Origin of the sequence: Desulfitobacterium hafniense DCB-2 (assembly GCF_000021925.1) — a bacterium.
Lineage (GTDB): Bacteria > Bacillota > Desulfitobacteriia > Desulfitobacteriales > Desulfitobacteriaceae > Desulfitobacterium > Desulfitobacterium hafniense.
Genome location: NC_011830.1, coordinates 3,862,154 through 3,919,824, shown reverse-complemented (window position 1 = coordinate 3,919,824; position 57,671 = coordinate 3,862,154). Strand labels below are relative to the sequence as shown.

Annotated in this window: 47 protein-coding genes, 3 rRNA genes and 1 pseudogene (1 of these 51 cut by a window edge); 49 read left to right on the top strand and 2 right to left on the bottom strand. The window is 47.0% G+C overall.

Features of this window, described 5'->3' with window-relative positions:
* Positions 1 to 203, top strand: partial view of a hypothetical protein gene (locus DHAF_RS18395; RefSeq protein ID WP_015944722.1) — the 3' portion only. 28 nt of this gene lie to the left of the window's left edge; the window shows 203 of its 231 coding nt (coding positions 29-231); the start codon falls outside the window, past its left edge; it ends in the stop codon at positions 201 to 203.
* Positions 204 to 331: 128 nt separating this feature from the next.
* Complete coding sequence (locus DHAF_RS18390; RefSeq protein WP_015944721.1) at positions 332 to 1,396, top strand: DUF5022 domain-containing protein; 1,065 nt, start codon at positions 332 to 334, stop codon at positions 1,394 to 1,396.
* A gap of 581 nt (positions 1,397 to 1,977) precedes the next feature.
* On the opposite strand, the pseudogene DHAF_RS26450 reads toward DHAF_RS18390, so the two are convergent.
* Positions 1,978 to 2,136, bottom strand: a pseudogene (locus tag DHAF_RS26450) (helix-turn-helix domain-containing protein); the annotation flags it as partial.
* Between the two features lie 1,012 nt (positions 2,137 to 3,148).
* Between DHAF_RS26450 and DHAF_RS18375 the strand changes: the two are divergent.
* The 47 genes from DHAF_RS18375 (at position 3,149) to DHAF_RS18135 (ending at position 57,107) form a co-directional block, all read left to right on the top strand.
* Positions 3,149 to 4,027: a DUF6612 family protein gene (locus tag DHAF_RS18375; RefSeq protein WP_015944719.1), complete on the top strand. Its 879-nt coding sequence runs from the start codon at positions 3,149 to 3,151 to the stop codon at positions 4,025 to 4,027.
* Between the two features lie 187 nt (positions 4,028 to 4,214).
* A complete protein-coding gene (rimP, locus tag DHAF_RS18370) occupies positions 4,215 to 4,673 on the top strand; it encodes a ribosome maturation factor RimP (RefSeq protein ID WP_015944718.1) in 459 nt (152 codons plus the stop codon).
* A gap of 46 nt (positions 4,674 to 4,719) precedes the next feature.
* Positions 4,720 to 6,201 carry a transcription termination factor NusA gene (nusA, locus tag DHAF_RS18365; protein WP_015944717.1) on the top strand — a complete coding sequence of 494 codons (1,482 nt, stop codon included), beginning with the start codon at positions 4,720 to 4,722 and terminating at the stop codon, positions 6,199 to 6,201.
* A gap of 9 nt (positions 6,202 to 6,210) precedes the next feature.
* Positions 6,211 to 6,480 (top strand): RNase P modulator RnpM, encoded by a 270-nt coding sequence (rnpM, locus tag DHAF_RS18360; protein ID WP_011460394.1) that lies wholly within the window; start codon positions 6,211 to 6,213, stop codon positions 6,478 to 6,480.
* Complete coding sequence (locus tag DHAF_RS18355) at positions 6,474 to 6,770, top strand: L7Ae/L30e/S12e/Gadd45 family ribosomal protein (RefSeq protein ID WP_015944716.1); 297 nt, start codon at positions 6,474 to 6,476, stop codon at positions 6,768 to 6,770. The genes rnpM and DHAF_RS18355 overlap by 7 nt, the downstream gene beginning before the upstream one ends.
* A gap of 43 nt (positions 6,771 to 6,813) precedes the next feature.
* Positions 6,814 to 9,729 (top strand): translation initiation factor IF-2, encoded by a 2,916-nt coding sequence (infB, locus tag DHAF_RS18350; RefSeq protein WP_011460393.1) that lies wholly within the window; start codon positions 6,814 to 6,816, stop codon positions 9,727 to 9,729.
* Positions 9,730 to 9,753: 24 nt separating this feature from the next.
* On the top strand, positions 9,754 to 10,131 hold the full coding sequence (rbfA, locus tag DHAF_RS18345) for a 30S ribosome-binding factor RbfA (protein WP_011460392.1): 378 nt from the start codon (positions 9,754 to 9,756) through the stop codon (positions 10,129 to 10,131).
* The gene (locus DHAF_RS18340) at positions 10,121 to 11,101 is read left to right on the top strand and encodes a DHH family phosphoesterase (protein ID WP_015944715.1); all 981 of its coding nucleotides are present in this window, start codon (positions 10,121 to 10,123) and stop codon (positions 11,099 to 11,101) included. Before rbfA ends, DHAF_RS18340 begins: the two co-directional genes overlap by 11 nt.
* Positions 11,085 to 11,969: a tRNA pseudouridine(55) synthase TruB gene (gene truB, locus DHAF_RS18335; protein ID WP_015944714.1), complete on the top strand. Its 885-nt coding sequence runs from the start codon at positions 11,085 to 11,087 to the stop codon at positions 11,967 to 11,969. Before DHAF_RS18340 ends, truB begins: the two co-directional genes overlap by 17 nt.
* A 44-nt stretch (positions 11,970 to 12,013) precedes the next feature.
* Positions 12,014 to 12,970 carry a bifunctional riboflavin kinase/FAD synthetase gene (locus tag DHAF_RS18330; RefSeq protein WP_015944713.1) on the top strand — a complete coding sequence of 319 codons (957 nt, stop codon included), beginning with the start codon at positions 12,014 to 12,016 and terminating at the stop codon, positions 12,968 to 12,970.
* Between the two features lie 120 nt (positions 12,971 to 13,090).
* Positions 13,091 to 13,357, top strand: coding sequence for a 30S ribosomal protein S15 (rpsO, locus tag DHAF_RS18325; RefSeq protein ID WP_005808855.1), 267 nt, complete (start codon positions 13,091 to 13,093; stop codon positions 13,355 to 13,357).
* 262 nt (positions 13,358 to 13,619) lie between these two features.
* Positions 13,620 to 15,791 (top strand): polyribonucleotide nucleotidyltransferase, encoded by a 2,172-nt coding sequence (locus tag DHAF_RS18320; protein ID WP_015944712.1) that lies wholly within the window; start codon positions 13,620 to 13,622, stop codon positions 15,789 to 15,791.
* 69 nt (positions 15,792 to 15,860) lie between these two features.
* The gene (locus DHAF_RS18315; protein ID WP_015944711.1) at positions 15,861 to 16,613 is read left to right on the top strand and encodes a polysaccharide deacetylase family protein; all 753 of its coding nucleotides are present in this window, start codon (positions 15,861 to 15,863) and stop codon (positions 16,611 to 16,613) included.
* A gap of 21 nt (positions 16,614 to 16,634) precedes the next feature.
* On the top strand, positions 16,635 to 17,774 hold the full coding sequence (locus tag DHAF_RS18310; protein ID WP_015944710.1) for a D-alanyl-D-alanine carboxypeptidase family protein: 1,140 nt from the start codon (positions 16,635 to 16,637) through the stop codon (positions 17,772 to 17,774).
* Between the two features lie 5 nt (positions 17,775 to 17,779).
* Positions 17,780 to 19,054 (top strand): M16 family metallopeptidase, encoded by a 1,275-nt coding sequence (locus DHAF_RS18305; protein ID WP_015944709.1) that lies wholly within the window; start codon positions 17,780 to 17,782, stop codon positions 19,052 to 19,054.
* Positions 19,055 to 19,068: 14 nt separating this feature from the next.
* Positions 19,069 to 19,524 (top strand): dUTP diphosphatase, encoded by a 456-nt coding sequence (dut, locus tag DHAF_RS18300; RefSeq protein WP_005808844.1) that lies wholly within the window; start codon positions 19,069 to 19,071, stop codon positions 19,522 to 19,524.
* 68 nt (positions 19,525 to 19,592) lie between these two features.
* Positions 19,593 to 19,895 (top strand): hypothetical protein, encoded by a 303-nt coding sequence (locus DHAF_RS18295; protein WP_015944708.1) that lies wholly within the window; start codon positions 19,593 to 19,595, stop codon positions 19,893 to 19,895.
* Between the two features lie 12 nt (positions 19,896 to 19,907).
* A complete protein-coding gene (locus DHAF_RS18290; protein WP_015944707.1) occupies positions 19,908 to 20,189 on the top strand; it encodes a YlmC/YmxH family sporulation protein in 282 nt (93 codons plus the stop codon).
* A gap of 156 nt (positions 20,190 to 20,345) precedes the next feature.
* Positions 20,346 to 21,149 (top strand): 4-hydroxy-tetrahydrodipicolinate reductase, encoded by an 804-nt coding sequence (gene dapB, locus DHAF_RS18285; protein ID WP_005808837.1) that lies wholly within the window; start codon positions 20,346 to 20,348, stop codon positions 21,147 to 21,149.
* A gap of 84 nt (positions 21,150 to 21,233) precedes the next feature.
* Positions 21,234 to 22,145 (top strand): dipicolinate synthase subunit DpsA, encoded by a 912-nt coding sequence (dpsA, locus tag DHAF_RS18280; RefSeq protein ID WP_011460385.1) that lies wholly within the window; start codon positions 21,234 to 21,236, stop codon positions 22,143 to 22,145.
* Between the two features lie 18 nt (positions 22,146 to 22,163).
* A complete protein-coding gene (locus DHAF_RS18275; RefSeq protein ID WP_005808831.1) occupies positions 22,164 to 22,751 on the top strand; it encodes a dipicolinate synthase subunit B in 588 nt (195 codons plus the stop codon).
* A 97-nt stretch (positions 22,752 to 22,848) separates the two neighbouring features.
* Positions 22,849 to 23,838, top strand: a complete 990-nt coding sequence (locus DHAF_RS18270; protein ID WP_015944706.1) for an aspartate-semialdehyde dehydrogenase — start codon at positions 22,849 to 22,851, stop codon at positions 23,836 to 23,838.
* A gap of 134 nt (positions 23,839 to 23,972) precedes the next feature.
* Positions 23,973 to 25,202 (top strand): aspartate kinase, encoded by a 1,230-nt coding sequence (dapG, locus tag DHAF_RS18265; protein WP_005808827.1) that lies wholly within the window; start codon positions 23,973 to 23,975, stop codon positions 25,200 to 25,202.
* Positions 25,203 to 25,231: 29 nt separating this feature from the next.
* Positions 25,232 to 26,107, top strand: coding sequence for a 4-hydroxy-tetrahydrodipicolinate synthase (dapA, locus tag DHAF_RS18260; RefSeq protein WP_015944705.1), 876 nt, complete (start codon positions 25,232 to 25,234; stop codon positions 26,105 to 26,107).
* Positions 26,108 to 26,486: 379 nt separating this feature from the next.
* Positions 26,487 to 28,151, top strand: coding sequence for a ribonuclease J (locus DHAF_RS18255; protein ID WP_015944704.1), 1,665 nt, complete (start codon positions 26,487 to 26,489; stop codon positions 28,149 to 28,151).
* Positions 28,152 to 28,328: 177 nt separating this feature from the next.
* Positions 28,329 to 30,257 (top strand): sigma-54-dependent Fis family transcriptional regulator, encoded by a 1,929-nt coding sequence (locus DHAF_RS18250; protein ID WP_015944703.1) that lies wholly within the window; start codon positions 28,329 to 28,331, stop codon positions 30,255 to 30,257.
* Between the two features lie 360 nt (positions 30,258 to 30,617).
* Positions 30,618 to 31,961: an MFS transporter gene (locus DHAF_RS18240; RefSeq protein WP_011460379.1), complete on the top strand. Its 1,344-nt coding sequence runs from the start codon at positions 30,618 to 30,620 to the stop codon at positions 31,959 to 31,961.
* A 273-nt stretch (positions 31,962 to 32,234) separates the two neighbouring features.
* Positions 32,235 to 33,518 (top strand): CaiB/BaiF CoA transferase family protein, encoded by a 1,284-nt coding sequence (locus DHAF_RS18235; RefSeq protein WP_005808812.1) that lies wholly within the window; start codon positions 32,235 to 32,237, stop codon positions 33,516 to 33,518.
* A gap of 44 nt (positions 33,519 to 33,562) precedes the next feature.
* Positions 33,563 to 34,903 carry an MFS transporter gene (locus DHAF_RS18230; protein ID WP_005808810.1) on the top strand — a complete coding sequence of 447 codons (1,341 nt, stop codon included), beginning with the start codon at positions 33,563 to 33,565 and terminating at the stop codon, positions 34,901 to 34,903.
* Between the two features lie 44 nt (positions 34,904 to 34,947).
* Complete coding sequence (locus tag DHAF_RS18225) at positions 34,948 to 36,702, top strand: acyl-CoA dehydrogenase family protein (RefSeq protein ID WP_015944702.1); 1,755 nt, start codon at positions 34,948 to 34,950, stop codon at positions 36,700 to 36,702.
* Between the two features lie 81 nt (positions 36,703 to 36,783).
* A complete protein-coding gene (locus tag DHAF_RS18220) occupies positions 36,784 to 37,641 on the top strand; it encodes a 3-hydroxyacyl-CoA dehydrogenase family protein (RefSeq protein WP_011460375.1) in 858 nt (285 codons plus the stop codon).
* Positions 37,642 to 37,768: 127 nt separating this feature from the next.
* A complete protein-coding gene (locus tag DHAF_RS18215; protein WP_015944701.1) occupies positions 37,769 to 38,029 on the top strand; it encodes a TIGR04076 family protein in 261 nt (86 codons plus the stop codon).
* A 25-nt stretch (positions 38,030 to 38,054) separates the two neighbouring features.
* Positions 38,055 to 38,837 (top strand): enoyl-CoA hydratase, encoded by a 783-nt coding sequence (locus DHAF_RS18210; protein ID WP_015944700.1) that lies wholly within the window; start codon positions 38,055 to 38,057, stop codon positions 38,835 to 38,837.
* Positions 38,838 to 38,857: 20 nt separating this feature from the next.
* Positions 38,858 to 39,631 carry an electron transfer flavoprotein subunit beta/FixA family protein gene (locus tag DHAF_RS18205; protein WP_011460372.1) on the top strand — a complete coding sequence of 258 codons (774 nt, stop codon included), beginning with the start codon at positions 38,858 to 38,860 and terminating at the stop codon, positions 39,629 to 39,631.
* Between the two features lie 34 nt (positions 39,632 to 39,665).
* Positions 39,666 to 40,655: an electron transfer flavoprotein subunit alpha/FixB family protein gene (locus DHAF_RS18200; protein WP_015944699.1), complete on the top strand. Its 990-nt coding sequence runs from the start codon at positions 39,666 to 39,668 to the stop codon at positions 40,653 to 40,655.
* A gap of 33 nt (positions 40,656 to 40,688) precedes the next feature.
* A complete protein-coding gene (locus DHAF_RS18195) occupies positions 40,689 to 42,785 on the top strand; it encodes a heterodisulfide reductase-related iron-sulfur binding cluster (RefSeq protein WP_041271989.1) in 2,097 nt (698 codons plus the stop codon).
* Between the two features lie 108 nt (positions 42,786 to 42,893).
* On the top strand, positions 42,894 to 44,087 hold the full coding sequence (locus DHAF_RS18190) for a thiolase family protein (RefSeq protein ID WP_011460369.1): 1,194 nt from the start codon (positions 42,894 to 42,896) through the stop codon (positions 44,085 to 44,087).
* Between the two features lie 522 nt (positions 44,088 to 44,609).
* Positions 44,610 to 46,292: ribosomal RNA gene (locus DHAF_RS18180) — 16S ribosomal RNA — on the top strand.
* Positions 46,293 to 46,638: 346 nt separating this feature from the next.
* Positions 46,639 to 49,553: ribosomal RNA gene (locus tag DHAF_RS18175) — 23S ribosomal RNA — on the top strand.
* A gap of 139 nt (positions 49,554 to 49,692) precedes the next feature.
* Positions 49,693 to 49,809 (top strand): 5S ribosomal RNA (gene rrf / locus DHAF_RS18170).
* The 16S, 23S and 5S rRNA genes sit together here, the layout of an rRNA operon.
* 174 nt (positions 49,810 to 49,983) lie before the next feature.
* On the top strand, positions 49,984 to 51,027 hold the full coding sequence (locus tag DHAF_RS18165) for an acyltransferase family protein (RefSeq protein ID WP_242659901.1): 1,044 nt from the start codon (positions 49,984 to 49,986) through the stop codon (positions 51,025 to 51,027).
* Between the two features lie 43 nt (positions 51,028 to 51,070).
* The gene (locus DHAF_RS18160; RefSeq protein ID WP_005810699.1) at positions 51,071 to 51,829 is read left to right on the top strand and encodes an ABC transporter permease; all 759 of its coding nucleotides are present in this window, start codon (positions 51,071 to 51,073) and stop codon (positions 51,827 to 51,829) included.
* A 13-nt stretch (positions 51,830 to 51,842) separates the two neighbouring features.
* Complete coding sequence (locus DHAF_RS18155) at positions 51,843 to 52,562, top strand: ABC transporter ATP-binding protein (RefSeq protein WP_015944697.1); 720 nt, start codon at positions 51,843 to 51,845, stop codon at positions 52,560 to 52,562.
* A gap of 27 nt (positions 52,563 to 52,589) precedes the next feature.
* The gene (locus tag DHAF_RS18150) at positions 52,590 to 53,591 is read left to right on the top strand and encodes an NrtA/SsuA/CpmA family ABC transporter substrate-binding protein (RefSeq protein ID WP_005810703.1); all 1,002 of its coding nucleotides are present in this window, start codon (positions 52,590 to 52,592) and stop codon (positions 53,589 to 53,591) included.
* A 142-nt stretch (positions 53,592 to 53,733) separates the two neighbouring features.
* Positions 53,734 to 53,919: a hypothetical protein gene (locus tag DHAF_RS18145; RefSeq protein ID WP_015944696.1), complete on the top strand. Its 186-nt coding sequence runs from the start codon at positions 53,734 to 53,736 to the stop codon at positions 53,917 to 53,919.
* Positions 53,920 to 54,175: 256 nt separating this feature from the next.
* Entirely contained in the window at positions 54,176 to 55,237 is a 1,062-nt protein-coding gene (locus tag DHAF_RS18140) for a cytochrome c3 family protein (protein ID WP_011460365.1), read from the top strand.
* Between the two features lie 238 nt (positions 55,238 to 55,475).
* The gene (locus tag DHAF_RS18135; protein WP_005810709.1) at positions 55,476 to 57,107 is read left to right on the top strand and encodes a long-chain-fatty-acid--CoA ligase; all 1,632 of its coding nucleotides are present in this window, start codon (positions 55,476 to 55,478) and stop codon (positions 57,105 to 57,107) included.
* Positions 57,108 to 57,254: 147 nt separating this feature from the next.
* On the opposite strand, the gene DHAF_RS18130 is transcribed toward DHAF_RS18135, so the two are convergent.
* Positions 57,255 to 57,473 (bottom strand): alpha/beta-type small acid-soluble spore protein, encoded by a 219-nt coding sequence (locus tag DHAF_RS18130; RefSeq protein WP_005810711.1) that lies wholly within the window; start codon positions 57,471 to 57,473, stop codon positions 57,255 to 57,257.
* Positions 57,474 to 57,671: the final 198 nt, after the last annotated feature.

The following is a 57,671-nucleotide window of genomic DNA, read 5'->3' as shown; positions in this document are numbered from 1 at the left end:
AGACAATATTATGGGGACTTATTGCTGTCTCATGGTTGATAGGTTATATTTTTGAGAATGGGATAGCATTAATAGTGTGTGTTGGCTTATTGATGATCATCATAATTATAAGAATTTTATTTTGGCGGTGCCCATACTGTGAGAAATATATTGGCCGAGACTTAGGAAAGTATTGCAGAAATTGTGGGAAAGAACTGAAATAATAACAAAAATTACCATGAATTCATATGGATGGTATGCTTAATAGCATGAAGCCGTAATGGTATGGCTTCCCGATTAGGCTGATATGAGATAAATATGCTGTCCTTTTCGACCATTATGAGGGAAGGCTTTGCGCGCTGTTTTTAGAAAGGGGAGTAAAATAAAAATTCGTAGAACAGGCTCGTTAATTTTAGCGTTAGTGATGTGCTTTACAATGACGGTGCAAGCAGCTGTAGTTTCTGCTTACGAAGGAAATTTTGATGAGGTTTATAAAGCAGAACCTATCGACACTTGTCAAGAGACCTTCTTTAGAGGAGATACTTATGTTAAATCCGAAGAATTTGATGACATCTATGAAGATGGAAATCAATATGTAATGGTGATCAAATCAGCAGACGAAGGTAGTACACAAAGTGTGATTATTCCAGTTGATAGAAAGAATGTTGAATTTTCTAATGCAGCTGCAGTAGAGGCATTTATGAGTAGAGAAAATATTCCAAAAGAGGCAATTGACAGTTTTAATGAAAAGTATCAGTTGTATTTGGAAGCAGATGAAGAGAATATTGCACCGCCTGCTTTGGTTTTGTTTGAACCGGCAGAAGCTATGGTGAACAAAGCAAATGGAGACCCAGATCAAATAACATATTATACATATAATGGCTGGCCGATGATGACATATCAATTTAACTATACAAATTTGAGTTCGAATTGGAAGACCATAAAAACAGGAACAGCGACCAAAGATACAGCATCTTTAGTTAAAGAGGTTAGTCTTTCACTTGGATCAATTTTGAAGGGAAAACTATCATTTTTCTCTTCTGGAGTTAGTGTTTTGAATGCTTTTCTGAATCATTATGGTTTGACATCCACTCAAGTATCGAAGAATGTAGAGGATTATTTTTCAGCAAGACTTGTGTGGGATCAGGTGGAAAAGTACACCATGAGGGATTTCGGCGGATTAACAGGCTGGCAAACTGGTCTTGTTACGTATAAGGTTACAATAAAGAGATTGGGACAAGAAACGTATTTTGCAAATACTGGAAAGGTGCCCTATCTTACTGATCGGACCTTCAATGAAGAAGTGAAATCAGATCATTTTGATAACCCGTGGGCAACGGCATTTGCTAATGGTACCTATACAGTATGGGAGTATATTTCGTGGTCTGCAGGAAGCGTAAGGTATGACTTTTCTTAAAGCAATTTAGACTTAAATTGAGGTTATTGGTTTATTTTTATAGGGCGCGCAAAGTACTTTCCCACTGTTACCTTTTAGGGTGACAGTGGGAAAGTACTTTTGTTACTTTCTCATTGATAAGGTAACAACCAGGTGTTTTCAGCAGAAATATATGGCATCGTCCTTATTCCCTTTGACTGTGTATATTCCGGCGTGAGAGCCACATCTGCACGGTAAAATAGCCACACCATGCCGGATAGATAGTCACTTTGAGGTAGACTTGACATGGGCCCCCACATCGGATGCTTCAATGGGTCGAGGACTGTGGCTCCTTATGATGTATTCCTCTTGGGTAAGCCCCATCCCTTGGTTTAGGGTAGCATCCGCTGTCCCCATGTCAAGTCTTGCTCTGGGGTCAATGAAAAATATATATGGCTCAATTTTTAAAGGTCGGCTCTCTTTACTTAAATATTCAGTGCGGCTCTTCCGATATGGTGTGGCTATTTATCCGGTGAGGTGTGGCTATCTGTCTGTGCAAGGGTGGCTCAACGGGCGGAATATACAGACTGCCCTGACTCACTTGGGGTTTGTGATAGTCACGTGTAGAAGGTTGATTCGGAGGCGATATAGGTTCCTCGATCCGCAAGGATCGGAACAATTTCACTGGGAGGTAAACTTTTGAATTCAGGTTGATTGATTATTTCTAGAATTTCCTTGCGTTCTGCTTCCGTAAGTTTATTCGCTGGCTCCGGACGCTTTGCTAGGATTTACGCATTATTGTTCCAAGAGTCAAAAAGGATATTTCCGAGTCAAAAGGAAGACGTCCAAGAAGAAAAAGAGATTGCGGCTGGCAGAGATGAATATATGGATTAAAGAAAATCGCCACCTGCCAATCCATACGATGTTTGTAGCGCTAAACTTAAAATTGCGCGGCCATTATCAGTACTACGGCGTCACCGATAATAGCCCGAGCATCCACACTTACTACTTCAGGACAATACATGCGCTCTTCAAATGGTTGAATCGCAGAAGTCAGAAACGCAGTTACACATGGGAAGGGTTCAAGCTGTTTTCCACTGGCGTTGCCAAGCGTAAGGGTAAGCATTTACGGCTAACAGCCAGCAAATCTCAAGATGAAGAGCCGTGTGCGTTAATTGCGCCCGCACGGATCTGTGAGGGCTTGGGTGCCGTGAGGCGTTCTTGCTACTTGACAATACTTTGCACATAGAACCTTCAGTTAAGATCTGAGATAATGAGCTTTAAGAAAGATTATTTAAACCGGGAGGTATGTATAATGGACATTAAAATAAAGAAAATTTTGCTATATCTAACAAATACAATTGTTGTACTTTTGGCTTTAAGTAGTTTCTATTTAGTCGCATTGGCTCTTTACAGCAATTTGTTACGCATGTTACCGTAGGAATGAAGGGCATATGAGCTGGATAAATATTCTTATACCATTAATTGGCCTTGCGGCTTTTGTGTTTTACTATAGATCAAAAAAGCTTATAATGATGATGTTTTCTGGGGTATTGCTGCTTTCTCAACTGTTTCTAATGTTTTTTGCGGGATAAGAATCTGCAAAGCGTTCCTGCTGCAACTCAAATGTTGCAGCGCTGCACCATTTGAGTCTAAAATATTTTATAGACTAGCCATCGCTTCCTTCCCATATTATTCAGCTATCAGAAGCGGGATATCTATGCTAATATTAAATCAGTACCTATGATTTTCGAAGCCCTATTAAAATGGATAAGAAGGAAGTGCTTAGCTGGAATGAATAAAAAGATAGTATCTCTCATGCTTGTGCTCATTTGCACAATGACTCTTGTAGCCTGTTCGACAGGGACGGCTAATGTAAACCAGGAAAAAAGCCCCCAACAGATCGCTGAGGAATCTTTTGCAAAGTGGTATGGGCTTAAGAGCTATGATATGGATATGACTATGAATATGAAGTTTTCTGTCGAAGATGAGGTTCTGGATATGTCCATGACAGGAAAAGGAACTGTATTTCAAAACCCGATGAAAATGAAAATGGTTATGGAAACCACTATTCCTGGCATGGGTCAAAAAATGACGATAGAGCAGTATGCAGAGCAAAATGAGCAAAAGATGGCTATCTATCAGAATATCGAAAACAACTGGCAAAAAATCACCTTTGATGACCCAGCCATGATGGAAACGATGTATATGGATCCCAAGGATAACCTTAAATTGTTTATGGACCATCTTGTCTCGGCAGAAATCATTGGGGAAGAAAAAATTGACGGGAAAGATGCCTTAAAGATAAAGCTGGTGGCTTCAGGAGATATCTTTGACCAGATTTTCCAGGAAACAGCCGGCGATATGCTTGGCTTAGGGAATGGTCTGATCAGTGCGGATGTCTTTTCTCAGATAGGGGATATGGTCTATACGATCTGGGTTGATAAAGCTACTCTTGATACATTGAAGTGTCAAATGGATCTATCCGAGAATATGAGAAACTTAGGTAAAGCTCTGGCTGAAGAGCCAAATATGCCTGCAGAGATAAAAGACATCTTCGCTAATGCGGAAATATTTATGGAATACACGATTTTAAACCCAAATAACGCCCAAGACTTCACCATTCCTGAGGAAGCTATAAACGCTCCAGAGATGGAATTACCAGCCTCTTAAAGAAATTGACGAATCATTTCAAATAGCTTGCACTATCTCCCAGTATGTGCTATAGTTTAAAGAAGAGAAATTCTATTGCAGCCGAAGAGGAGTGGGTCTTGAACCCACTCTTTCCTTTGTTTTGTATAACTCATGAAAACCTCGCAACACTAATCATAGTGGTTATTAAAATAAGAGGAGGATGGCTATGGGAGAATCCATCATGGAACAAGTTGAAGCGATCATTGCACCGGTAATAACCGAACAAGGCCTTGAGCTGGTTGATGTCGAATATGTTAAGGAAGGTGCACACTGGTATCTCCGCATCTATATTGATAAAGAAGGCGGAGTGGATATTGATGATTGCACTAATGTAAGCCATTTGGTAAGCGAGGTATTGGATAAGCATGACCCGATAGCCCAAGCGTATATGCTTGAAGTCTCTTCACCGGGATTGGAACGCCCACTGAAGAAGGATGAAGATTTTGAACGCTTCACAGGAAAGCTCGTCCGGGTCCTGACCAAAGAAGTATATCAGGGATATAAAGAATTTACCGGTTATTTAGTGGGTTTAATCGAGGATGATATCGTTTTGGAATATGAAAAGGAAAGAATGGCCATCCCCAGAGCGATAGTAGATAAAGCTAATCTGACCTTTGAGTTCTAGTGTAGTGATATGTTTTGGAACATAATATAAGGGGGAAGAATAAAAAATGAATATGGAGTTCATTGAGGCCCTCCATGAATTGGAGAAAGACAGAGGGATCTCAGCGGATATTCTGTTTGAAGCCATTGAAGCGGCCCTGATATCTGCTTACAAGAAAAATTTTGCTTCATTACAGAATGTCCGGGTACATATCGACCGTATGACTGGAGAGTTCAAAGTTTTCGCCCGGAAAAACGTGGTGGAAGAGGTTGAAGATTCACGAACTCAGGTAAGTATGGAAGAAGCACAGAAGATTGACCCCAACTATGCCATCGATGATGTGGTGGAATACGAAGTCACGCCCCGTGAATTTGGGCGGATTGCGGCTCAGACAGCTAAACAAGTAGTAGTGCAAAGAATTCGTGAAGCTGAGCGGGGCATGATTTACGATGAATATATCAACCGGGAAGGGGATATCGTTACCGGAATTGTTCAGCGCTATGATCAGAAAAACGTCATTGTTGATTTAGGTAAGGTAGAGGCCATTCTGACAGCACAGGAACAAATTCCCGGTGAGACTTATCAACCCTTTGAGCGGATTAAGACCTTTGTGGTAGAAGTCAAAAAAACAACCAAAGGGCCTCAGGTCATGCTCTCCCGTACCCACCCGGGTCTGATTAAACGTTTGTTTGAACTGGAAGTGCCGGAAATCCATGACGGACTGGTTGAGATTAAAGGTGTGTCCCGGGAGGCGGGAGCCCGCTCTAAAATCGCTGTTTATTCCCGGGATGCCAATGTAGATCCTGTGGGGGCTTGCGTAGGACCGAAAGGCAGCCGGGTTCAAACCATTGTTACCGAGTTGAAGGGTGAAAAGATAGACATCGTCAATTATTCCACAGATCCTGAGGAATTTGTGGCTAATGCCCTTTCCCCGGCCAAAGTTGTGGGAGTATACCCTAAACCTAATGAGAAAGTGGCTTTGGTCGTAGTTCCCGACTATCAATTATCCCTGGCGATCGGCAAAGAAGGTCAAAATGCCCGTTTGGCCGCCAAGCTGACCAATTGGAAGATTGACATTAAGAGTGAGTCCCAGGCCCTGGCCCAAAATCTTATTCCCGATAAGAATGAAGTCCAGGGAGAATACGAAGAGTACGACGAATTCGCTGATTATGCAGAGTATGAAAACTACGATGAATATGAAGACTATAGCGAATACGATGACTATGAAGAGAATGAGGACTACGATGAAAACGCGACCTATGGGGAGAATTATGATGATGAGCTGGTTTATGATGAGAATGACCAGTATGAGGAATTCGATGCTTATCAAAATGAAGAACTTCCCTACGAAGAAAGCGAAGACTATGCAGCGACTCCGGATAACGGGGAGCCTAAGGCCGAAAATGCTGAGGAAAACTATGCCTACACAGAGTCAGGCGATAAGGAAGAACGACTGACGGAACGGGATCGGTCCATGATGAAATACTTTGAAGCGGATGAGAAAAACAGCCGCAAGGAGAAAAAGAAGAAAGCCAAAGGCAAAAGGTAGGTGAATGCTATGAAGACACGCAAAATTCCGCTAAGAATGTGTCTGGGCTGTCAAGAAATGAAACCGAAAAAGGAGCTCATTCGCGTAGTTCGCACCCCAGAAGGAGCCGTGGAGCTTGACCTCACTGGTAAACGGAATGGCCGTGGCGCATACATTTGCCCCGATATCGAGTGCTTTAAAGCAGCAGTAAAGGGTAAGCGGTTCCAAAAAGCCCTGGAAATTGAACTGGCACCTCAAGTGATTGAGGAATTGGAAAGGAAGTTGGGTAGAGAGTGCTAGAACGAATCTACTCACTCTTAGGATTAGCCCGAAGAGCGGGAAAAATTACCTCCGGAGAGTCACAAATAGAAGTTATGCTAAAGAAGGGGAAGGGATTTCTTCTCATTTTGGCTGAAGACGCTCCTGGAACTCATAAGAAATATGGGAAATGGGCGGAAGACCTTCGCTTGCCTGTTTTGATACTGGGGACTAAGCAGGACTTGGGGATGGCCATCGGGCTCTCCCCAAGATCAACGGTTTTGATTATGGACGAAGGATTTGCTAAGGCCATATTAAAGATAAGGAGTTGACGCCTGGAAAGATAATGTGCGCTGAATATGTGGGGGTGGTATTTTGAGTATACGTGTTCATGAATTAGCCAAGGAATTAAATTTAAGCAGCAAAGAAGTGATGAGTCGCCTGGAAAGTATAGGTGTCGATGTAAAGAACCATTTGAGTGCCGTCGAAGATCAGGATGCCAATCGTCTTCGGACTCGAATTCAGAAACCGCAGGGTAAAGAACAAGCCGTAGAACCTAGGAAAAGCGTTCCGTCCCAGGAAAGCAAGAACTTAACGCAAGGGCCGGCTGAAGGGAATCGTGACAAATCTCAAGGTTTGCAAGTGGAAAGTTCCCGAGTAGAAGGAGAAGGACGTCCTCAAGGGCAGAGACCAATGGGAGATCGTCCTCAGGGGCAAAGACCAATGGGAGATCGTCCTCAGGGGCAAAGACCCATGGGAGATCGTCCTCAAGGGCAGAGACCGATGGGAGATCGTCCTCAAGGGCAAAGACCAATGGGAGATCGTCCCCAAGGGCAGAGACCGATGGGAGATCGCCCTCAAGGGCAGAGACCGATGGGAGATCGTCCTCAGGGGCAAAGACCAATGGGAGATCGTCCTCAAGGGCAAAGACCAATGGGAGATCGTCCTCAGGGGCAGAGACCGATGGGAGATCGTCCTCAAGGGCAAAGACCAATGGGAGATCGTCCTCAGGGGCAAAGACCAATGGGAGATCGTCCTCAGGGGCAAAGACCCATGGGAGATCGTCCTCAAGGGCAGAGACCGATGGGAGATCGTCCTCAAGGGCAAAGACCAATGGGAGATCGTCCCCAAGGGCAGAGACCGATGGGAGATCGCCCTCAAGGGCAGAGACCGATGGGAGATCGTCCTCAGGGGCAAAGACCAATGGGAGATCGTCCTCAAGGGCAAAGACCAATGGGAGATCGTCCTCAGGGGCAGAGACCGATGGGAGATCGTCCTCAAGGGCAAAGACCAATGGGAGATCGTCCCCAAGGGCAGAGACCGATGGGAGACCGTCCCCAGGGACAAAGACCACCTCAGAGACCCCCTGCAACTCCTGGTACACCAGCTGTAGAGCAACCGCCTAAGCGTCAAATCGGTGAAAAGAAGAAGCCACAAGACCGGAATTTTGAACGCAAAAAAGAGATGGAAAAAGAGATACGCGCACCACGAGGCAACAGACGCAATGTGAAGGCAGCACCACGGGAGATTCGTGATACAGCCCCCAAGCATATCGTTATTCCGGAGAGCCTGACGGTTCAGGATTTGGCAGCCAAAATGAGTCGCAAATCCGGAGAAGTTATCAAGAAACTGATGGATATGGGTGTCATGGCCACCATCAATCAAGAGATTGATTCGGAAACTGCCGTCATTATTGCGGGAGAAATGGGAGTTACAGTGGAGGTTAAGATCGAAAAGCCCATCACTGTGATTGAAGAGATTGAGGACGATCCTGCTGAACTGCGGTCACGTCCACCCGTTGTCACTGTCATGGGGCATGTTGACCATGGTAAAACATCACTCCTTGATGCCATACGGACGACTAAAGTCACTGCATCGGAAGCAGGGGGTATCACTCAGCATATTGGTGCTTATCAGGTAGAGATCAATGGACAGAAGATTACCTTCCTTGATACCCCGGGCCATGAAGCGTTTACCGCTATGCGCGCTCGCGGGGCTCAAGTCACGGATATTGCCATTCTTGTGGTGGCTGCAGATGATGGTGTGATGCCCCAAACTGTTGAGGCGATCAACCATGCCAAAGCTGCCGATGTGCCGATCATTGTCGCCATCAACAAGATTGATAAAGAAGAGTCTAACCCGGATCGGGTTAAGCAGGAATTGACCGAGTATGGACTGGTGGTTGAAGAATGGGGAGGAGACACCATCGCGGTGCCTGTTTCAGCCAAAGCCCGCATGAATATTGAACAGCTCTTGGAGATGGTTCTGCTTGTCGCGGAAATCAAAGAGCTGAAGGCCAACCCCAATCGCAGTGCCACCGGAACAGTGATTGAAGCTGAATTGGATAAAGGAAAGGGACCTGTGGCGACAGTTCTCGTCTCTAAAGGAACCTTAAATGTTGGCGATATTATTCTCGCCGGATCCTCCTTTGGCCGCATTCGTGCCATGGTGGATGACAAAGGACGCCGTGTTAAAAAAGCCGGTCCTTCCACTCCTGTCGAGGTTCAGGGGCTCAATGAGGTTCCCAAAGCCGGTCAAGTCTTCAATGTTGTTGACGATGAGAAACATGCCCGCCAGATTGCCGAAGCACGTGCTAACGAGCGGAAGGCTGAAGAAGTGCGGCAGACGACTAAAGTCAGCTTAGAGGACCTTTTCGATCGGATTAAAGAAGGGGAAGTCAAAGAGCTGAATGTGATCATCAAGGCTGACGTTCAGGGCTCTATCGAGGCTCTGAAGCAATCACTGCTTCGTTTATCCACCAGTGAAGTCAGGGTCAACCCGATTCATGGAGGGGTTGGAGCCATTACAGAGACAGACATCATGCTTGCCGCGGCTTCCAATGCTATCATCATTGGCTTTAACGTCCGCCCCGACGCCAATACCAAAGCAACAGCAGAGCTGCAAGGAGTAGATATGCGCCTCTATCGGGTCATCTATGATGCGATTGAGGATGTTAAGGCTGCTATGACAGGTATGCTGGATCCTGATTTTAAAGAAGTGGTACAAGGCCGGGCTGAAGTTCGCCAAGTCTTTAAAGTTCCCAAAGTTGGAACTGTCGGCGGATCTTATGTGCTCAACGGCAAGATCACAAGGCACTCCAAAATCCGCGTCATTCGTGATGGCATAGTCATTCATGAAGGAGAGCTGGAATCCCTGAGACGTTTCAAGGACGATGCCAAAGAGGTTGTGGAAGGCTACGAATGCGGTATTGGAGTAGCAAACTTCAATGATATTAAAGAGGGAGACATTATAGAGGCCTTTATCATGGAAGAAGTGAAACGACAACTATAATTCACCCCTATGGAGGGAGACCACATGGCTAAACATCGTTCGAATAGGCTCGCCGAGACCCTAAAGCAAGAAATATCCCAGTTGATCCGGGAGGAACTCAAGGACCCCAGGATTGGCTTTGTGACGGTGACCAGTGTCGAAGTCGCCGATGACCTTGGCAATGCTAAAGTCTATGTCAGTGTTTTGGGTGACTCCCAGCAGGCTAAGGATTCATTGGATGCCTTAAAAAGGGCAGCGGGCTTCGTACGCAGCGAAATCGGCAAAAGGGTTCGCTTAAGGCATGCTCCTGAGATCGTGTTCAAGTACGATACTTCCATCGAGCATGGCGCTCATATCGCCCAATTGCTGCGGGGAGTAAAGCAGGAGGAAGAAAAAGACGAGGGCGAATCCCATGATCAATAGTGTAATAACTCAAATGGCAGAGGAATTAAGAAAAGCGTCAAAAGTGGCGCTTTTCTCCCATGTATCCCCGGACGGGGATTGCATAGGATCCATGCTGGGAATTGGCTTGGCATTAGAAGCTTTGGGGAAAGAAGTAGCGATGTTTAACCCCGATCCAATTCCGCGCAATTTAAGTTTTTTGCCCGGTGTAGACAAGATTACTCAATCAATGCCTGATCCTCTTCCTGAAACGTTGCTTTTTGTAGATTGCGCCGACTTGCAACGGGTCCAATTGCAAAGGGAGGATCTGCCCGCGGATGCCGTCATTCTGAATTTAGACCACCATATTTCCAATCAGAACTTTGGCAGGATTAATTGGGTGGATAGTCAGGCTGCAGCCAGCGGTGAGCTCGCGTATGTTTTAGTACGCCGGCTTAATGTGGAATTAACTCAGGAAATCGCTGCCAACCTCTATACAGCTTTATTGACAGATACCGGATCCTTTAAGTATGCCAATACCACTGCGAAGACTCATCAGATTGCCGGTGAACTCATGGAGACCGGAATCAGCTTAGGTGATATTCATCATTTCGTCTTTGATCAAACCCCTATGGTTAAGTTAGAGTTGCTGCGGCGGGGCTTAAATCAATTGCAGTTTTTTGCAGAGGGACAACTAGGGATGATGACCTTAAGGAAACAAGACTTTGAGGAAAGCGGTGCTGAGGAAAGTTTAAGCGAAGGGCTGATCGACCATGCCCGAACTGTAGAAGGGGTAGAGGTCGCAGTCTTACTTAAAGAAGTCAAACCTGATGTGGTGCGTGTAAGCCTGCGCTCCAATCGCTGGTTTGATGTCAACAGAATCGCCGATGGTTTTGGCGGTGGGGGACATCAACGGGCGGCAGGCTGCACCTTGCATCTTTCCCTGGAAGAAGCAAAGCAGAAGGTTCGGCAAATCATTGAGGAGGAGCTCAAGCTTGGACGGAGTCATTAATGTACTCAAACCCCCAGGGATGACTTCTTCTGATGTGGTCGTTCGCTTAAGAAGAATATTGAACACCCGGAAAATTGGGCATACGGGAACCTTGGATCCCGAGGTTACGGGGGTATTGCCCATTTGCGTCGGTAAAGCAACCCGCTTGGCTGAATATATCACCAATCAGGGAAAATCCTACCGTTGTGAGATGATTTTTGGCATAACGACAGACACCCAGGATGCTTCCGGAGAGATTCTCCACAAGGAGCCGGCTCAGGTGAGTGCTGAGGATTTTCAACGGCTCATTCCCCAGTATCTTGGTTCCATCCGGCAGATTCCACCTATGTTCTCGGCGGTAAAACATCAAGGGAAACGTCTTTATGAATTAGCCCGTCAGGGTCTGGAAGTGGAAAGAACATCCCGGGAAATACACATCGATCATTTGCAGCTTATGGAATGGATTGCAGGTGAATACCCTAAGGCGATTTTTGAAGTGGATTGTTCAAAGGGCACCTACATACGGACATTGTGCCATGATATGGGGCAGACTTTAGGGTGCGGGGCACATATGTCAGCGCTGATCCGCCTCCGTTCCGGACCCTTTCATATTCAGGAGAGTCTATCCCTGGAGACGATTCAAAACTTTATGGAGCAGGATGATTATTCATTCCTGATTCCTTACATCCAAGTATTGGACTTACCCCGGGTGTCCTTGTCTCCGCAAAGAGCGTTGGCCTTTCGCAATGGACTTTCGACAGCGAAAAGTCAAATTGAGGTCGGGGCTGAGATAGGTGAGGGGTGCGAAGTTCAAGTCTTTAGTGAGGGAAATTTTTTAGGTATAGGAATTTGGAGAGAGCAGGCCCTCTGTCCTTACAAAGTTTTTTAAGGATAAAAATAGAGTAGTACTGAGGGAAAGTTAGGTGGGGAACTATGCAAATCATCCAAGAATTACCGTCAGACCCTGGGCATCAGTGTGTATTGGCTTTAGGAAATTTTGACGGAGTGCATCTGGGACATCAACGCTTGCTTAAAAGCGGTTTGGAGCAAGCTGCTCAAAAAGGAGTGGATCTTGCCGTTCTTCTGTTTGAACCTCATCCCTTGAAGCTGCTTTTTCCGGAAAGGGTTCTAGGCTTCCTGACCACTCAAAAAGAGCAGATGAGGTTGTTTTCTGAAATCGGCGTCGATCGGGTTTATTTAGTACCCTTTACAAAGGAAATGGCTGATACGTCCCCTGAAGGGTTTGTCAGAGATATCCTTGTCAAACTCGGCGTCATTCATATTGTGGTTGGCTTCAACTACTCCTTTGGTGCCTTGGGAAAAGGGACTGCTGAAGACCTTCAGTGCTATGGCCAAGACTATGGCTTTGGAGTCAGTGTGCTCCAGCCCCAGACGTTTGAGGGCAAGGTCATCTCTTCGACAGCCGTCCGCAAGGCTTTGCTTAATGGGGATGCCGTCCAAGCCAAGAAGCTGTTGGGCCGGACCTATAAGCTGGTGGGAACTGTGGTTGAAGGAGAAAGGCGCGGCCATGACTTAGGGTATCCGACAGCAAACTTAAGGATCTATGAAGAGCTGATTATTCCCAAACGGGGAGTCTATGCCGTATGGGCCGAGATCGAAGGACGGCTTGTTCATGGTATGATGAATATTGGCATGAAGCCCACGTTTCATGAGGAATATGCCCTTACGGTAGAAATACACTTCTTTGATTTCAGCGGCGATCTTTATGGCATGGAATTAGCAATATGCTGTGAAGAGAAGATTCGTGATGAAAGAAAATTCAATGGTTTTGACGAGCTGAAGGGACAGCTGGAACGGGATGCCTTAAAGACGAAACAAGTACTGGAAGAAATCTTCGGAAACCCTGTTCAGGCCGTAAATGCTCATTAAATTCCTTTACAAATAGAATTTTTTTTAGTAAAATACATGAGAACCGCTCGCTCGGGCTTGCGTTCTCCGTCGCAATTCTGGGCAGCAGGCGATTTTTAGAATTAATGGAGGTAAATTACCATGATGACAGCCGAAAAGAAAAAAGAAATTATTGCGAAGTTCCAACAACACGAAGGAGATACCGGTTCTCCTGAAGTGCAGATTGCCTTGCTCACTGAGCGCATTACCTATTTAACTGAGCACTTCAAGACCCACAAGAAGGATCATCATTCCCGCCGTGGCCTTTTGAAGATGGTTGGACAACGCCGTGCTCTGCTCAACTATCTGAAAGATATGGACTTCAACCGCTATCGTAAGATTATTTCCGATCTCGGCTTACGCCGTTAATCCTGTTCGCACACTATAAAATGGAGAGAAAAGAGAGACAGACTATTCCTGTCTCTCTTTTTTATACGTATCAGGGAATAAAGCTTTTATTGGCGGATAGTAAGGGCAACTAAAGACGACCCTTTCGCCAGGACTCAGCGAAATCAGGTTTTCTTTATATAATTAGTTTTTTTAATCTAAATGCAGGAAATAATAACAATATGTCGAAGATGAATCAAGTTAAGAAGAAAATAGTTGGAGAGAATTTTAAGGAGGTTCCATTGTGACACAGGAAGTATTAGAACGTTCGATCCAGGTCGGCGGCAGGACGATGACCTTCCAAACCGGGAAAATAGGTAAGCAAGCGGGCGGTGCCATTTTCTGCCGGTATGGGGATACCGTTGTTTCAGCATTTGCTACTGGAAGTGCTCAACCAAGGGAAGGTATTGACTTTTTTCCGTTGACCGTTGAATTTGAAGAGAGACTCTATGCCGCCGGGAAAATTCCGGGAGGCTTTATTAAGCGGGAGGGGCGCCCCAGTGAGAAGGCGATTCTGTCTGCCCGCCTCATCGACCGGCCGATTCGGCCTCTATTCCCCGAAGGCTATCGCAATGATGTACAAGTCGTTGCTCAGGTAATGTCGGTCGATCAGGATTGTGCCTCCGACATTACCGGTATTAACGCAGCCTCGGCAGCCTTGACGATTTCCAATGTTCCCTTCGAAGGACCGGTAGCTGCTGTGACCGTGGGTTTAATCGGGGATGAATTTATTATTAACCCCACCGTTGAACAGTCCGAAAAAAGCGTCATGCATCTTACCGTCGCCGGTACAAAGGATGCGGTAATGATGGTGGAAGCCGGTGCCCAAGAGGTACCGGAAGCTCAAATGCTGGAAGCCATTATGTTTGGTCACCGTGAGATTCAACGTATTGCTGAGTTTATCGAGAACTATCGCCTCGAAGCTCTGGAAAGAAATTTAGCCAAACCCAAACAAGAAGTTGTGATGAAGCAGATGCCGGAAGAGATCGTCCAGGCGGTCAAAGCATTTGCCTATGATAAAATGGATCAGGCAGTTCGCACCGAAGAAAAGAAAGCAAGGGAAGAAGCCATCCGGCAAGTGAAGGAAGAGGCCTTGGCTCATTTCGCGGAGCAATACCCTGAAGACCTGAAAACCATTGATAAGATTCTGGAAGATTTCGTACATAAGATTGTGCGGCGTTTGATTACTGTAGAGCATATTCGTCCCGATGGACGTGCTTTAGACGAAATCCGTCCCATCAGTGTCGAAGTCGGAATCTTACCCAGAACTCATGGTACCGGTCTGTTTACCCGGGGGCAAACTCAGGTACTCACGGTGGCCACTCTGGGAGCCGTTGGTGATGAACAGATTCTTGACGGGTTAGGCCTTGAAGAGTCCAAGCGCTACATGCACCACTATAATTTCCCGCCTTACAGTGTAGGGGAAACCCGTCCTATGCGCGGACCGGGTCGTCGGGAAATTGGCCACGGAGCTCTGGCTGAACGGGCCCTTCTCCCTGTTATCCCTAATGAAAACGATTTCCCCTATACCATTCGTCTGGTCTCGGAGGTTCTTGAATCCAATGGTTCCAGCTCGATGGCCTCAGTGTGCGGCAGCACTCTTTCCTTGATGGATGCCGGAGTGCCTGTTAAATCTCCTGTGGCCGGAATAGCTATGGGCTTGATCAGCGAGGAGAATCATATCGCCATTCTTTCCGACATTCAAGGAATGGAAGATCATGATGGAGATATGGATTTCAAAGTGGCAGGAACCAGTCAAGGTGTGACAGCCTTGCAGATGGATATAAAAATCAAAGGGGTATCCCGGGAAATCCTGGAAAGAGCCCTTACTCAAGCGAAAGAAGGACGCCTGTTTATTCTTGATAAAATGCTCTCTGTGATTGAAAAACCACGACCGGAGCTTTCACCCTTTGCGCCGAGAATTATTACGGCATCCATTCACCCGGATAAGATCCGTGAGGTGATTGGACCTGGCGGTAAGACCATTAAGAAGATCATTGATGAAACCGGTGTCAAGATCGATATCGAAGATGATGGCCGGGTCTTTATATCCGCAGTGGATGGAGAAGCCGGGGAGAACGCCCTTAAGATCATCCAAGCCCTTACCCAAGAGGTGGAAGTAGGCCGTATTTATAATGGCCGGGTAACCCGGATTATGGACTTCGGAGCCTTTGTAGAAGTTATTCCCGGTGTGCTGGGATTAAGCGGCAAAGAAGGGCTGGTTCATATTTCCCAACTGGCCCACGGACGGGTTGAGAAAGTAGAAGATGTGGTGAAACTGGGAGACGAAATCCTGGTTAAAGCGACAGGCATCGATAAGCAAGGGCGCTTGAACCTTTCCCGGAAAGAGGCACTTCCCAACCCCAACCCTAATCCCAATGGAAGCACAGCCAATAAAAATCCCAGGAATAGTTAAAGAAGAATAGCCTCAATTATTCTGCATTCGTCCCCCCTTGCATACATCTAAATGGAAGGGGGTAGACGAATGTATGTTTTTAAAATTCCATTTAAGACCTTAAAGCTTTTCGGACTTATTCTCGTATTAGCTGTCGGCTTATTGATAGAACAGAGAGTGGTGGGGATCGTGGCAAACCTCCCCACCCCTATAGACCAAGTCAAGACCGAGAAGAAAGTCATGGCTTTAACCATTAATGTGGATTGGGGCGGAGAGTTTGTGCCCGGGATTCTGGAGGCTTTAGATAAGTATCATGCCAAAGCAACCTTCTTCCTTACGGGACGCTGGGCTAAAAATAATCCGGAAATGGTGAAAGAGCTCCAGGCCCGCGGCCACGCCATCGAAAATCATGGCTATTCCCATCCCCATCCTGACCAAATATCCGTCAGTGCCAATCAAGAAGAAATTCTGAAGACAGAAGCGATCATTCAGGAGATCACTGGAACCAAGACCAAGTATTATGCACCGCCTTATGGCGAAAAGGGAGCCTCAGGGCTTAAAGCGGCTGAAAATCTTGGCTATACCACCATTCTTTGGACCCTGGATACGGTGGATTGGCGTCCGGAAAGTACGCCGGAAATTATTACCAAGCGCATTGTGGATCCTGCCGTACGGTTTGGCATTAAGCCCACCCGAGAAGGAGCTATTGTGTTAATGCATCCCAAAGAGAACACAGTGAAAGCTTTGCCCAATATTTTAAGCCAACTGACCAAGGAAGGATTCCAATTCATTACTGTAAATGAACTGATAACATTGGAAGGAGTCGGAGATACTACCTCATAGACTTTAATGTGAGGTGGTAGAATGTTCAAGCAAAAATGGACGCAAGCCGGGGTTTGCGTTCTTATTTCACTATCTTTAAGTGCTGCTCCCGTGTATGCGCAAACCACGGACACCAATCAAGGATTAATACCGACATCCTCGTTAGCTATTACTGCCGATGCGGCGGTACTGATGGATGGGGCAACAGGAGATATACTTTATGACAAAAACGCTCATAAGCAAAGACCGCCAGCCAGCACTACCAAGATTTTAACGGCAATTCTTGGGCTGGAATTGGGAAAACCCGACGAGCTCGTCGTGGTAAGCGAAAAAGCGGCAGCTGTCGGTGAATCCACCATTCACCTGGACCCAGGGGAAAAGATTCTGCTCTATGAACTGGTTACAGGGGCCATGGTCAAATCAGGAAATGATGCCTGTGTAGCTATTGCAGAACAAATAGCGGGTACTGAAGAGGATTTTGTCCGATTAATGAACCAAAAAGCGTTCCTGCTCGGAGCGAAAAATACCCATTTTGAAAACACCAACGGCTTGCCCAGCAAAAACCATGTCTCGACAGCCTATGATTTGGCTTTAATGGCTCGTTACGGACTGCAGATCCCGGCATTTACTTCGATTACGCGCTTAAAAGAAACGGAAATTCATTTTATTGAACCCGATTTTTTCATGAACTTAAGAAATACCAATAAACTGCTTTGGAATTACCCTTATACTGATGGAGTTAAGACAGGGACAACCACTGCCGCCGGAAAATGTTTGGTTGCAGCGGCGACGAAAGATGGCCGGCAGCTGATTGCTGTTGTCCTCCATGCTCCCGACCGTTTCGGGGATGCGCAAAAGCTCTTGGAATGGGGCTTTAACGAAACAGAAACACTGAATTATGTACAAGCGGGAGAAACTATTGAGTTTCCTGCTGAAAATTCAGAGCCGATTAAAGCCTTTGCCCAAAATCCGATTCAGATCAGTATCTTAAAGACGGATAAAGAAAAACTTGAAAAGAAAATTGTTTGGACAAGAGAGCCAGGTCTCCCCATTAAGGCCGGTGATAGTTTAGGAGCATATGAGGTATGGCTGAACGGAGAAAAATTAGGCAGCACACCACTTTATGCGGAAAGTTCGGTCAAGCCAAAAGGGAGATTAAGCAATCTCTTAGAGGGGAAGTGAAAGGTATGTATCAAAAAACCGTTTTACCTAACGGAGTTCGTATCATTACGGAGGAAATAGATTATGTACGCTCAGTAGCTGTAGGGATATGGGTAGGAGCGGGTTCCCGGGACGAGAGGGAAGGGTATGAAGGTATATCTCATTTTATAGAGCACATGTTTTTTAAAGGAACAAAAAACCGTACTGCCCGTGATATCGCTGAATCTTTGGAAGCTGTGGGGGGGCAGCTCAATGCCTTTACCACAAAGGAATATACCTGTTACTATGCCAAAGTGCTGGACGAGGACATGGATTTGGCCATGGATGTGCTCAATGATATGTTTTTTGAGTCTCTCTTTGATGAAAACGAAATAGAAAAAGAAAAGAAAGTCGTCATCGAAGAGATAAAAATGTATGAGGATTCTCCCGATGAATTGATTCATGACCTGTTTTCCGATCATGTCTGGAATGACCATCCTTTGGGAAGACCCATTTTAGGGACCGAGGAGAGTGTTAAAGGACTAAGCCGCGAGAAAATTCTTGATTTTATGGATCATCACTACGCTCCGGATAATCTGGTCATTGCCGTGGCGGGCAAAATCAAGCATGACGAGGTCTTGAAGAAGCTTGCTCCTCTTTACGGTGAATTCAAACGGGGAGGAAGACGAATTCTGGAAGAGACCCCCAAAGGTCAGCAGGTGCAGGAAATGATCCTGAAAGATACCGAACAAATGCACCTCATCCTGGGAGTTCCCGGTTTAGGGCAGGAAGATGAGGATCTCTATCCCATGCATATCCTCAATAACATCCTGGGGGGAGGCTTAAGTTCCCGTTTGTTCCAAGAAATCAGGGAGCAGCGGGGAATGGCTTACACTGTGTTTTCCTATCATTCCACTTATGTGGATACCGGTTTGTTTGCTATTTATGCAGGAACCACCCCTTCAAATTCTCAGGAAGTAGTAGAATGCGTTCTCGCCGAGATTTTAGATATTAAGAAGAATGGCATATCCCAATCCGAGCTGCAACGGACCAAGTCTCAGATTAAGGGCGGACTTTATCTGGGCTTAGAATCAGCAAGCAGCAGGATGAGCCGTTTAGGCAAGACGGAATTGACCTATAATCGGGTGATCTCTCCCGAAGAAGTGGTTGAAAAGCTGGAACGTGTTACCGTTGAGGATACGAAGCGAGTCATCAACCGCCTGTGGAAGCGGGATAAAATAAGTCTCCTCATGTTAGGTCCGGCAGGGAATGAAGTGGATATGGACGCGCTATTTGAGAAGATAGGCTGGGATGAAGAGTAGGAGAGGAGCGGAAATTGAATTCAATTAAAGTAAAGATAGCTTATGTCAGGAAAGACAAGGCTCCCAAGCTTCCCCAATACGCCACACCGGGAGCAGCCGGTGTGGACTTACAAGCTTCTCTGGATCAGGAGCTGACCATCGAGCCGGGGCAGATCGTTAAAATTCCTACCGGACTGGCCATAGAGCTGCCCCATGCAGGGGTCGGAGCCTTTGTCTTTGCCCGCAGTGGTCTGGCCTCCAAGTATGGTCTGGCTTTAGCCAACGGAGTGGGGGTTATCGATTCAGATTATCGGGGTGAAATTCTGGTGGCAGTCATCAACCAGGGTTCGGAACCTTTTGTTGTAAAAGACGGGGATCGGATTGCGCAAATGGTTTTTCTGCCCGTATTTATTGGTGAGTTTTACCTGGCAGACCAATTGGATGAGACCGGCCGGGGTTGCGGCGGCTTTGGTTCGACAGGTGTTTCCTAAGTTGTTGAGTGTAAAAAGTTCTAGGGTGCATGAACTTGTCATACACATCCCATAGAGGAGGTATGGCCATGCAAGCCCTAGGACTTTTTTTACTTGCCGCTGGAATCCTGGCATCCCTTCGCTCCAGGCGCTATCTGCTTATGTGGCGAACAGATACAAAACCCAGTCTGTTATCGGCAGCTATAACCCAGCTCGTAGGTACTGCGGGGGGAATCTATCTCTCCCTGGAGCTATTATTTTCTTTCTTAAAAATTCCGGAGAATTGGTGGAATCCATCAACATTCATTGTCGAGCCACTTGCTGTCATCTCCCTGGCCCTGGCCATTGTGCAGCCTTTTGCGGTTCAGTTGTGGCTGAAAATTAAAAAATAAGGAGGAGTCATGATGCTTCTTAGCGACTTAGCGGGTAAAGAAATTATCAATTTATTTGACGGAGCAAAATTGGGACTGGTGGGAGATGCAGATTTAGCTATTTCGGCAAGTGGAGCGATTGAAGCCATTATCCTTACTTCCCGCTCCGGCTTTTCAGGGCTTTGGGGAAATAACGAAAGAGATAGAGATATTCTGGTGATTCCCTGGGAAGCTATTAAAAAGGTAGGTTCGGAAGTCATTATTGTGGATATGAGTGGTAGAACAGAGCGCATTAATAAAGGAAGCTTACTGTAGATAGAGCGGCCTCTATCTACAGTTTAGCTGACTTATCCTCTGTGGGGGTAAATATTCTGTTTGACATGAATACGTTAATTAACTAAAATAGTAAAAAGGGTTCAACAACCCCGAAATGCCTTGGCAGCGGGGTTGTTAGTGTAGCGAGGGTTATAGATGAAGAAAATTCGTGTTTTTGTTTCTGGAGCCGGAGGAAAAATGGGCAGGGAAGTAGTTCGCACTATCCTCGACCAGGAAGATATGCAGCTGGTTGGTGCTTCAGATGCACGTCAGCAAGGCAGGGATATAGGAGAGCTTCTGGCCATGGCTCCCTTAGGGATTGAGATAACCGGCCCTCTGGAAGTGGCGCACCTTAAAGAGACCCGGGCAGATATTATGGTGGATTTTACCAATCCTCAATCTGTACTGAAAAATGCCAAATGTGCTTTGGCGGCCGGAGTCGTTCCAGTCTTAGGGACCACGGGCTTAGATGAAGCCGATATTTCGGAAATCCGGGATCTTGTGGATCAAACGAAAGTGGGGGCTTTTATTGCCCCGAATTTTGCCATAGGCGCCATACTCATGATGCGCTTTGCTCAGGAGGCTGCAAAGTATTTCCCTCATGTGGAGATTATTGAGCTGCATCATGACCAAAAGCTGGATGCACCTTCCGGAACGGCTCTCAAAACCGTAGAGTGGATATCAGAAGTAAGAAAACCCCTGGTGCAGGGTCATCCTAATGAGTACGAAAAAATCAAGGGCTCACGGGGCGGTGATGTGGACGGAATTCATATTCATTCTGTTCGCTTGCCCGGATTTATAGCTCATCAGGAAGTCATTTTCGGCGGCCTCGGACAAGCTTTGACGATCCGGCATGATGCCCTTTCCCGGGAAACCTATATGCCTGGGATTATGCTGGCCGTCCGCAAAGCAAGCCAACTCTCAAATTTGGTAATAGGACTAGAGAATTTCCTCGAATAGGAATCCTCATCGGGGAACCGCATTCTATCTTTCCTCATATACTGGATAGTAGTCATGGGACACAGTCTCAAAGGGGGCTTCAAGATGAGTGCGGGTCTAACTGGAATTCGAGTAGCTGTAATTGGAGGGGATGACCGAGAGATTTATATGATTCCGGAGCTTCAAAAGCTAGGGGCCTACATAGTCGGGGTCGGATTTGAAAAAGCAGCTCCAATCCAAGGGGTGACACTCCTTTCTTCACCGCTGGAAGCGGTGGAGAAGGCAGATGTTCTGCTTTTTCCAATGTACGGTACCGATGAACGTGGGGATGTCAAAGCCAAGTATTCCGAGACGCCGATTGTGCTGAATAAGGAACTGTTAAAAGCTGTTTCGCCTAAGGTGCCGCTTTTTATCGGGTGGGCTCGTCCCGCCTTAAAATCAGCTGCAGAAATGCTGGGAATCCAGATTGTCGAAACGGCTAACCTTGATCAACTTGCTATTCTCAACTCGATCCCTTCAGCGGAAGGAGCTATCCAAATGGCCATGGAGGCCTCCCCCATCACTATCCACGGCAGTGAGAGCTTTGTGCTTGGCCTGGGGCGATGTGGCTGGACTCTTGCCCGGACCTTAAAAGGGATGGGGGCTCATGTTACCGGAGTAGCCCGTAAACCGGCGGATCTGGCCAGGGCCTTGGAAATGGGCCTGGAGGCGGTTCATTTTGCTGATCTGGATGAAAAGATTGGGAAGGCGGAACTTATTTTCAATACAGTTCCTCACCTGATTCTGGACAAAGTCATGTTGGAACAGGTGAATCATGAGGCTGTCATTATCGACATTGCTTCACTTCCCGGCGGCACGGATTTTGAATACGCCAAGGCTAAAGGCATCAAAGCAATGCTTGCCCCAGGTCTACCCGGTAAGGTTGCACCCAAAGCAGCAGGGAAAATTCTTGCTCAAGTCTACCCGCAACTTATTCTTCGCCACCTGACCACAAAGAATGCCTCTTTAAAGTTTTGAAGTGGAGGTGACGAAGGCATGAAACTTGACGGGTTAAAGATTGGTTTTGCTGTAACGGGCTCACATTGCACCTTGCATGAAATCACTGAGGTCATGCGTAAGATGGTTGAAGAAGGAGCGGATTTAACGCCCATTATCTCTTATGCCGTAGATACCATGGACACACGATTTGGTAAAGCAGAAGACTGGAAGAAAAAATTCGAAGAAATAACCCAGAAAAAGGTTATTCAGACTATCCCGGATGCTGAACCCATCGGGCCGCAGAAGAAATTTGACTGCCTGCTCATTGCGCCCTGTACAGGCAATACACTGGCAAAGCTGGCCAATGGTATTACCGACACTCCGGTGCTGATGGCGGCCAAAGCCCATCTTCGTAATCAGCGGCCTTTGGTGATAGCCGTCTCAACCAATGATGGCCTGGGATTGAACGCGCGGAATATCGGGACGCTTTTATGTACAAAAAATATATTTCTCGTTCCATTCGGGCAGGATAGCCCGGCTACCAAAGCGAATTCTTTAGTAGCCCATATGGATAAAATTCCGGATACAATTCTCATGGCTTATGAGGGAAAACAAATTCAGCCCATACTGGTTGATTATCACTAATAAACTCAAACTGATCAGTTAGGTGGATATGGTGCTGTGCTTTCAGGCTTAGCACCATATTCCTAGTATTTTATCAGTGGATTAAGGAGGAACATTTATGCCGAATGTTGCAATTGTTGGAGCTACAGGTGCGGTTGGACAAGAGTTCTTAAAGATTCTTGTGGAAAGGAATTTTCCTGTGGAGGAATTACGCTTATTAGCGACAAAACGCTCCGCAGGCAAAAAGATCCTTTGGCAAGGCAGGGAAATTGAGGTTCAAGAAACTACCCATGATAGTTTTAAAGGTATCGATATAGCATTATTTGCCGGAGGATCATCCAGTACAGAATTCGCTCCTTCCGCGGTTAAAAGCGGGGCTGTAGTGATTGATAACAGCAGTGCTTATCGTCTTGATCCTGAGGTCCCCCTGGTCGTACCTGAAGTCAACCCGGAAGATGTAAAATGGCATAAGGGGATCATCGCTAATCCTAACTGTTCAACGATTATTATGGCAGTCGCCTTGAAACCTATCTTTGATCTGGCAGGGATTAAAAGGGTGGTTGTGTCAACCTATCAGGCCGTTTCCGGAGCAGGACGTGAAGGGATCGAAGAATTGGAAGATCAGGTTCGCAATTGGGTGCAAGGGGAAGAAGTGAAGAGTCAGACATTCCCTTATCAAATTGCTTTTAACTTGATTCCCAGAATTGATGTATTCCAAGAAGGAGATTACACCAAAGAAGAGTGGAAGATGGTTAAGGAGACTCAGAAGATTTTTCATGTGGATACTATGCCGATTACGGCAACCACAGTCCGGGTTCCTGTGTTAAGAAGCCATTCCGAATCTATTAACATAGAAACAGAGCGGAGTGTCGGCTTGGATGAGGTCAAGGCAGCTTTCCAAAAGGCTCCGGGAGTTATCGTTGAGGATAATCCGGCAGAAGATCGTTATCCCATGCCTTGGTTTACTTCAGACACCGATGAAGTCTATATAGGCCGTATCCGTAAAGATTTTTCCATTGAAAATGGGATCAATCTCTGGGTTGTGGGTGACCAAATTCGTAAGGGAGCCGCCACCAATACGATACAGATTGCCGAACTCTTATTATAGTCTGATTATGAGCACTGTAGAGAAGAGTGTTCATAGCAGGGTCCATATTAAAATGTTAAAAACACAAGCATACAGCCTCTGGATCAGAGAATAGAATAATTGAATAATAATGTGAGGCGACAGGAGGAGTTCAGGTGCGTGTTTTGGTCCAAAAGTTTGGGGGAACTTCAGTATCCAGTGCTGAACGTCGGGCCCAGGTTGCCGCAAAAGTCTCTGAAGCAGTGCGGGAAGGGTATTCACCTGTTGTTGTAGTTTCCGCCATTGGACGCAGTGGGGATCCCTATGCGACAGATACCTTTATCAATCTGGTCAACGGCATTACCCTTGAATCACCCAAGCGGGAAATGGATCTTTTGATGAGCTGCGGGGAAATCATCTCCGGTGTGGTTTTGACCAGCACCCTAAAGAGCATGGGGCTTGAGGCAATCCTGTTAACAGGTGGTCAAGCAGGAATTATAACCAATGATTGTTATGGAGATGCCCGCATCATTCGCGTAGAGCCGAAAGGGATCCTTGATCATCTAAGTGAGGGAAGAGTTGTCGTCGTTACCGGCTTTCAAGGAGTTACCGAAGATGGCCAGGTCACCACATTAGGTCGCGGGGGAAGCGATACTACAGCTTCAGCTCTTGGTGTTGCATTAAATGCCGAGGCCATCGATATCTATACTGATGTGGAAGGAATTATGACTGCCGATCCGCGTATTGTTGAGGATGCCCGTATCTTAGATGTGGTAACCTATAATGAGATATGTCATTTGGCCCATCAGGGAGCCAAAGTGATTCATCCCCGTGCGGTGGAAATTGCTATGCAGCGCAATATTCCCATTTGGATCAAATGTACATTTTCCGATGCCCGAGGAACTTTAGTAACAAGTATACAGCCCGACATGGGAGCGGGAACAGATATTACGGGAGACCGAACGATTACGGGGATTGCCCACACGCCCAATGTGACCCAGATTCAAGTACCTACCCATGATGTAGCCGATGTGCTGCAAGTCGATAAACAGATCTTTAAGGGAATGGCTTTAGCAGATATTAGTGTCGACTTTATAAGTGTGCAGCCGGAGAGTGTGCTTTACACCGTACCTGATGAAATAGCGGAAAAAGCAATGAAGATTCTCGATAATTTAGGATTTAAGCCTACAGCGGTCCCTGGATGTGCCAAAGTCTCCATCGTTGGAGCGGGTATCGCAGGAGTTCCCGGTGTGATGGCCAATATGGTGGAGGCCTTATCCGATGCGGGTGTCCGTATCTTGCAGTCAGCAGACTCTCACACAACTATATGGGTACTTGTCAATAAAGAGGATATGGTTCCGGCAGTGCAAGCACTCCACAAGAAGTTTCTGTTGGGTGCCTGTTAAAAACAAGCAAATGAGGAGTTGAGAGAGATATGGCTTTGAATAGGATTATGACGGCAATGGTCACACCCTTTAATGACAAAATGGAAGTGAATTACCCGGAAGCCGAGAAGTTAGCTAATTATCTCATCGAGCATGGTAATGATGGAATCGTTGTTTGCGGTACCACCGGTGAATCTCCCACAGTATCAGCCGAAGAAAAGATTGAACTTTTCAAAACGGTCAAGAAGGCTGTAGGCAGCAGAGCAACGGTAATAGCCGGAATTGGCTCCAATACCACCGACGGGAGTATTAATTTAGCGCGCCAAGCGGAGAAAACCGGAGTAGATGGGCTCATGGCTGTGGTCCCCTACTACAATAAACCTTCACAAGAAGGATTGTATCAACATTTTCGAGCTATTGCTGAAGCAATATCCCTGCCTTTGATGGTGTACAATATTCCGGGAAGAACATCCATTAATCTTCTTCCGGAAACGGTTCTGCGGCTAAGTGAAATTCCCAACATAACCTCCATTAAAGAAGCAGCCGGCTCCATGGATCAAGTCAGCGAAATGAGACGTATTTTACCGGAAGACTTCCTGATTTATAGCGGTGACGATTCTTTAACCTTGCCCATGCTGTCTTTAGGCTGTGACGGCATCATCAGTGTAGCGGCTCATGTGGTCGGTGATGAAATCAAACAATTGGTTGATGCCTGGTTTAATGGCGAACCACAGACTGCCCTGCAATGGCATCTAAAGCTTATGCCTATGTTCAAAGGAGTGTTTGTGACCACCAATCCGGTTCCTGTTAAATATCTTTTAAAGAAAGCAGGCATCAATGCAGGAGGGGTAAAACTCCCCTTAGTCTGTGCGGCCCCGGAGGAAGAAGCTTTCTTGGATGATCTCTACCAAAAGATCAAAGGGTAGAAACGGTAAAGCAAACTTCATTGATAAAACCTGCAGGTAATTATTGAAAGGCAGAGATTCAATTTTTTTAGATTGAATTTCTGCTTTTTCTATCTCTTGTCTTTCCTTACATAAAGAGTTATAATAGATTGACTGTATTGTGCGGTAAGTTTCATATTTGTTTGCGGAATATCAGCGAGTACCAAGGGCGTTGTATTCGTTTGGGTATTTCGAGTCTTTTTGTTTCACTATCAGAACGTGTTTAGAGCGGATGATAGTATAAGGACAACTTCTCGGAGGTTTCCTTATCATTTTTAGGTGGAAGCAAATTAGCAAGATCCGTGAAAAGAAGGCACAAATAGTTCTATCAAAAGGAAAAATATGGTGGAGGTGTAAAAATTTGCCAAAAGAACATAAGGTTCAGATCATACCTTTAGGCGGATTAGGCGAGATCGGTAAAAATATGACCGTGATTCGTTACGATAATCAAATGATCGTTATAGATGCGGGATTGGCATTTCCCGAAGATGAGATGCTGGGGATAGACATAGTTATACCAGATTATTCTTATCTGCTGGAGCATAAGGACATGGTTCAAGGGATTCTAGTCACCCATGGTCATGAAGACCATATTGGTGCACTGCCTTATCTCCTCAAAGACTTGGATGCTCCTATTTTTGCTACACGATTAACCTTAGGACTCATTCAATCCAAATTAAAAGAAGGAAATCTCGATAATATCAAGGCCACGGTGGTCCGTCCCAGAGATACGGTTAAACTTGGAGTTTTTAAAGTTGAGTTCCTGAGTGTGAATCACAGTATTCCAGATGCAGTGGCACTGGCGATCCATACTCCTCTAGGTACTATTGTTCATACTGGGGATTTCAAAGTGGATCATACTCCTGTCATGGGTGAAAAGATTGATATTCATAAGTTCGCTGAACTGGGCGATAAAGGGGTCCTTTGCCTGATGTCCGACAGTACGAATGTGGAACGGCCTGGTTTTACCATGTCTGAACGCAGCGTGGGACACATGTTCGAGGAAGCATTTAATAGTGCCAAAGACAGAATCATCATTGCCAGCTTTGCAACCAATGTCCACAGACTTCAGCAAGTGATTACGGCAGCGCACCATACTAACCGCAAGGTTGCTGTGGTCGGCCGGAGTATGGTCAACACAGTAGCCATAGCCTCTGAGTTAGGGTATTTGGATATACCGGAGGATACTTTGGTTGATGTGGATGAAGTGGTGAACTTGCCGGGCAATCAAGCTTGTATTCTAACGACAGGCAGTCAGGGTGAGCCCATGTCGGCTCTGACCCGGATGGCTATGAGCGATCACCGGCGTATTGAAATTCAGCCCGGCGATACAGTGATCATATCTGCCAATCCTATCCCCGGTAATGAAAAATCAGTATCAAAAACCATCGACCTCTTGTTTAAGCTCGGTGCCAATGTGATCTATGAATCTTACCAGGGTATGCACGTTTCCGGGCACGCCAGCCAGGAAGAGCTTAAGCTCATGCTTAATATGATTCGTCCTCAGTATTTCATTCCTGTTCATGGTGAGTACCGTATGCTTATTAAGCATGCTAAACTGGCCGAGCAAATGGGAATTTCCAGAGAGAACACGTTTGTTGCTGATAATGGCACAATTGTTGAGTTCACTCGCCATGGAGCGAGTATAGCGGGAAAAGTTCCCGCTGGGAAAGTGCTGATTGATGGACTTGGTGTTGGCGATGTCGGCAATATTGTTCTAAGAGATCGGAAACAACTCTCTCAAGATGGCATTTTAATCGTGGTTATGACGATTAGCCGCAGCTCCGGCGCTATTGTGGCAGGCCCTGATGTAGTAACACGTGGCTTTGTCTATGTACGGGAATCGGAATCCATGCTAGAAGAAGCAAAAGATAAAGTAAGACAAACCATGAACCGCCTCAGGGAGAATCATGTTACAGAATGGGCTGTACTAAAGGGACAAGTTCGAGAAACCTTAAGCAAGCATTTCTATGAGAAAACCCGGAGGCGCCCCATGATTCTGCCGATTATTCAGGAAGTAGAATAAGATCCATTGCTAAAATGAAGTGTTGCCAAACTACTTTGACGGGTAGATTGCAACACTTCGTTTTTAATTAATTACCTGTCGGGAAGGACTTGTTGTATAATTCCGAAAATTCAGTTACTATAATGGATACGGAATGGTCATGCAGGATTTAGGAGTTAGATTTTAGGGGGAAGAAAAATGTTCGGAAAAATCGTCTTGACATCCCCAGATAAGAAAACGACTAGATTATTGGAAAAGATTAGAAAGGAATATAACTTCGAAATTGATGCTTATGAAGCAACCTTTGATGATGCGGTAGAGCTCATTCGGGGTAAAGTGGCTCATCGGGAGCATTGGGATCCGATCATTGCCACCGGTGGCGCAACCCTTGGGTTGCTCCGGGACAATTTGGGAAGAATGCCTTGGGTAAATATTTTTCCAACCGAGTATGACTTGGTTATAGCTCTTGAACAGGCAAAGAAAACGAAAAAAACCATAGGGCTGTTTAATCCCGGACAAATTGATACCGAAGCGATCAAAGCCGTTTGTTCAGCGATACAGATTGACGCGCACATCTATCGATATAACAGTTGGAAGGAAGTGCTGGTTCAGGTTGAAAAGGCCTATCAGGATGGAGTAGAAGTAGCCATTGGGGCCGGAGAAAAGATTTCATCAGCTGTAGAGAGGAAAAATATTCAATATGTATCGGTAACGAGCGGTGAATATACGATTAGAAGAGCCTTTAAATATGCTCAGTTACTTGTGGATCTTAAGCGTAATGAGAAGGTCTCCCACGAATGCATCAAGACAATAGCCGATTCTACCCACGAAGGGATGATTCATTTAAATGAGAATCGGATATTGGTCAATTTTAATGCCAATGCGGCGAAGTTTTTTGGACTCCATGAGAAAGATGTAATAGGAAAATCTGTCCAGGATCTGAGCGGCTGTCCAAGCCTGGCAGCTCTGTTAAAGGATTTTGATCAGAAGCTGAATTTCCTGCACCATACTCCGAAGGGAACGATTTTGGTTAATAAAGTTCCGATTCTTCACAATCACCAATTCAGGGGCATTATGATTAACTTTAAAGAGGCTAATCAGGAAGAATGGGAAAAAACGAGAGCAACCGGGACCAAGGGATTGGTGGCCAAACATCATTTTAGAGACATCATCAACAACAACAGTAAAATGTCTGAAGTAATAACTATGGCCATGAGATATGCTAATACAGACTGCAATGTACTGATCAAAGGAGAAACCGGAACCGGCAAGGAGCTTATCTCTCAAAGCATTCATAATGGACACCGCCAACGCTCCCGTAAGCCTTTTGTGGCGGTCAATTGTGCTTCATTGGACGGCAGTCTATTGAATAGTGAGCTTTTCGGCTACAGTGAAGGGGCCTTCACGGGCGCAAGTAAGGGCGGAAAACCGGGGCTATTCGAAATAGCTCATGGTGGAACCCTGTTTTTGGATGAAATAGATAAAATGAAAAAGGATGTTCAAGCAAATCTTCTAAGGGTTCTCCAGGAGAAGGAAATTCGCAGAATCGGCAGCGATCAGGTTGTTTCTGTGGATGTACGCATCATAGCCGCTTCCAATGAGGATCTCTTGGATCTGGTCAGAAAAGGAGAATTTAGAGAAGATCTGTATTATCGTTTAAACGTCTTGAAACTAACCCTGCCCCCTCTTCGAGAAAGAAGAGGGGATATACCTCACCTCGTCAGAGTCTATCTGCAAAAGTACACCGAAAAATATAATAAAATAAATATTGAGCTGCCTGCGGCTGTTCTTGACAAGATATCCCATTGCGAATGGTATGGAAATATACGACAGTTGAATCATTTTATAGAAAGGTGCGTTGTCCTGTGTGACGACGGAAATGATTTGCCCGAGATTATCTTAATGATGCTGGAAGAAGAATTCTCGACCCGGCCCACACTGCACGCCAGAGAGGAGGAAGAACAAGACAATGACACCATTAATGTGCGGATAAGGTCCTTAGAGGAAATGAATGCAGAAATTGTTCATAGAGTAAAGGCGAAGACAAAAATCTCCAACGGTGAACTCGCATTAATGATGGGGATTAGCCGGCCCACACTGCTTAAAATGCTGAAAAGTGGCAGGTGATTATAAAATACTTTATATTAAGAGGCGTATTGAGACTAAGGTTTCGATACGCCTCTTGCTGTGTGCCCCCAGCAAGGAATTTAGTGCTTTCTTTAACATGTAAAAGTTTTTTACAGCCTATAAAAAAATATGACAATTTTTTTAAATGCCGGCTTCCGGTCCGCGGCAATAAAGGGCTGAGCAGAGGAAATCAGGGGCGGAAAGGGATGGCACGGGAATTGCATAGCTAACTTTATGTACAGAAAATTCAGAATATTATAGAAGAGGGGGGGTAGAAAGGATTTCTGCATAAGGCATCATGAGCGAAGGATGTGGCCGGGCTTGAAGAGGGTGAGGAGATCGAGATAAGGAGAGATAAATGTGAATAGAACCTATATATCCGAGGTCATAGATCAATTAGGCGTCTCAAAATACACTTACACAATGTATATTCTGGTCGGGATTGCCCTGCTTTTTGATGGATTTGATTATATGATCGTGGCTTATACCATGCCTCAGATGGCGGCTGAATGGGGACTGTCCAAAGTCCAAACGGGAAGTCTGACCTCATGGAGCCTGATCGGCTTGATCATTGGAGGATTGACTGCAGGTATTATCTCCGATCGCATTGGCAGGAAAAAAACCCTGTCCATCTTTGTGGCTATGTATTCTCTGCTGACGCTGCCTATTTATTTTGTACATAGCTTTGAAGTGTTTGCGATGTTGAGAATATTAAGCGGTATCGGTCTGGGGGCATGTATTCCCATTGCGGTGACCATGATGACAGAGAGCGCGCCAACCCATAAAAGAGGTTTTTTCACCTCGTCGATTATGGCCTTTTATATCTCCGGTTGGGTGGTAGCGGGTATCGTAGCCATCACCATTGTTCCGGTCTTTGGCTGGCGGGTTTGTTACCTGCTCGGAGGAATACCAGCCCTCTATTCTTTGGTTTTATGGTTCAAAATGAAAGAGTCCCCTTATTGGCTTCTGAGCAAAGGCCGCGAAAAAGAGGCCATTGATGTCGTCAAAACCATCGAAATCGCCGCAAGAGGAAAAGCCGGCGAATGGCCTCTTGGACGGTTAATCACTCCGCCTGCTCCCCCTAAAGTAGGGGTAAGTATGATTTTTTCCAAAAACTATCGTAAAGCGACCCTCGCCAATTGGACAATTTATTTTATGGGCTCAGTGTTAATCTATGGGATTTCCGGCTGGTTGCCTACATTGCTGGTTGAGTCCGGTTTTGGAGTAGTGAAGGGATACTCATTTGCCGTATTACAAAATATTTTTGCGATAATCGGTGCAATGAGCATTGGGTTTTTTGCCGATATTATTGGCCGCAGGTTAAATGTTTCCTTAAGCTGGTTCTTTACGGCGGTCTTCGCCATTCTTTTAGGCTTTGCGACCACCCAATGGCAGGTTATTTTGTTTATCATTATTGTCGGCTTCTTAATGAACGGAGCCTTAAGCTCGACCCAGCCCTTGTTGACGGAATCGTATCCGACGGAGTTTAGAAGCACTGGTGTGGCGTGGGCCCAGGCCTTCGGACGGTTGGGAGGGTTTTCAGGACCCATCGCGGCGGGGTTTATCCAACAGATGGGGGCAGGGTTTACAGGTCTATTTATATTTTTTGCGATTCCCTCCTTTATTGCCGCTGCAGTAGCTTTTTTCTTCGTCGTTGAAACCAAGGATAAAGCTATCGAAAAAATTGTGAGTGCCAATGTTTAAAAAAACTTTACAAGGATAGCAAAAAATTTGACATAGTTTTCAGGAGGGCGGTGGGGTGTTTTCCTGGAAAGGCCAAGAGAGAGGGTTTGCCATTCATTGACAAGTTGGCATGAGAATTGCATTGATATCAGATTAGTTTGAAAATTAGGAAAATATCTTAAAGTCGACAATCTTGGGAAAGGAGTTTTTGAAGGGTTAGAGCAATGAAGATTTGTTTAAGGGTATGAACCGCAGATGAGTAAAAAAGATTAGTAGCAGAGGGGAGATTATTAAATGGGCAGATGGAAAGAACTCGAGCGCATTCCTGCTCCGGCCTTGACACCGGTCTACGGGCCTCTTGCGGGGATGAGGGTCTTAATGACCGGTAGTATTGTAGCGGCTCCTTTTGCGGCATCGATGCTTGCAGAGTTCGGAGCGGAGGTTATTCACGTTGAGCGGCCGAATGTTGGCGATCCTTACCGTGAACAAGCTCCAATCGTTAAACGCAATGACCGGAAAATCAGTGCGGCTTGGATCCAAGAAGGCAGAAATAAATTAAGTCTGACCTTGGAGATCAATTTAAAAATTCCGGAGAGTAAAGAAATCTTTCTCTCTATGATCAAGAACTGTGATGTCTGGCTGGAGAACATGGTGTGGACGGAAAAATTGGGAATTACGGAAGAGATGCTTCTCGAAGTCAACCCTAAACTGGTCATTGCTCATATCAGTGGGTTCGGGAGACCGCAATTTGGCGGTGTTCCGGAACAATGCAACAGGCCGTCCTACGACCCCATTGGCCAGGCAGAGGGTGGATATATGTTTGTCAACGGTTTTCCCGAGCCTATGCCTCCCTCCCATGCGGCCACCTTTATCAACGATTATATGACGGCGATGTTTGCGGTTAACGGCATACTGATGGCCTATCACCATGCCCAGAAGACAGGGAAGGGTCAGGCCATTGATGTGACACAGATCGAGTCCATGAGCAAGGTTCTCAACGATACCTTTGTCCAGTATTTTGAACTGGGCCGGGTAAGGCAGCGGAATGGCAATAAAGTAGCCATCTTCCAACCGGGGAACCTCTTCAAGACAAAGGATGAGAAATACCTTTATATCGGCGCCTATGGAGCTGCGGTATACGGACGCTTCATCAAAGCCTTGGGTCTTGATCTCGATAAATATTCCCATGAAACCTGCGGCAATTCCATCGAGGCGATCAATTCCGAGCTGGGACTGGAATTAAATCAGAAGGCCATTGACTGGGTGGCAGCCCGTGACGCAGAGGAGGCCTTGCAGTATTTGCTCAGCCAAAAAGTGCCCAGCGGTATTGTCAGGACTTCAGCCGACCTGGCGGCCAATGAGCACTACCAAAAGAGGGGGAATTTCATTGAATATACGGATGAAACCCTGGGTGAAAAAGTTAAAGCCTTTGGTTTTGCTCCCAAGCTGAGTGTGACCCCCGCCCAAGTATGGCGTGGCGCCCCCACCCTGGGTCAAGACACCGATAATATTCTCAGCAAGCTGCTGGGGTACAGCGCAAGTGAAATAGCGGCGTTTAGAGAAAAGAACGTTATCTGATTTTTAAAAAGGGTAGGGGATAGATATTGGATGGGGGAATAACGATGGGCAAAATTTCGATTTCCGATGTAGTGGATCAAATAGGCGTCTCAAAGTATACGTATAAAACCTACTTTTTAGTAGGCCTTACCCTCATTTTCTGTGGATTCAGCTATATGATTGTTTCCTACACCATGCCTCAGATGTCTGCAGAATGGGGACTGACCAAGGTTCAAACGGGGAGTCTGGCATCATGGAGTCTTTTGGGGCTGATGGTGGGCGGAATGATCGCAGGAATTATTTCCGACAGTATTGGCCGGAAAAAGGGTCTGGCCATTTTCACCATATGGTTTTCTTTACTCACCTTTCCCATTTATTTTGTTAACAGCTTTGAAGCTTTTGCTATTTTAAGGATCTTAGGCGGGGTTGGCTTTGGTGCTTGCATCCCCATCGCCATTACTTTGATGGCGGAGAATGTGCCCACGAAAAACAGAGGGTTTTTCATCTCTTCCATCATGTCCTTCTATGTTTTGGGTTGGGTCGTGGCCGGTGTGGTGGCGATTTATGTGGTTCCCACCTTTGGCTGGAGAGTGTGTTATTTAATCGGAGTGCTTCCCGTTCTCTACGCCTTCGTTTTAATGGCGGCTCTTCAAGAATCTCCCCATTGGTTATTAGGTAAAGGGAGAGAGAAAGAAGCCATTGAGGTTCTTAAGCGCATTGAGATGGTAAGCAAAGGAAAAGCCAACGACTATGCTCCGGGCAGCTTGTTCTTGCCTCCTCGCCCGAAAAAGGTTGGCGTTGGAGCCCTTTTCTCCCGGGAGTATAGCCGGGCAACCATGGCCCTTTGGATCATTTATTTTATGGGTTCCGTGGTGATTTATGGCATCAACGGCTGGCTGCCTACTCTGCTTGTGGATAAGGGGTACGGCTTGGTCAAAGGATATTCCTTCGCCGTCCTGCAAAATGTTTTTGGTGCCATCGGAGGTCTGTGTACCGGTTATGTGGCGGATATCATCGGGCGGAGAACCAATGTGATTATCGGTTGGATAGCGACAGCGGTTGCCATACTTCTGCTGGGGGTTGCCTCAAATCAGTGGATGGTAGTGATCTGTGGGATGTTGGTTGGCCTGGCTATGAACTGGGGTCTGAGCGGAACACAGCCCCTGCTGGCTGAGGGGTATCCTACGGAATTCCGAAGTACGGGGGTTGCTTCGGCTCAGGCTTTCGGACGGGTTGGAGGATTTCTTGGCCCCATCGTTGCCGGGTATGTTCAGCAGCTGGGGGTAGGCTTCACAGGCACCTTTGTCTTCTTTGCCGTTCCGGCGGTGATTGCCTCTTTTGTAGCCTTATTCTTTGTGGTTGAAACCAAAGGAAAAAGTATCGAAAGAATTAGTGCCAACGCCTGACCATGATGTGTTCGTAAAGAGTGTAGAAAGAGAGTGTGAACAGAATGAGCGACTTACCAAAAGGGGGGAGCTTTCTCTTCGGGGAAACCAGGTTTCAGGATGTTTTTACCCCTGAGGACTTTACCCTTGAGCATAAGATGCTTTATCGAACGGCGATGGGCTTTGTGACGGATCGCGTTTTGGCGGTTATGGAGGAGTTGGAAGAGAAGCGGGATGGTCTGAACAAACAGCTTATCCAAGAAGCTGGTGAATTAGGACTTAATGGGCTGGATATTCCCGAGGAATACGACGGTTTGGATCTGGATAAAATCAGCACCACCATTGTCGCCGAGTGCATAGGAAAGGGCGGTTCCTTCGCCATGACCCAGGGGGGACATACCGGCATCGGCAGTATGCCCATCGTCATGTTCGGCACCCATGAACAAAAGAAAAAGTATCTGCCGGGGATCGTCAGCGGAGAAAAGGCGGGGGCTTATGCTTTGACGGAACCGGGAGCCGGCTCCGATGCCATGTCGGCGAAAACCCGGGCGGATCTGAGTCCCGATGGCAAATATTATCTGTTAAACGGAACCAAGCAGTTTATCACCAATTCCGCCTTTGCCGATCTTTTTATTGTTTATGCCAAAATCGCTGGGGATAAGTATACGGCCTTTATCGTCGATGCCGATTCCGAGGGGCTGTCCCTGGGACCGGAAGAAAAGAAGATGGGGATCAAAGGCTCCTCCACCAGGCAGGTCATCCTGGATAATGTCAAAGTACCTGTGGAGAATATTTTGTTTGAAATTGGGAGAGGTCATATTGTCGCCTTTAACATTTTAAACTTAGGTCGTTATAAGCTCGCTGCCAATGCCTTAGGAGCTTCCAAGCATGCCTTGGAATTAGCGGCCGCCTATGCCAATGAGCGCAAACAGTTCGGGACCCCTATCGCTAATTTTGGCTTGATCAAGGAAAAGCTGGCGAAGATGGCCATTAAAACCTATGTGATGGAAAGTATGCTCTACCGTACGGGAGGTCTTTTGGACGGGATACTCCATGGCTTGGATACTTCCGGTGAGAACGGGGGACAGGTTGCCGCCAAGGGAATTGAGGAGTACGCTCTGGAGTGTTCCATGAACAAGATTTTTGCTACAGAGGCCCAGGGCTATGTGGTGGATGAAGGTGTCCAAATTCACGGCGGGTACGGGTATTGCTCCGAATACAGCATCGAAAGGCTTTACAGGGATGCCCGGATTTACCGGATTTTCGAAGGAACCAACGAGATCAACCGGACGATTATACCGATTACCTTATTGCGGCGGGCGGACAAAGGGGATTTGCCCCTCCAAGAGGCTGTGCAAAAGCTGAAAGAGTACATTGCTGCCGGGGGAGCGGCAAGGGAAGATGAAGCCGGATTAATCCAGGCAGCAAAGGATATGTTCCTGCTGACCATGGCTGCCGGCCTGCAGAAGTACGGAAAGAATCTCCAGAAGGAACAAGAGATTGTCGGTAAACTGGCAGATTTGGCAATCCAGGCTTTTGCCATGGAGAGCGCCTGGCTGCGGACCCAGAAGGCTGTAGCCAATGAGGGTGAGACTAAGGCAAAACTGAAGAGTTGGATGACCAGTGCCTTTATTTATGGAACGATAGGATACCTTGAGTCCATCGCCAAAGAAATCTTATCCGCTCTGGCCGAGGGTCAGGAGCTGGAGAGCTTGTTGAAGGATTTGCAGGCAGTGACCCAATGCACTTTGGGGAACACCATCGCTCTGCATAGAGATATCGCTGCGGCAGTATCCGAGGCAGGTAAATACGCGGTCTAAGGACTACTTTCAATGGAAGCAGAGTATTCCGCTGAACGAAGTCCGTTCTATTGGAAATAAAAAAGAGGAGGTCATATTAAAATGACAATGACAAAGATAGGGGTTTTGGGAGCAGGTTCTATGGGTGGCGGGATTGCCCACCTGGCAGCGGTGAAGGGCTTGGATGTGATTCTTTGCGATGTTGAGCAGCGGTTCGTCGACGGGGCCGTCCAGCGCATTGCCGGTTTTCTGGATAAGAATGTGGCTAAGCAAAAAATGACGGTTGAAGAAAAAGACGCTGCTTTGCAGCGCATCACCACCACCACCAATATGGAGGACCTAGCGTCGGTTCCTCTGGTCATTGAGGCGATTTTCGAAGATATGGATATCAAAAAGACAGCCTTTCAGAAATTGGATCAGATTTGCGGCCCGGAAACGATCATTGCCTCCAATACCTCCTCCATGTCCATCACCACTTTAGCGGCAGCCACCTCCCGCCCGGATCGGGTCGTAGGCATGCATTTCTTTAATCCTCCCCTGGTTATGCGTTTGGTCGAAGTCATCCGCGGCTATTACACCAGCGATGAGACGGTGGCCAAAGTATCCGATGTTTCCAGAGCCATGGGGAAAACCCCCGTTGAAGTGAAGAAGGATACGCCGGGCTTTATCGTCAACCGGATCATGATGCCCCAATTCCTGGAGGCGGTTCGCATCGCCGAGGAAGGAATCGCCTCCATCGAGGACATTGATACCGCCGTCAAGCTTGGTCTGAATTACCCCATGGGACCGTTTGAACTCATGGACTTCACCGGTGTAGAAATTTCTGTCCATGTCTCCGATTATTTCGTAGAAGAGTACAAAGATATGAAATGGAATGCGCCCCAATTGCTCAAGAACATTGTCCGGGCCGGACGTCTTGGCAAAAAGACCGGCGCCGGCTGGTACGATTACGACAAATAAGAAATAGTTCTCTGGAAATCCGTACCCTTGCTTCAGATGGAGCTTAAACTCCATCTGAAGCAGAGGTGTTCAAGGACAAGTGCATTCCATAGCGAGAAGAAATCAATGCTTACAAGAGGAGAGCAAGATGAAGGTAGAGATGAAAGTAAAAAGCATAAAGGGGCATTGTGCGGCAGGCTATCAAGTAGGGGAGAGGGTGATTTATTCTGAACCCAATATAACCTCCTGTGAAGGCAGCCCCCTTTGCCTATATGCGTTGAGCAGCTTCATTCCTTACCTGACTGCATTAGGCAGGGAAACAGAGGGTAAGGACTGGATTAACCAGCTTAGGGCGCTGCAATGCCCTGATCCTGCCAATACAGTGGTCTTTTCCTTGCAGCGGAACTGAATCTTACAGGGGGAGGAATATAGTTATGCCGGAAAATAGGGTGGTCGAGCTTACCGTTTGTAATGGAGTAGGGGTTATTACAATCAATAAACCGCCCGTCAATGCTCTGACCTTAGAGGTAAGAGGGCAATTGAAAGAAACCTTAAATGAAGTGGAAAAGAACACAGGGATTAGAGTCCTGGTCATTACCGGAGCAGGGCCCAAGTGCTTTGTGGCCGGTGCGGATATTAAAGATTTTCCCAATCAGTTTAAAGAAGGTCCCCGGGAAAATGCCACCATCTACAAAGAAATGTTCTCCTATTTGGAGAATACCCCCAGACCCGTGATCTGCGCTCTCAATGGCCTTGCTTTAGGCGGAGGCCTTGAACTGGCTTTGGCTTGTGATATCAGAATAGCGGATGAAAAGGCCAAGCTGGGCCTTACAGAAGTTCTGCTCGGTCTGCTTCCGGGACTTGGGGGCACCCAAAGACTGGCCCGGCTGGTAGGACCGGCGAAAGCGAAAGAACTTTTATTCAGCGGAAAAATTGTCAAAGCGGATGAGGCCCTTAGAATCGGCTTAGTCAATGAAGTGGTCCCCGCCGGTGAATCTTTGAATGAAGCCCTTAAATTAGCTGAGAAGTTGGCTAAAGGGGCCGGTATCGCCATGGGTTACGATAAGTTGTTAATCAATAAAGGCTTGGAACTCAGTTTAGCGGATGCTCTGGAAATGGAAATGCACTATGTGGAAAAGGTTTTTGAGACGGAGGATCTCCGTGAAGGTCTCGATGCCTTCATCAATAAGCGTGAAGCGGTATTTAAAAATCGTTAGCCCCATAAGGAGGATACCCTATGAACATTGTGGTATGCGTTAAGCAAACGATTGATACAGAAGCGAAAATAGTTTTGAACAGCGATGGCAAAGTAGATGTCAATGGGGTCACTCTGGTTATCAATCCTTTAGATGAGTATGCCATTGAAGAGGCTCTCCGGATGAAGGAGAAATTTGGCGGTGAAGTGACCGTGGTCACCCTCGGAGGAGAAGAAGCTACGGCGGCCATTCGCGGCGCTTTGGCGATGGGTGCCGATCAAGCGATTCACATTAAGGACCCTGCTCTGGGAGAGGTGGATGAGGGCATAGTCGCGGCTATACTGGCCAAGGCGGTGGAGCCCCTCCCTTATGACATTATTTTAGCGGGAGTTATGGACACAGATATAGGTTCGGCCCAGGTTGCGGTGCGTATGGCCGAAAAATTGGGACTTCCTTCCATCAGCAGTGTCACTAAATTAGATATTAACGGCAGTCAGGCAACAGCCCTGCGGGTTATCGACGGCGGACTGGCAACCCTTGAGGTTACGCTCCCTGCAGTCATAACCGTAGTTCAAGGGATCAATGAAGTTCGTTATCCATCCGTCGCCGGAATTATGAAAGCGAAGAAAAAACCCTTAACCACCGTTAAACTAAGCGATTTAGGGCTGAATGCCTCCGACTTCGCGCTGCAGGCAAAAGTTATCCACTATACTTTGCCTACCCCGAGAAAAGGCGGCAGAATACTTCCCGGTGAAGCAGCGGAATCCACTCGTGAATTAGCACGCCTGCTCCGCGAGGAAGCTAAAGTTCTCTAATCAGGTGAGGAAACACTGTAAAGGAGCGAGTCGTATGCCAAAGGGAATCTGGATATTTGTCGAACAAGCTGCCGGAAAAATTCGCAAAATATCTTTGGAATTATTAAGTCAGGGACGGAAAATTGCCGACCAGACGGGAGAACCCCTGGTAGCGGTCATTGCTGGGGAAGGGATCGCCCCTTTGGCCCAGGAAGCCGCTGCCTATGGAGTTGACCAGGTCTACTTACTGGACTCCCCACAATTGGCTCAGTACACTACCGGTGTCTATACTTCTGCACTGACTAAGCTCATTCGGGAAAAAGAGCCCCAGGCCTTTCTCCTGGGCTATACAGCAGTTGGAAAGGACTTGGCTCCCCGCCTTGCCCAACGTCTGGGAGTGGGTCTTGCTTCAGATGTCATCGACATTGAAGTGGATTCGGAAAAATTCCTGATCTGCAAACGCCCTGTTTATACGGGCAGTGCCTATAGCTTTGTCGAGATCGTGACCAGACCAGTCCTTGCTACGGTAAGGGCCAAATCTTTCCCAGTAGCGGAATCGACTCCCTCCAGGCAAGCCGAAGTCATTGAAAGGACGGTAACGGTCGATCCGGAAGATCTTAAGGTTCTTGTAAAGGATGTAGCCCTTTTGGTTACCAGCCGCCCGGCACTGACCGAAGCAGATTTTGTGGTCTCCGGTGGCCGGGGCATGAAAGCCCAAGAAAATTTCGCTATCCTGGAAGGGTTAGCCGATGTGATGGGGGGAGCGGTAGGAGCTTCGCGAGCAGCCGTGGATTCCGGTTGGATCGATAACCAGTTCCAAGTCGGACAGACGGGGAGCATTGTCGCCCCCACCTTGTATGTGGCCTGCGGGATCAGCGGAGCGATTCAGCACCTGGCCGGCATGGGGGCATCTAAGTTTATTGTTGCCATCAATAAAGACCCGGAGGCCCCGATTTTCAGCGTGGCCGATTATGGTATTGTAGGAGATTTGTTCGAGGTGGTGCCCTTGCTTACAGAAGAGTTCAAAAAACTGGTCAGCGCCTAAAGGGACGGGCGGAAAAGGAGAGGAGGGTCTCAAATAGCTACGCGGGTGCTTTATTGGAATATTGACGGGCATTGGCTCATCTATCCTCTGGCTGTGATTACTTTTATAATATTTTTCTACGGCTATTACCGGCGTTATCGTCTCTGGAAAATGGGACAGCCTGAAAAGCGTTGGCCGGGGCTGTGGCAAGGGATTAAAGATGTGTTGATTTACGGCTTTGGACACAAAAGAATTCTCAAAGAAGGATATCCGGGTCTCATGCATGCCATGATCTTCTGGGGATTTGCCTTGCTTTTCTTTGCCACCTTAATTGTGGCTATCCAGGCAGACTTTGGGCTGCAAATTTTCCGAGGACCCCTTTATCTCTTTATTAAAGTAACGGCCAATCTTTTTGGCTTATTGGCTCTGCTGGGAATCCTTATGGCCCTTTGGCGGCGTTATGTTATCCGCCCTCAAAGGTTGGATAATACCAAAGATGATGCCATCATTCTGGCCTTGATCTTGTTGATTCTGATAACCGGATTCATCGTACAAGGGCTCCGGATGGCTATCGAGCCGGATCCCTGGGCAACTTACGCCTTTATGGGTTATATTATGGCTCCCTGGCTGGCAAGCCTCTTTAGTGAAGCGACCCTGTTATCCTTGCACAAAATAATTTGGTGGATTCATCCCATCCTGGCCTTTACCTTGATCGCTTATTTTCCTTATTCCAAGCTCTCCCATATCCTGTTGGCTCCGGCCAATCAGGCATTGCGCCATCATGGTCCCCCAGGCGTGCCGGAGCCCATCGATTTTGAAGATGAGAGCATAGAAACTTACGGTAAAAGCAAGCTGCGGGAATTCAGCTGGAAAACCCTGTTTAACACCGATGCCTGTGTGAAATGCGGGCGCTGCCAGGATCATTGTCCCGCCTATTTGAGCGGCAAACACCTCAATCCCAAACAGGTGATTCAGGATCTGCGCGTTCATATGGAAGAGGTGGGCAAAGCCTATGAGAACTATAGGAAGAAGCATCCGACCACGGCCGTTGGAGGGGGAGCCGGCCTGCAGGAGACAGTTGCAGCGGCCCAAGGAAGTACTGGGCAGGAAAATTTGCCCGGTGAAGAAGAACTGGGTCTGCCTGAGCTTATCGGTCAGGTGATTTCAGAGAATGACATCTGGGATTGTACCACTTGCCGTTCCTGTGAGGAACAGTGTCCGATCTTTGTGGAACACGTGGACAAAACCGTGGCTATGCGTCGGAATCTGGTGCTCATGGAAAGTTGCTTTCCCCCGGAGGCCCAACTGGCCTTCCGCAATATGGAGAATAACGGCAACCCATGGGGAATTGGCTGGAGTACCCGGGCCGACTATCTACAAAGTTTGGATGTTCCCACCCTGGCCGAGAACCCTGAGGCGGAAATCCTTTATTACCCGGGCTGTTCTGGGGCCTTTGACGGGCGGAATCAGAAGGTTTCCGCGGCCATAGTGAAGCTGCTGCGGGAGGCGCAGGTCAATTTTGCCATCCTCGGCAATGAAGAGAAATGCTGCGGAGATTCGGCCCGCCGTTTGGGGAATGAGTACCTTTTCCACTCCTTGGCCACCGAGAATATTAAAGTGCTGAACGGCTATGGGGTAAAGAAGATTCTTACCCAATGTCCTCACTGTTTCAACTGCCTGAAACACGAATATCCCCAGTTTGGAGGAGATTTTGAAGTCCTTCATCATACGGAATACCTGAATGATCTGCTCAGTTCAGGACGTTTGCAACTCAATCATGGGATAGGCGGAGCAGATGGGCGCCGGATCACTTACCACGATTCCTGCTACTTAGGGCGTTACAACACTATTTATCAAGCTCCCCGCCAATTATTGCAAGAGGTTGGGCTTAATCTTCTGGAGATGGCCCATACCAAGGAAAAGAGCTTCTGCTGCGGAGCGGGGGGCGGTCGCATGTGGCTGGAGGAGCATCAAGGAGAGCGAATCAATGTGATGCGTGCCGATGAAGCCATCGCCCCAGGAGTAGATAGGGTGGGCACGGCATGTCCCTTCTGTTTGACCATGATCAGCGATGGAGTTGCAGCACGTGAGGCAGGTGAGCAGGTTAAAGTCCTGGACATTGCTGAAATTTTGGCTGAGAAGATATCCTAAATTTAAGCGGATAGATCCGGTATGGACTTAGCTCATCATCAGTGGGGGGCGAATCCCCCTTGAATGGAATCTCGTTCAATCCTATAAAAAATTTAGGAGGTTGTTATTATGTATTCAAAAGCCTTTATCCCTTATGGTGGTTATTACAGTACCCCATTTGCCCGTTGGCAGGGAGTCCTTCAGAATGAACATTCCGTTGAATTGGCCGCTGCTACAGCTAAACGATGGTTTGCCTCCAAAGGAATCGATCCGAAGATCTTTAAATACTTGGTTCTGGGAAAAACCATTGGTCAATTGCATACGTTTTATGCCGCTCCATGGGCGGCTGCTCTGATGGGAGCCCCGGATATTCCCGGTCTGCATATTACACAAGCCTGCTCAACCTCCACCACATGCTTGAGCCAAGCGGCTTCCAGTATTGAGACGGGTCTTTATGACACCTCATTCTGCCTGCTCACCGACCGGGCTTCCAATGGCCCCTTCACCCTTTGGCCCAATCCCATGGGCCCCGGTGGCGAGCTCATTAAGGAGAGCTGGATGATGGATAACTTTGCTGCCGATCCCTGGGCCGGCTCTGCAATGATCCAAACAGCCGAAAATGTGGTGGCCAAAGCCGGTGGAATTACCAAGGAGGATGTGGACCGGGTCACAGCCCGACGTTACGAACAATATAATGATGCCCTGGCCAACGACAGGGCCTTCCAAAAACGCTATATGTTCCCTGTGGAATATAAAATCAGCAAAAAGAAAACAGGCATTCTTGAAGAGGATGATGGTGTGACCTCTTCAACCTATGAGACCTTAGCTCCGTTGAAAGCGGTTATTCCTGGAGGAGTACACTCCTTCGGGGCCCAAACCCATCCGGCCGATGGCAATTGCGGGTTAATTGTCACGACGCAAGATAGAGCCCAGGAACTGAGTACGGACAAAAACATCCGGATTCAAATTCTTTCTTATGGTTATGCCCGCGCTGAGAAAGCTCATATGGCGGCAGCTGTAGTACCTGCCTCAAAAATGGCTTTGGACAAGGCCGGTATCGGAACCCAAGACTTGAAAGCCATTAAATCTCACAATCCTTTTACAGGGAATGATTTGTTTATGGCCAATGAAATGGGTCTGGATGTCATGAATATGAATAACTACGGCTGCTCACTGGTGTATGGGCATCCTCAAGGGCCGACAGCTGGTCGGACGATTATTGAAATGATTGAAGAACTGGTAATGCTGGGAGGCGGTTATGGTTTGTTCACAGGATGCGCCGCCGGCGACACAGGTGCGTCACTGGTCATTAAGGTCTCCTGATAGGGAAACGGCATACTGCGATTCTGTGTGGTATTGCTTAACATTGCGGTTTCCATGATGGTCGGATGCAACTTGTCTTGCTTAGAGTGTTTGGGATGGATTGTTCTATAGTTGCTGAAAGTAAGGGAGTGCCGCAAGCTATTAAAATAGCTTTTTCGGCACTCTCTTTTAAGTCTCAGATTCGATTGGGCAGACTCAGATTAAACATAGATAAAAAAGATAATGAACCATGCATATTTTTTAAAAAAAATAACATGATAAAAGGGGTTGACAAAGTTTGATTACTCTGGTAAAGTCTATAAATGTCGCCACTAAGTGCGGCGGCCAGTAACTAGTCACTAATCGAAAGATTATGTGATGAAAAAATAACAGTTGACGGAACTCGTCAAAAATGTTAAGATGAATCTCGCCGCTGAAAGCGGCAAAAACAAAAATGGTCTTTGAAAACTAAACAACAAGGAACAGCCAATGACTCGTCAAATGAGAGTAAGAAATTTGAGCAATCAAATGTTCTTCATAAATTTTATGGAGAGTTTGATCCTGGCTCAGGACGAACGCTGGCGGCGTGCCTAACACATGCAAGTCGAACGGACTAACGTTTAGCACTGAGTGTTCAGTGAAGTTGGTTAAAGCGAGAGCTCGAACGTAGTGAAGCGAAGAGAGAGCTCCAGGCTTTATAAAGTGCCAACACAGTGTGCTAAAGGGAAACAGTAAGAACACTGAGTGCTAGACGTTAGTTAGTGGCGGACGGGTGAGTAACGCGTGGATAACCTACCTAGTAGACCGGGACAACCCTTGGAAACGAGGGCTAATACCGGATGAGCTTAATTAGTGGCATCACTGATTAAGGAAAGATGGCCTCTGAAAATGCTATCGTTAGTAGATGGATCCGCGTCTGATTAGCTAGTTGGTGGGGTAAAGGCCTACCAAGGCGACGATCAGTAGCCGGCCTGAGAGGGTGAACGGCCACACTGGGACTGAGACACGGCCCAGACTCCTACGGGAGGCAGCAGTGGGGAATCTTCCGCAATGGACGAAAGTCTGACGGAGCAACGCCGCGTGTACGACGAAGGCCTTCGGGTTGTAAAGTACTGTCTTCAGGGACGAACGGTAAGTATGTAAATAATGTACTTACATGACGGTACCTGAGGAGGAAGCCCCGGCTAACTACGTGCCAGCAGCCGCGGTAATACGTAGGGGGCAAGCGTTGTCCGGAATCATTGGGCGTAAAGGGCGCGTAGGCGGATACTTAAGTCTGGTGTGAAAACCTAGGGCTCAACCCTGGGACTGCATCGGAAACTGGGTATCTTGAGGACAGGAGAGGAAAGTGGAATTCCACGTGTAGCGGTGAAATGCGTAGATATGTGGAGGAACACCAGTGGCGAAGGCGACTTTCTGGACTGTAACTGACGCTGAGGCGCGAAAGCGTGGGGAGCAAACAGGATTAGATACCCTGGTAGTCCACGCCGTAAACGATGAGTGCTAGGTGTAGAGGGTATCGACCCCTTCTGTGCCGCAGTTAACACACTAAGCACTCCGCCTGGGGAGTACGGCCGCAAGGTTGAAACTCAAAGGAATTGACGGGGGCCCGCACAAGCGGTGGAGCATGTGGTTTAATTCGACGCAACGCGAAGAACCTTACCAAGGCTTGACATCCATAGAATCCTGTGGAAACATGGGAGTGCCCTTCGGGGAGCTATGAGACAGGTGGTGCATGGTTGTCGTCAGCTCGTGTCGTGAGATGTTGGGTTAAGTCCCGCAACGAGCGCAACCCCTATGTTTAGTTGCTAACGCGTAATGGTGAGCACTCTAGACAGACTGCCGGTGACAAACCGGAGGAAGGTGGGGATGACGTCAAATCATCATGCCCCTTATGTCTTGGGCTACACACGTGCTACAATGGCCAGTACAGACGGAAGCGAAGCCGTGAGGTGAAGCCAATCCGAGAAAGCTGGTCTCAGTTCGGATTGTTCTCTGCAACTCGAGAACATGAAGTCGGAATCGCTAGTAATCGCAGGTCAGCATACTGCGGTGAATACGTTCCCGGGCCTTGTACACACCGCCCGTCACACCACGAAAGTCTGCAACACCCGAAGCCGGTGAGGTAACCCGAAAGGGAGCTAGCCGTCGAAGGTGGGGCCGATGATTGGGGTGAAGTCGTAACAAGGTAGCCGTATCGGAAGGTGCGGCTGGATCACCTCCTTTCTAAGGAGACATGTTCACTCTGGAAGTGAGCATATCCTGAGGTCGATGCTTTGAAGGACGTCACGGAAGCAATGAAGTGAAACGGTTCAAAGCTGGAGAAGTCTGAAGAGACTTCGAGATGCCGAAGAGGCAAAGCAGGGGAAATCTGCATAAGATGACCCTGAAATCGAGTCAAACCTGTTCAAGCGCAAGCTTACTTGTTGTTTAGTTTTGAGGGACCAGCAATGGAAACTCATTATTTTTTTGACCAAAAGTCAAGAAAAACTGTTCTTTGAAAACTGCACAGAGAAGAAAAAACTGTAATTTAGGATAACATCTGAAAAACCTGAATGTGGCGGAGACGTTTGGTCAAGCTACTAAGGGCGTACGGTGGATGCCTAGGCGCTAAGAGTCGAAGAAGGACGCGGCGAGCGGCGAAACGCCACGGGGAGCAGTAAGCATGCTTTGATCCGTGGATATCCGAATGGGGCAACCCATCCAGAGTCATATCTGGATATCGTTAACTGAATTCATAGGTTAACGAAGACAACCCGGGGAACTGAAACATCTAAGTACCCGGAGGAAGAGAAAGAATCATCGATTCCCTGAGTAGCGGCGAGCGAAACGGGAACAGCCCAAACCAATCCCTTCGGGGGTTGGGGTTGTAGGACCTTCTGTTAGGTCTGAATCTCTAGTCGAAGAGGTCTGGAAAGGCCGGGCAAAGCAGGTAACACCCCTGTAGGCGAAAGAGAGACAGACTGTGAAGGGATCCTGAGTACCGCGGGACACGTGAAACCCCGTGGGAAGCAGGGAGGACCACCTCCCAAGGCTAAATACTCCTTAGCGACCGATAGCGAACCAGTACCGTGAGGGAAAGGTGAAAAGCACCCCGGGAGGGGAGTGAAAGAGAACCTGAAACCGTACGCTTACAAGCAGTCAAAGCACCCATGAGGTGTGATGGCGTGCCTTTTGTAGAATGAACCGGCGAGTTACGGTATGTAGCAAGGTTAAGACGAGAAGTCGGAGCCGGAGCGAAAGCGAGTCTGAAAAGGGCGCTTAAGTTACATGCTGTAGACCCGAAACCGTGTGATCTACCCATGGACAGGGTGAAGGTGGGGTAAAACCCACTGGAGGCCCGAACTCACTGTCGTTGAAAAGGCAGGGGATGAGCTGTGGGTAGGGGAGAAATTCCAATCGAACACGGAGATAGCTGGTTCTCCCCGAAATAGCTTTAGGGCTAGCCTCAATGGATGATTCTTGGCGGTAAAGCACTGAATAGGCTAGGGGCCTTACCGGGTTACCGAACCTTATCAAACTCAGAATGCCAAGAATTTTAGATTGGGAGTCAGACTGTGGGGGATAAGCTTCATAGTCAAAAGGGAAACAGCCCAGACCATCAGCTAAGGTCCCCAAGTATACGCTAAGTGGAAAAGGATGTGGAATTGCATAGACAACCAGGATGTTGGCTTAGAAGCAGCCACCATTTAAAGAGTGCGTAATAGCTCACTGGTCGAGTGGTTCTGCGCCGAAAATGTAACGGGGCTCAAGCGTATCACCGAAGCTATGGCTTGCACACGATGTGTGCAGGGGTAGGGGAGCGTTCTATTTGCTGAGAAGTTCAACTGTGAGGTTGGGTGGAGTGAATAGAAGTGAGAATGCCGGTATGAGTATGCGAAAAGGTGAGTGAGAATCTCACCCGCCGAAAACCTAAGGATTCCTGGGGAAGGCTCGTCCGCCCAGGGTAAGTCGGGACCTAAGCCGAGGCGAAAAGCGTAGGCGATGGACAACTGGTTGAAATTCCAGTACCACTCAGGAGCGTTTGAGCGATGGGGTGACACAGAAGGATAGGTTAAGCGTGCCGTTGGTCGAGCACGCCCAAGCCCATAGGAAGTGAGATAGGCAAATCCGTCTCGCGAGAATTCTGAAGGGTGATGGGGAGCGAAATGAGTAGCGAAGTAACTGACTCCAAGCTGTCAAGAAAAGCCTCTAGTGAGCAAGTGAGTGCCCGTACCGCAAACCGACACAGGTAGGTAAGGAGAGAATCCTAAGGCGCGCGAGAAAACCCTCGTTAAGGAACTCGGCAAAATGACCCCGTAACTTCGGGAGAAGGGGTGCTCTATGCAAGTAGAGCCGCAGAGAAGAGGTCCAGGCGACTGTTTATCAAAAACACAGGTTCCTGCCAATCTGAAAAGAGAAGTATAGGAGCTGACGCCTGCCCGGTGCTGGAAGGTTAAGAGGAGAGGTTAGCCGTAAGGCGAAGCTTTGAATTGAAGCCCCAGTAAACGGCGGCCGTAACTATAACGGTCCTAAGGTAGCGAAATTCCTTGTCAGGTAAGTTCTGACCCGCACGAAAGGCGTAACGATCTGGACACTGTCTCAACGAGGGACTCGGCGAAATTGTAATACCCGTGAAGATGCGGGTTACCTGCGACAGGACAGAAAGACCCCATGGAGCTTTACTGTAGCTTGACATTGGACTTTGGTATAAAATGTACAGGATAGGTGGGAGACTGAGAAGCTAGGGCGCCAGCCTTGGTGGAGTCAATGGTGGGATACCACTCTTTTTGTACTGAAGTTCTAACTTAGGCCCCTGAATCGGGGTTGAGGACCGTGTCAGGTGGGCAGTTTGACTGGGGCGGTCGCCTCCTAAAGAGTAACGGAGGCGCCCAAAGGTTCCCTCAGCGCGGATGGAAATCGCGCGAAGAGTGTAAAGGCAGAAGGGAGCTTGACTGCGAGACCAACAAGTCGAGCAGGGACGAAAGTCGGGCTTAGTGATCCGGTGGTACCGAGTGGAAGGGCCATCGCTCAACGGATAAAAGCTACCCTGGGGATAACAGGCTTATCTCCCCCAAGAGTCCATATCGACGGGGAGGTTTGGCACCTCGATGTCGGCTCATCGCATCCTGGGGCTGTAGTAGGTCCCAAGGGTTGGGCTGTTCGCCCATTAAAGCGGTACGTGAGCTGGGTTCAGAACGTCGTGAGACAGTTCGGTCCCTATCCGTCGCAGGCGCAGGAAATTTGAGAGGAACTGACCCTAGTACGAGAGGACCGGGTTGGACGGATCACTGGTGTACCAGTTGTCTCGCCAGAGGCAGTGCTGGGTAGCTATATCCGGAGCGGATAAGCGCTGAAAGCATCTAAGCGCGAAACCGGCCTCAAGATGAGATTTCCCACAGAGTAATCTGGTAAGACCCCTGAAAGATGATCAGGTAGATAGGCCCGGAGTGGAAGTGCCGTGAGGTATGGAGCTGACGGGTACTAATCGGTCGAGGGCTTGACCTAACGAATCGCAACGAAAAAGGAACTCACTGAAGGGCTCAAATCTGCAGTGAGGACGATGAAAGACTAAATTACAGTGGAAGAGGATCTGTGCAGTTTTGAGGGAACAGAGTTCCGAGAGGAACACTGAAACTTCAAAGGATCTGGTGACTATACCGGAGGGGTCCCACCCGTTCCCATCCCGAACACGGAAGTTAAGATCTCCAGGGCTGATGATACTTGGACCGCAGGGTCCTGGGAAAGTAAGTCGTTGCCAGGTAAGTAGAGTGAAGAGACCGTCTGTAGTAGATGGTCTTTTTGCTTTGGTTCAAATGGTGCACCGGTGCACCATTTGGATTCTCATGGGTGGGGGAGTTAGCTTTTTTCCTTGCGGAAAAACAAGGTGTGTGTAAGAGGCTTTGGGGTCGAGATTTCTACATGAGATGTATTGGAGATGAAAGGCATGACAGCTGGAGCCGGTTCGAATTCCTTAGTGAAAAGAGTTTTATGGATTGATATTCTGAAAGGGTTAGGTATTATTGCCGTAGTGCTTGGTCACTCAGGTTATCAAAATGGCTATTTTATGTTTTTCTTTCACATGCCTTTGTTTGTTTTTGCAAGTGGCTATTTGTACAAAAAGAATTCCAATATGTCATGGTGGGAAGCTTCAAAAAGAAAATTTAAGCATCTGATGGTTCCCTATATTGCTTATATGTTGCTTATAACGCTGATTATGTGCAGCTATAATCTAGTCGCTGGTGCGCCTCTTCTTAAGGCATTAAGTCTGGATTGGAAGAGCCTGATCCTGGGTGGCAGCTTGCTCAATGGTGCTTATGGTGTGTTTTGGTTTGTGACATTTTTATTTACCGTCCAAATTCTATATGACTTTTTACAGCGCAAAGTGAAATCTTCCTGGTTCTTAGGGTTAATTATTATAGCCTTCTATGGAATAGCTCATTGGGAATCGACAAATTACCAACACATCTTTGTACCAGGGAATGTGGACGTTGCTCTATTTGGAATCATCTTCTACGCTTTGGGGCATTTATTTCATGAAAAGGATTGGCTCAATAAAGAAGGGGTAGGCCGATTATTGTTGCTCGGAGCGATAGCCTATCTGGCAGTCTTTTTCTATTTGTATGCTGAAGGTATGATTCGCTTTGGCTTAGATTTAAAGCATCGCCAGTATTACTTTTTGGGCACGGTTATCCTAACCCCTTTAACCTGTACAATAATCGTTGCATTTTTAAGCAAGCTGCTTAGCCGCATTAAGGTGATCCGCACAATGTTGGAGTTTTTAGGGAAGGCCACCATGGAGATAATGTATCTCCATATTATGACCGGAATCATCATCAGTAAGTTTATCCCCTTGCCATGGTATTTATTTTTATTGGCGGGGCTGATCTTTCCCAGTGTCTGGTATTATAGTTTACTGAAGCTCAAGGAGTTGAAAAATATCCGCAGCCACACTCGTTACCTTGCAAAAGAAAAAATCTAAAATATAATTAGAGGTGCTATAATAAACTAGAAGTGGTGTAATAATGAACGAGCGGATCATTCGAAAAATTCATGGTTTGGTTTTTCCTGCCTTACTGATTATACTATGGCAAGGCGTTAGTTATTTTGGCTGGGTTAACCCCTACCTTTTGCCTTCACCGGGTGATATTATAGGGGCATTTACGGAACTTTTATTCACAGGGGAGATTTTTACCCATATCAAATCTAGCCTTTTCAGACTGGGAGTGGGGATGGCAATTACCATAGGGCTTGCCGTTCCCCTCGGTTTGTTCATTGGACTTTTTAGCCGGGCGCAGAAGTTTATCACTCCCACCTTAGCATTCTTGCAGCAAATCCCCACGATTGCCTGGATTCCTGTCTTTATTCTTTGGCTGGGCATTGGCGAGGCAATGAAGATTGCGCTGATGGTCTACGCAGCGTTTTTTCCTGTCTTTATTAACACATTATTTGGCATTCAATCCGTAGATCAGAAATTAAAAGAGGTGGCCCAGGCTTTCAGTTTAGGTTACCAGGCAAGGATTACTCATGTTTATCTCCCTTCGGCAGCGCCCCATTTTTTTGTGGGCATACGCTTAGGCTTCAGCAACTGTTGGCGGGCCCTGGTAGCTGCCGAAATTATTGCTTCTTCAAAGGGATTAGGCTATCTGTTGATGGAGGGTAGAAATCTAGCCCAGGCGGAGTTAATTTTTGTTTCGATTTTTATCATCGGCAGCCTTGGTGCATTGATTGACTACGGGATTAAGTACCTTGAACAAAGAGCATTACCTTGGCATAAGGCATGACAAAGGAGAAAGAATGAGGCCGCTTTTAGAGATTGACGGGGTAAGGAAAGAGTTTATCACCCCCAGAACGAATACAACTGCCTTAGCAAAAGTATATATGACTGTAGCAGGGGGGGAGTTTATATGTCTGGTTGGGCCCAGCGGTTGTGGAAAAACAACCTTGCTGCGCCTTATAGCAGGCTTAGAGCTGCCCACAGCCGGCACAGTGTCCATCCTGGGAAAGAAAGTGCTGGGGCCTAGCCGCCAATGTGGAATGGTTTTTCAAGAACCGCGACTTTTCCCTTGGCTCACAGTGGCAGATAATATTGGGGTGGGGGTAAAGGGAAGACTTTCAGTTTCCGATTTGCAACAGGCAGTGGATTATCAGCTTGAGCTCATCGGCTTAACTGACTTTGCCCAGGTTTATCCCCATGAATTATCCGGTGGTATGGCCCAAAGGGTAGCTATCGCACGGGCCTTGGCCATTGATCCGGAGCTCCTCCTTTTGGATGAACCCTTTTCAGCATTGGATGCTCTTACCCGTAGACGCATGCAGGATGAGATTTTGCAGCTTTGGCGAGCTACCGGCAAAACCATGATCATGGTGACTCATGACATCGATGAAGCCATTAATCTCGGACAGCGGGTCTTAGTGTTTTCCCCTTCCCCCGGTCGAATCACTCACGTCTTTGATGTGGAAAAAGAGAAGCGGGTGGAGATTAAACGAGAGATCATGAGTTGCTTAACACTATAATAAAAGGCAAAGAAAGAAGGACTACCATTGCTAAAAAGAAAAACCCCATTCATTTATCTACTATGCCTGTTTCTGCTTTTGCTGGGAACACAGGGCTGCAGCACAGTAAAGCAGGGTCAACCGGAAGAAAAGAAGCCTCAGGCATTGACTCAGCTTAACGCATCCTACTCCACACGGCCCATTAACGTTCCTGCTATCGTTGCCCTCGACCAACATAATTTTGAAAAAGATTTTCAAGGGGAGGGTATCGATTTTAAATGGACTGAGATTGCAGCGGGGCCGGCACAGCTTGAAGCCCTGGCTTCCAAGAGTATCGATATAAGCACCTCTATGAATTATGTGTCCGCTTTGCTGGCCAAAGCCAATGGTAACGATATCAAGGTCGTTGCCGGGTATTCACAATTTCCTAAAGGGATCGCTATCGTTGCTCAAACTGAGCTTAATGTCAAAACATTAGCTGATCTGAAGGGTAAGAAAATCGCCCTGCAAAAGGGAACCATGCTCCATGAGTTCTTAATTAAGGCCCTGAAAAAAGAGAACTTAAGTCCCGGGGATGTGGAAATGGTAGCGATGGAATCTGTAGATGCAGCTCCTGCCTTGATGGGCGGACAAATTGATGCGGCTATTTTACCTGACCCCCTTCTGACGAAAGTGGTCAGTTCCGGAAAAGGGACTTTAGTTCTGAATGCGGAAGGGCTGATAACCGGTCAAACCTTTATCGTAGCGAGAGCAGACTTTGCCCTGGAGCATCCCGAAGCCGTCAAACGCTTTATTCAACTCCATGAGGAAAGTATTCACTGGGCCGAGCAGAACAAAGAGCAGTTTTACAGTGTTGCCGGTGAACAACTGAAGCTGGAGCCTAAAGCAGTGGCGGCACTTTACCCGAAATTTATGTTTTCCACGGAAATTAATTCGGAAATGATTCATGAGCTTAAACTATCGGCACAGTTTCTGCAAGAGAATGGGTTTATCAAGTCTACAATAAACACGGATCAATTGGTGGATGATCTGGTGGGGACGAGCCATTGAGAGATATTAATCAACCGCTGACCCCCGATTTTGAACAGGATACGGTCTATATTGTGCCATTTGCAGAAATATTCTTATTATTTAAAAAGATTTGGTGTACAATATAACCAAGAAGAGAGAGAAAAAGGGGAGTGACACACTGATGAAGGTTTATGTTGTGAAATGTATGGATACCAACTTTGTCAGCTCAATAGATAAGATTTTTCTTAATAAGCAGGAAGCAGAAAGATATGCTGCCCTCCAAACGAAGAAATACGACTTTGTGACCTTCATGGTCACTGAATACCAGGTATTCAGTGATGGGAGTCAATGCAGCTTGGCAGTTTAACTCCATAGGGGTGTAAAGCATCATTTAGGATGAAAATGGTACAGGATAAGCAGGTTGCCTGGTATTTAACAGGTCGCCTGCTTTATTTGCGTTTAATATAAATAGATAGTTATTAGAGACTAAGAGAGCGGTTTAAAGCTCTCTTTACTTTTTATGAAAACGTGTTTATTCGTTAGGAAAAATGAACAAACTAAGCAATGTCAAGCACAATCTGTGAATGCAAAAGGGAAAAGGTTAAAAAAAGGAGGAAGGTATCTTGAAATCCAGGAAAAAAATATTACTCGGATTACTGGTGCTCGCACTGGCTGTTACAGTGCTTATAGGCTGTAATAACCAAAAACCTGGCCCAGGGACAGCTGTTACACCGCCGCCAACGGATCAACAGCCTGTCGCCCAATATGTGGGCAGCGATAGCTGCAAAACCTGCCACGCTGAATATCATACTAATTTTGAGAAATCCCACCATGCCCTGGCCTTTAAGCCCCTATCGGATTATCCCTTAACCCAGCCAGCAGGTGAAATCAAGCTTTTTGATGCTAAGGCTACGGATAAGACAGGGAACCTTGACTTGGCCAATAAGGACCAAGTTTATGGAGTCATGATGGATCACTACGTTGTTGCTAAGGCGCCTGAGGGTTTCACAGATAAGGTATATCGTGTCGCAGCCCTTGAAAAGTCGGGAGATAAATATGTGGTCAAACCTGCGAAAGAAGCAGATATTGATAAAGACGGCAAACCCGACTATACAGCAGAGAGCTATACATGCGGCAGTTGTCATTCACCAGGCATCGAACACAATTCAAAAGACTATGGCGTATCCTGTGAATCCTGTCATGGCCCGGGAGGAAACCATGTTACTGCTGCCAATAAAGCAGGGACAATGGATCCTAAAACGGCGGTTAACGCCTGTAATTCCTGTCACGAAAGCAACCCGAGCAAGAACGACAAAGGAGTATGGACAGCCAATACTCACTACGGAACACGGAACTATTTTGCCAGCAAGCATGGACAAAGCGCTTCCATGAACTGTCTGACATGTCATGATTCTCATAAACCCAATGCCAGCGGTTTACTTTTAAAAGCAGACAAAGCGCAGGATATCTGTGCCAAGTGTCATGAGGGGAAATCCTTTGATCTTGAGAAGATGATGTGGAAGAACCCAACCGATGCACGAGGGCACTTTACTAAAGATCATAGCTTTGGCGCTCTTCCCTACGATAAATTAGGGGATGATAAAAAGACACCTGAGATTGAGATTACCAATCAGGAAGCCATCGATTTGATCACCAAACTACTTCCAGAGGCCGCTAAAAAATAAATAAACGTTAAACTATTTGGCAATCCAGACTCCCTTGAAGTAGCAAGAGGATTCTTACTACGATCAGGGGAGTTTTTCTTTAACCGTTCGCAAGTTGAATATGACATTTTAACAGAGATTCAAAGCAGCTGAGGGATAATTCATTGTTTAGTTTGAAAATTCATAATATTATGATAAGACATAGGTTGACATACTTGGGAGTTCTGGCGGAGTGAGAATAATCGAAGGAGTGGGGATTATGAACGATCCGGTCTGGTATAATTGTTATGAAGAAGGGGTACCTAAACGTATCGAGATCGAGAACATATCGCTATACGAAATGTTCGAGCGCAGCGCCAAAAACTTTGGCCAGCGGCCGGCTATAGTTTTTGGCGGCAAGACCTGGACTTATACGGACATGGAGCGGGATGTCGATCGTTTGGCTAAGGCGTTAAGCAGACTTGGTGTCAAGCCTAAGGACCGAATTTCTATCAATATGCCCAACTCTGCGACCTGGATGATTAGTTTCTTTGCCATCATGAAAGTTGGTGCTATCGTAGTTCAGACCAACCCACTCTATGTCGAAGGCGAGCTAAAAGCACTTATGAATGACTCCGGTGCGATAGGTATGATTACTGTTGCACCTCTCTACCCGAGAGTTCAGGGAATCCGTCAAGAAACATCGCTTAAGTGGGTTCTTGTAGAAGGCCTAAAGGCCATGGGCCTGGATGAAGGAGAAGGAACTTGTGACTTCCACGGTTGCCTCAATGATGACTCCGAGGTTGAGTGGTCCAAGCCGGTTATCGATCCCCAGACAGATATTGCCGTGTTGCAATATACCGGAGGAACCACTGGCACCTCAAAGGGCGCCATGCTTTCCCACGGCAATCTTTATGCTAACGCTTACCAGATTTGGGAGTGGATTAAAGGGTCACCAGGACAAGAAAAATCCTTATGCGTCATTCCCTTGTTTCATATCTACGCCTTATCCGTCTGTATGAATACCTCAATTCTTGGGGGAAGTGCCGTGATTCCCGTTCCCAAATTCGATGCGGATCTTATCCTAAAACTTATTAATGATGAGAAGCCCACCCTTTATCCAGGAACTCCAACCATGTATGTAGCGTTGATTAACCATCCCAAGCTTAAAGAGCATGATGTTTCCTCCATCAGGGCATGTGTCAGTGGCTCGGCTCCTTTGCCTGTGGAAGTCGCACTGCGCTTTGGAGAGTTGACCGGCGGGAAGCTTGTGGAGGGCTATGGGTTATCTGAGGCCTCGCCTGTGACTCATATTAATCCTTTCCCCAGTGCCCGCGTAGGTTCCATCGGCACACCTGTCTCCAATACCCAAGCCAAGATTGTGGATATAGAGCTGGGAGATAAAGAGCTTCCTGTAGGGGAAGTCGGAGAACTGGCTGTTAAAGGTCCCCAGGTCATGCTGGGGTACTGGCAAAGAGAAAATGAGACCAGAGCGGTGTTGCGGGACGGATGGTTGTATACCGGTGATCTGGCCCGCATGGATGAAGATGGGTACTTTTATGTTGTCGATAGAAAAAAAGATATGATTATTACCGGTGGCTATAATGTTTATCCCCGTGAAATTGAAGAAGCATTATATGCTCATCCTGCCGTCAGAGAAGCGATATGTGCAGGAGTTCCGGATTCATACTGGGGAGAGAAAGTAAAGGCTTATGTAGTGCTGAGAGAAGAGCAGCAAGTCACAGAGGAGGAGCTTCTTAGTTTCTTAAAGAAAGAATTAGCCTCCTATAAAGTGCCGAAGCAAATTGAAATCAGGGATAATCTGCCTAAGACAGCCGTTGGTAAGGTACTGAGGAGATTTTTAGTTGAGGAAGAAAAACAAAAACTGGAAGAACATGCACAGGAAGCTTAAAGCGCCCTGTGGAATTTTGACAGGTTAAGGAAAAGAAGCGAGTGACAACTCGCTTCTTTTCCTTGTAAGTGCTCTCCTAAAGAGTCACTTCATTTGCAAGGGGAACATGATGGCCGTCATGCTCTCCTTCCAATATTTAATTCGTCATTAATCCTTAATGTCGGCCCCTTTACCCATCTGCTCTTCGGCAAATGCCACCATTTTTTTGACCATATTGCCGCCGATTTGTCCGACTTCCCGGGTGGTCATGTTTTCAAAACCTCTTTCCTGGATGTCGTCGTCTAAATGGAGTTCCTCAGCAACTTCCCATTTAAGTTGATCCAACTTGTTTTCGGATTCAGGAACCATTGGCGTTTTATTGCTCATGTGACCTGCCTCCTTTTTTATAGAACATTGGGAAATTCTCAAGGGTCATTATTAAAGTAACCAAATTGAAGAATTCTATACATAACAAAAAAAGAGCCCAACGCGTTGCTGGGCATAGAGCAGAGGGGTTAGATTGAGGAGGAGTGAAATGAGAAGGTAACTAATGTACCACACAAAATTAGATTGATGTGCATTTCA

Excerpts from the sequence above, each read along its gene's own strand:
- DHAF_RS18375 (WP_015944719.1), top strand. The coding sequence starts at position 3,149 with ATGAATAAAAAGATAGTATCTCTCATGCTTGTGCTCATTTGCACAATG.
- rimP (WP_015944718.1), top strand. The coding sequence starts at position 4,215 with ATGGGAGAATCCATCATGGAACAAGTTGAAGCGATCATTGCACCGGTA.
- nusA (WP_015944717.1), top strand. The coding sequence starts at position 4,720 with ATGAATATGGAGTTCATTGAGGCCCTCCATGAATTGGAGAAAGACAGA.
- rnpM (WP_011460394.1), top strand. The coding sequence starts at position 6,211 with ATGAAGACACGCAAAATTCCGCTAAGAATGTGTCTGGGCTGTCAAGAA.
- rbfA (WP_011460392.1), top strand. The coding sequence starts at position 9,754 with ATGGCTAAACATCGTTCGAATAGGCTCGCCGAGACCCTAAAGCAAGAA.
- DHAF_RS18340 (WP_015944715.1), top strand. The coding sequence starts at position 10,121 with ATGATCAATAGTGTAATAACTCAAATGGCAGAGGAATTAAGAAAAGCG.
- DHAF_RS18330 (WP_015944713.1), top strand. The coding sequence starts at position 12,014 with ATGCAAATCATCCAAGAATTACCGTCAGACCCTGGGCATCAGTGTGTA.
- rpsO (WP_005808855.1), top strand. The coding sequence starts at position 13,091 with ATGATGACAGCCGAAAAGAAAAAAGAAATTATTGCGAAGTTCCAACAA.
- DHAF_RS18315 (WP_015944711.1), top strand. The coding sequence starts at position 15,861 with ATGTATGTTTTTAAAATTCCATTTAAGACCTTAAAGCTTTTCGGACTT.
- DHAF_RS18310 (WP_015944710.1), top strand. The coding sequence starts at position 16,635 with ATGTTCAAGCAAAAATGGACGCAAGCCGGGGTTTGCGTTCTTATTTCA.
- DHAF_RS18305 (WP_015944709.1), top strand. The coding sequence starts at position 17,780 with ATGTATCAAAAAACCGTTTTACCTAACGGAGTTCGTATCATTACGGAG.
- DHAF_RS18295 (WP_015944708.1), top strand. The coding sequence starts at position 19,593 with ATGCAAGCCCTAGGACTTTTTTTACTTGCCGCTGGAATCCTGGCATCC.
- DHAF_RS18290 (WP_015944707.1), top strand. The coding sequence starts at position 19,908 with ATGCTTCTTAGCGACTTAGCGGGTAAAGAAATTATCAATTTATTTGAC.
- dapB (WP_005808837.1), top strand. The coding sequence starts at position 20,346 with ATGAAGAAAATTCGTGTTTTTGTTTCTGGAGCCGGAGGAAAAATGGGC.
- dpsA (WP_011460385.1), top strand. The coding sequence starts at position 21,234 with ATGAGTGCGGGTCTAACTGGAATTCGAGTAGCTGTAATTGGAGGGGAT.
- DHAF_RS18275 (WP_005808831.1), top strand. The coding sequence starts at position 22,164 with ATGAAACTTGACGGGTTAAAGATTGGTTTTGCTGTAACGGGCTCACAT.
- DHAF_RS18270 (WP_015944706.1), top strand. The coding sequence starts at position 22,849 with ATGCCGAATGTTGCAATTGTTGGAGCTACAGGTGCGGTTGGACAAGAG.
- dapA (WP_015944705.1), top strand. The coding sequence starts at position 25,232 with ATGGCTTTGAATAGGATTATGACGGCAATGGTCACACCCTTTAATGAC.
- DHAF_RS18250 (WP_015944703.1), top strand. The coding sequence starts at position 28,329 with ATGTTCGGAAAAATCGTCTTGACATCCCCAGATAAGAAAACGACTAGA.
- DHAF_RS18235 (WP_005808812.1), top strand. The coding sequence starts at position 32,235 with ATGGGCAGATGGAAAGAACTCGAGCGCATTCCTGCTCCGGCCTTGACA.
- DHAF_RS18230 (WP_005808810.1), top strand. The coding sequence starts at position 33,563 with ATGGGCAAAATTTCGATTTCCGATGTAGTGGATCAAATAGGCGTCTCA.
- DHAF_RS18225 (WP_015944702.1), top strand. The coding sequence starts at position 34,948 with ATGAGCGACTTACCAAAAGGGGGGAGCTTTCTCTTCGGGGAAACCAGG.
- DHAF_RS18220 (WP_011460375.1), top strand. The coding sequence starts at position 36,784 with ATGACAATGACAAAGATAGGGGTTTTGGGAGCAGGTTCTATGGGTGGC.
- DHAF_RS18215 (WP_015944701.1), top strand. The coding sequence starts at position 37,769 with ATGAAGGTAGAGATGAAAGTAAAAAGCATAAAGGGGCATTGTGCGGCA.
- DHAF_RS18210 (WP_015944700.1), top strand. The coding sequence starts at position 38,055 with ATGCCGGAAAATAGGGTGGTCGAGCTTACCGTTTGTAATGGAGTAGGG.
- DHAF_RS18205 (WP_011460372.1), top strand. The coding sequence starts at position 38,858 with ATGAACATTGTGGTATGCGTTAAGCAAACGATTGATACAGAAGCGAAA.
- DHAF_RS18200 (WP_015944699.1), top strand. The coding sequence starts at position 39,666 with ATGCCAAAGGGAATCTGGATATTTGTCGAACAAGCTGCCGGAAAAATT.
- DHAF_RS18190 (WP_011460369.1), top strand. The coding sequence starts at position 42,894 with ATGTATTCAAAAGCCTTTATCCCTTATGGTGGTTATTACAGTACCCCA.
- DHAF_RS18165 (WP_242659901.1), top strand. The coding sequence starts at position 49,984 with ATGAAAGGCATGACAGCTGGAGCCGGTTCGAATTCCTTAGTGAAAAGA.
- DHAF_RS18160 (WP_005810699.1), top strand. The coding sequence starts at position 51,071 with ATGAACGAGCGGATCATTCGAAAAATTCATGGTTTGGTTTTTCCTGCC.
- DHAF_RS18155 (WP_015944697.1), top strand. The coding sequence starts at position 51,843 with ATGAGGCCGCTTTTAGAGATTGACGGGGTAAGGAAAGAGTTTATCACC.
- DHAF_RS18145 (WP_015944696.1), top strand. The coding sequence starts at position 53,734 with ATGAAGGTTTATGTTGTGAAATGTATGGATACCAACTTTGTCAGCTCA.
- DHAF_RS18135 (WP_005810709.1), top strand. The coding sequence starts at position 55,476 with ATGAACGATCCGGTCTGGTATAATTGTTATGAAGAAGGGGTACCTAAA.
- DHAF_RS18130 (WP_005810711.1), bottom strand. The coding sequence starts at position 57,473 with ATGAGCAATAAAACGCCAATGGTTCCTGAATCCGAAAACAAGTTGGAT.